Consider the following 57,409-nt stretch of genomic DNA (forward strand, 5'->3'; position numbering starts at 1 on the left):
CGCGGCGAACCCCTGTCCGCACACACGGACACAGTGACCTCCGTCGCCTTCAGCCCCGACGGCCGCACACTGGCCAGCGGCAGCGACGACTGGACCGTGCGCCTGTGGGACGTCACCGATCCGGACAGGGCCGCCCCCCGCGGCGAACCCCTGTCCGCACACACGGACACAGTGACCTCCGTCGCCTTCAGCCCCGACGGCCGCACACTGGCCAGCGGCAGCGACGACTGGACCGTACGCCTGTGGAGGCTCGAACTGCCCGAAGTCGTCCGCAGCATCTGTGAGTCAGCCGATATCGCCCACTACCGCGAACAGTGGACCGGCATCATGGGCGATGGCCTCCCGTACACGCCCTCCTGCGAGGATCCGGGTACGGCCCGCTGAGGACGAAGTGCGTCGCGCCCTCACGCCCTCCGGAACCGCAGCCTCTCCCCCGCCGCCCCCGTCCGCCACAGGTCGTTGCACGCGGCGGCCATTTCCTCCAGGCCCTCGACCACCTGGCCCCACACGATCCCCGGCACCCACCCCACGTCGCCGTTGAGGAGCAGGTTGTTGCGTTCGTAGAAGAGGGCGAGGTCCACGAGGGTGGTGTCGGGGCGGACCTGCTCGTCGTAGCCGTACGCGCTCGTGGCGAGTTCCGTGCCGGCGAAGGAGAAGTAGCAGAGGTCGCCGGGGATGGGGGTGACGGTCGGGTTCTCCAGCGGCGGCTCACGGTCGGCGAACGGCGGGAAGAGCGCGTAGATCTCGTTGCGGGCGTACTTGGCGTGGTAGACGTCCCCGGACAGCGGCAGGGCGTCCCAGACGGCGGCGCACGTACGCGGCGCGCGGTCGTCGAGGAGTTTCGCCCGGCACACGACCTGGCGTTCGAGCAGGGAGATCTCCAGATGGCGGTCCGTCCTGTCACTCATGTCTTCCATGGTGCCGTCGGGGTCAAGGGCGCCTCCCGGGCGTGTGCGGGGGTCGTGAAGGGCTCCGCGGTGGCGTGAATACATCGCATCGGGTCGGGTAGCCGCGCGCCCATGGCTCCAGCAACGAAGACCTCCGGGAGAACCGGGAAGACACGCGACCCCAGCCGCCGCTCCCTGCTCGTCGGCGCCTCCGCTCTCGCCACGGCGGGCGCGCTGGGCGCCGCCGGGTGCAGCCGGGTGGCCACGGCCTCCGGCACGGAGGGGGGTGAGCTGCTGGACCGGCTGCGCGCGCAGGGCGTCGTACGGCTCGGTATCGCGGGCGAGATCCCGTTCGGCTACATCGACACCGACGGCGAACTGACCGGCGAGGGGCCCGAAGTGGCCCGGGTCGTCTTCAAGCGGCTGGGCGTGGGGCGGGTCCAGCCCGTGCCCACCGAGTTCGGGTCGCTCATACCCGGGCTGAACTCCCAGCAGTTCGATGTCGTCTCCGCCGGGATGTACATCAACCCCGAGCGCTGCGCCGAGGTCATCTTCTCCGAGCCCGACCACCAGATGCTGGACGCGTTCGTGGTGAAGAAGGGCAACCCCAAGGGGCTGAACGACTACGCGGACGTGATCCGCGCCAAGGCGAAGTTCGCCACGGGCTCCGGGTACGCGCAGATCGCGCACGCCGTCGAGGCCGGGTACAAGGAGAGCGACATCGTCATCGTGCCCGACCAGGTGGCCGGGCTGAACGCCGTGGAGGCGGGCCGGGTCGACGTGTTCGCGGGCACGTCGCTGACCACCCGCGAGGTGGTCAAGAAGTCCCGGACGACGGAGGCGACGAAGCCGTTCGCCGCGCTCGTCGACGGCAAGCCCCGGGTGGACGGCGCGGGCTTCGCGTTCCGTCCGGCCGAGACACGGCTGCGGGACGCCTTCAACGTCGAGCTGCGGAAGATGAAGGAGAGCGGCGAACTGCTGCGTGTGCTGCGGCCCTTCGGGTTCACCAAGGTCGAGATGACCGACCTGACCACGAAGGAGCTCTGTCGCGCATGACACCGGGCCTCTGGGAACTCGTCCTGCGCGGCGTCTGGGTCACCCTTCAGCTGCTGGTCTTCGGCGCGCTGCTGGCCACGGTCGTCTCGTTCGTGGTCGGGGTCGCGCGCACCCACCGGCGGTGGATCGTCCGCTTCGTCGCGGGCCTCTACACCGAGGTGTTCCGCGGCACATCCGCGCTGATCATGATCTTCTGGGTGTACTTCGTGCTGCCGCTGGCCTTCGGCTGGCAGCTGGTCCCGATGTGGGCGGGCGTCCTCGCGCTCGGCCTGACGTACGGGGCGTACGGCGCCGAGATCGTCCGCGGCGCCCTGACCGCCGTGGACCCGGCGCAGCGCGAGGGCGGTATCGCGCTGAGCTTCACCCCGTGGCAGCGGATGCGGCTGATCCTGCTGCCGCAGGCCGTGCCGGAGATGATCCCGCCCTTCGCCAACCTGGTGGTCGAACTGCTCAAGGGCACGGCGCTGGTGTCGGTCATGGGCATGGGCGACCTGGCGTTCAGCGGCAGCCTGGTGCGGCTGGCGCTCCAGGAGAGCGTGGAGATCTACGCGTATCTGCTGGTCATCTACTTCGTGATCGCCTTCCTGCTGACCCGCGCCATGCGGGTGCTGGAGCGGCGGCTGAAGGCCGGGCTGGGCAAGGCACCGGCGCGGAAGGCGGCCGTGCCGCCGGCGCGGGTCCCCGAGGGCGCGGGCGCGGGAGGTGCTGCCTGATGAACTGGGACTGGAACGCGGTCACCGACTTCCTGCCGCACTTCTACGACGGTCTGCTGGTCACCTTGCAGGCGCTGGCCCTGGGGTCGGTCGTCTCCTTCCTGCTCGGGCTGGTGTGGGCGCTGCTGGTGCGGACGCCGACCCGCTGGGTGTCCTGGCCGGTGGGTGTGGTCACGGAGTTCATCCGGAACACCCCCCTGCTGGTCCAGCTGTTCTTCCTCTTCTACGTGCTGCCGGAGTGGGGGCTGACCTTCTCGGCGCTGACCACGGGCGTCTTCGCGATCGGGCTGCACTACTCGACGTACACGATGCAGGTCTACCGGGCCGGTATCGAGGCGGTGCCGGCGGGCCAGTGGGAGGCGGCCACGGCGTTGAACCTGCCGACGCGCCGCACCTGGACGGTGGTGATCCTGCCGCAGGCGGTCCGCCGGGTGGTGCCCGCGCTGGGCAACTACGTGATCTCGATGCTCAAGGACACGCCGATCCTGATGGTGATCACGGTCCCGGAGATGCTGAGCGAGGCACGGCTCTACGCCCAGGAGACCTTCCGTTTCACCGAGCCCCTGACCGTCATCGGGGTGGCCTTCATCCTCATCTCCTATCTGGCCTCCCTGCTTCTGCGAACCCTGGAGCGACGCCTTGTCCGCTGACACCCCGCTGATGAAAGAGCCCGACGCACCCGTGGACCAGCCCGTCGACCGCAGTGAGCTGATCCGCTTCGAGAACGTGACCAAACGATTCGGCAGCAACACCGTCCTGGACCGGCTCGACTTCTCGGTCGACGCGGGCAAGCACGTCACGCTGATCGGTCCGTCCGGCTCCGGCAAGACGACGATCCTGCGGCTGCTGATGACCCTGACCAAGCCCGACGAGGGCACGATCACGGTCGGCGGGCAGCGGCTGTTCCCGGCGAGCGAGAAGCAGTGCCGTGAGGTCCGCAAGAACATCGGGATGGTGTTCCAGCAGTTCAACCTCTTCCCCAACATGAAGGTGCTGCGGAACATCACCGAGGCGCCCGTCACCGTCCTCGGGCTCTCCAAGGACGAGGCCGAGGCACGGGCCCGCGAACTGCTCGACATGGTCGGGCTCGCCGACAAGTGCGACGCCTACCCGACCCAGCTCTCCGGCGGACAGCAGCAGCGGGTGGCCATCGCGCGGGCTCTGGCGATGCGCCCGCAGGTGCTGCTCCTCGACGAGGTCACGTCCGCGCTCGACCCCGAGCTGGTCGCGGGCGTGCTCGACCTGCTCAGGGACATCGCCCGCACCACGGACATCACGATGCTCTGTGTGACCCACGAGATGAACTTCGCCCGGGACATCTCGGACCAAGTTCTGATGTTCGATTCTGGCCAGGTGATCGAGTCGGGCAGCCCCGAGAAGATCTTCGGCGATCCGTCGCACGAACGTACGCGGGAATTCCTCGGCGCGGTCATCTGATTACGCCCTGTGAACGTCTGAACGCGTGGGAACATCCGAGGTCCGCCCGCCGGGCCATGCCTTCGGCATATGCCGGAGTGCTGGTCCGGCAGTTCGGAGGCCCGCGGGCGCGGGGATTTTCTCGCGAACAACCCCTCCGCGTACGACTCTTGGCCCGTATCGTGGGACACGGCAAGCTGTCCGAAAAACGGCCCGAGAAGCGCAGGGGGAAACCGTGGCGCTCAAGCACGAGCCGACCGCGCCGTACCACTCGGCCCAGGACGCCCTGCGCGTCCTGGAGACGGTGGCGCGGCACGCAGGTGGCGTCACCGACGCCGAGATCGCCCGTCGCACCGGCGTCGACAGTGAGCGGTTGACCGCGCTCCTGCGGATGCTGCGTCGCGAGGGATACGTGGAACAGACCACCGACGGCGCCTACGTCACCGGTGCCGCACTCGCCCGGCTGGGCTCCGCCCAGGGCCATGACCAGGCCCTGCGCGAGCAGCTCCAGCACACCCTCGACCGGCTCCGCGACTCCGTGGGCGCCGCCGTCTACGTCACCCGCTATCTGGACGGGGAGATCCAGGTCACCGGCTGGGCCGACAGCCCGGCCATGCCCGCCGTGCACGAGTGGGTCGACTTCCGCTCCTCCGCCCATGCCACCGCGTTCGGCAAGGGCCTGCTGGGCCAGCTCGACCTCAACGGCCGCCGCGACCACCTCTCGCGGCACCGCCCGGCCCGGCTCACCGCCCGCACGATCACCAACGAGAAGGTGCTGCTGAGCAAACTCGACGCCCAGACCGCCACGGTCCCCGTCCTCGACCTCCAGGAGTACGCGCCGGGCACGGTCTGCGCGGCCGTCCCCCTCACCGCCGGCTCCGCCGTGGGCTGCCTCGCGCTGTCGCTGCCGCTGCGCCACGCGCACCGGCTCCGCGCGGCGGCGCACACGCTGAACCGGGAGGCCGCTCCGGTGCTGCTGTCGTTGGCGATCTAGCGGCCGCCCGTTCCACCGAGATCCAGCTCACGTTTAAGTGGTCGAGGGCACCCGTCCGGACCAGGTAGTATTTTCTCTGTCGCCGGCCGCGCAAGCGGAGGAGCGACAGAGTCTGCGCCGCTAGCTCAGTTGGTTAGAGCAGCTGACTCTTAATCAGCGGGTCCGGGGTTCGAGTCCCTGGCGGCGCACAGAAAGAAGGCCCCTCGCTTCGGCGAGGGGCCTTCTGCTTACGCCCGCAGATAGGCCAGCACCGCCAGCACCCGGCGGTGGGTGTTCTCCGCCGGGGGCAGATCCAGCTTTCCCAGGATGTTGCCGATGTGCTTGCCGACGGCCGCCTCGGTGACGACCAGTTCCCGGGCGACCGCCCCGTTCGACTTCCCCTCGGCGACCAGCGCGAGCACCTCCCGCTCGCGCGGGGTGAGCGCCGCCAGCGGATCGCGCCGGCGCCGCAGCAGCTGCCGTACCACCTCGGGGTCGACGACCGTGCCCCCGGCGGCGACCCGCTCCACCGCCTCGGCGAACTGTTCGACCTGGCCGATGCGGTCCTTGAGGAGATAGCCGACGCCGGTGCCGTCGCCGGTGTCCAGCAGATCGGCGGCGTAGGCGCGTTGGACGTACTGGCTGAGGACGAGGACGGGCAGGGCGGGGTTCGCCGCGCGGAGTTCGAGCGCGGCGCGCAGGCCCTCGTCGGTGAGGCCGGGCGGCATGCGGACATCGGTGACGACGAGGTCAGGGGCGTACGACCGCACAGCCGCGATCAGCGACTCCGCGTCCCCGACCGCCGCGACGACCTCGTGTCCGAAGCGGGTCAGGACGCCGACGAGCCCTTCCCGCAGCAGCACGCTGTCCTCGGCGAGCACGATCTTCAGCGCTGCGGGCACGGGATCTCCAGGGACAGGACGGTCGGGCCGCCGGCCGGGCTGTGGACGGACAGTCTCCCATCCAGCACCGCGAGCCGGTCGGCGAGTCCGGTGAGGCCCGTGCCCCGCGCGGGATCGGCGCCGCCCGTGCCGTCGTCCCGCACCTCCACCCGCAGCCGTCCGCCGGTGTACCGCCCGGCGATCCACGCCCGGCGCGCACCGCTGTGCCGGCCGATGTTGGCGAGCGCCTCCCGGACCGCGAAGTAGGCCGCCGCCTCCACGGACTCGGCGAACCGGGGCAGGTCCACGTCCAGCTCCACGGGGACGACGGACCGGTCGGCCGCGTCGGCGAGGGCGTCCGGGAGACCGTAGTCGACCAGGACCTGGGGGTGGATGCCGTGGATCAACTCCCGTAGTTCACCCAGGACTTGGTCGGCCTCCCGGTGGGCGGCGGCGAGCCTGTCGGCCAGTTCGGGCGGGGCGTCCAGGCGGGCCAGGCCCAGGGTCATGCTCAGGGACACCAGGCGCTGCTGGGCCCCGTCGTGCAGATCGCGTTCGATCCGGCGCCGCTCCGCCTCGAAGGCCGCCACCAGCCGGGCCCGTGACCGGGTCACCTCGCCGAGGCGCCGTTCCGCCTCGGCCTCGCTCGGCGCGAGCAGCAGCCGGGCGAGGCCGGCACGGGCGCGTGCGTACCGGGCGAGGGGCCACAGCAGCGCCAGGAGGAGGACGACGCCGGCGGCCGTGCACAGCAGGGCCTGGCCGTAGGAGTCGATCAGCCAGAGCTTGGCGATCCGGGCGTCACCGCTGGCGCTGGTGGTCGTCGCCAGCTGCACGGGCGCTCCGATCATCGCGCCGGGCAGGCCCAGCGCCACGAACAGCACGGTCACGTCCAGCGGCCACAGCACGAACGCGAGCAGGACGGTGTACGCCAGCTCCCGCCAGGTCGCCCGCTCGGTCAGCCGGAGCCGGGCCCAGGCGGCGAGACCGGGCTCGGCCGGGGTGGCGTGCGGGTCGGGCTGCGGCGGGGTGCGGGTGAGGGCCAGCCGCCGCCGCTCCAGGGAGCCGACGGGGATGCCGGACAGGACGGCCACGGCGAGCAGCGGCAGGCCCACCAGGGCCGGGGCCAGGGCGAGTCCGAGGGTGCCCAGGACCAGCAGCACCACCAGCAGCGGGACACCGACGAGGACACCGCTCAGCAGGTAGGCCACCGCACGCGGCAACTCCCGTACGACCGTTCGGATCATGAGGGTCACGGTAGGCGGGGGCGGTCGGCGGCGGCCATACGCGCAGCAGGTGTACGGGAGGTGGGTCCAGCCCTACCTCGTCAACAACTCCTCCCGCCCGCGCGCCCGGTACTCCGTCACCAGTCGCGCCAGATCCACCGCCGAGAACTTGCGGTAGGCCCACTTCCCCGGCGGGCGCCACCAGACCGGGTCGGCGCAGCGGAAGCCCTCGCGGCGGAGGGCGGCGCGCTGGATCTTGTTGGTGGCGGTGACGGGCATGGACGGGACGACCCGTACGAAGCGCGGGGTCATCTTCGTGCCCAGGTCGGGCTGGGCCAGCAGGAACTCGGCGAAGCGGCAGGGGTCGAAGGTGCCGGCGACGGTCGCCATGACCTGGTCCCCTGCGACCGGGTCGGGGACCGCGTACACGGCGACGGCCTCGGCGCCCTCGTAGCGGGCGAGGATGTTCTCGATGACGGCGGCGGCGAGGTTCTCGCTGTCGACGCGGAGGCGGTCGTCGGTGCGGCCGGCGAAGTAGAGGAAGCCGTCGGTGTCGCGGTAGAAGAGGTCACCGGTCCAGTACCAGCCGTCGCGGCGGCGGGCGGCGTCCGCCTCCGGGTTCCGCCAGTAGCCCTCGAAGGGGTTGGGGCCCCGGTTGACCAACTCCCCTATCGACTCAGTGCCGTTGAGCAGTCGGCCGTCCTCACCGAAGACGGCCGGCGGGCACTCCTCGCGGGTCTCCGGATCGACCACCGCGAGGTCGTCGCCGGGTGCCGCCCGCCCGATCGCGCCCGGCGGCGCACCGGGCGTGCGCTGGATCGCCGCCCCGCCCTCGGAGGACCCGTACCCCTCCACGAGCCGCACCCCGAAGCGTTCCTCGAACGCCGCCGCGTCCACCGCGCCGCCTCCGTGCCGAAGCCCATGCGCAGGGGGGTGTCGCGGTCGTCGGGGCGGGGCTCGGTGGCGAGGAGGTACTGCACGGCCCGGCCGACGTAGGTGAAGTACGTGGCCCGGTAGGCCCGTACGTCGTCCAGGAACGCGGAGGCCGAGAAGCGGCGGCGCAGGGCGACACCGGCACCCGCGACCAGGGCGGGGGCCCAGTCGGCGATGACCGCGTTGCCGTGGAACATCGGCATGCAGACGTAGTGCACGTCGTCCCGTCGCACCCCGAAGCGGTCCGCCAGGGCCCGACCGGCCGCCGCGAGCCGTCCCTGGGAGCAGATCGCGGCCTTGGGCGCACCGGTGGATCCGGAGGTGAAGTAGAGCAGGAGACGGTCGGCGGGGGTGGCCCGGGCGGGGTCGGGCACGGCGTCCGCGTACGGGGCGAGGAGGTCGGCGTACGGCCGGGTGCCGGTCACCAGGACGCGGACGCCGGGGAGTTCGAGGCCGTCGAGGAGCGGGAGGTGGGCCTCCTCGGTGATCAGCACCCGGCACTCGGTGTGCAGGATGTCGCGGGCCAGTTCGGGGCCCCGCCGGGTGGGGTTGACGCCGGCGACGGCCGCGCCCGCGAGGGCCGCAGCGCTCAGCCAGAGGGGGAATTCCGGGGTGTTGTCGAGGAGGACGCCGAGGTGGGGGTGGGCCTCCGCCGGCAGGAGGTCGGCGAGCAGGGCCGCGCGGGCGGCGGCTGCCGCGGCGACCTCGTGGTGGGTCAGGACCTGTTCCTCGAACCACAGCCCGGGCCGGTGGTCGCCCCACCGGTCGGCGACGAGCTGTGCGACCGTGCGCCTAGTGGACTCCATGTCGGCGCACGGTAGTTGACGTACCGTCAGTTGAGGAGGGTCACGGCGTCGGGAACGACGGGTCGGTGGAGAACCGGTGGTAGGTGACCATGAAGAACACGCAGAACGCGAAGACGACCCCGAGGAAGGTCAGGATGCCGAGGCCGGCCGCGGCGTGCTTGACCCGCTCGCCGGGGGCGTGGGCCGTGGCGACCACGTTCGGGCCGTCGGTGTAGTGGACGGTGACGAAGTCGCCCTCGACCGTCGTCATCGGCCCGCCCTCCTCCTCGAAGCGGATGGGACGTCCGTCATGGGTCGTGAACTCGTAGACGTGGTGGATCGTCGTGCTCACGCGGCTGTGCCCGCCGCCGCTGTCGCTGACCGTGGTGAACGTCTTCAGACAGCGGGCTTCGGCCGTCAGTCCGCTGCTCCAGGCCCTTCTGACGCGCAGCCAGCGCATCAGCAGCCGGTATGCCATGAAGCCGATGAAGGCCATCATGACCGTGGGGATGAGGTAGAAGAAGACATCCATGGCGTTCCCCCGGAGTGCGGCGCGGCCCGCCGCCCTGGTCGGCGACGTGTGGGGAACGTACCCCCGCGACGGCCCCGCGCAGCTCAAGGAAGCCTCAGAACTGGCGGGAACCGAAGGGAAGTTGCTCAGAAGGTGACGTCCGAGCAGGCGTAGAACGCGTTGGTGGTGTCGGCGACCGTCCAGACGGCGACGATCACATGGTGGCCGCTCAGCCCGGACGGCAGGCGTCCTGTGTGGGTGAGCGTGGACGGTGGGCGCTGGCCGTTGTAGGGGACGGTGAAGAACGGGGTCAGGTTGAGGTCGGAGCGGGCCAGGGCGTGGTTCTGGTTCCAGCCCGCCCTGGTGACGTAGTACTTGAAGTCGGTGGTGGCGTGCATGGCGGTGAACTGCCAGCGGAAGGTGTAGTTCTGACCTCCCGTCACCCTGGTGGTGGGCCAGGCGCCGCCGCCCGGTTTCGTGGCCGCGTCGAGCTGGCTGAACCTGCTGTTGCCGCCGGAGCAGATCTTGCCGTCAGCCGGCCCTGAGCCCGGGAAGCCCTTCGGTCCCTCGACGCTCTGCGGTTCCCACTGGATGTCGCCGCAGTTGGTCACGGGGCCGTTCTGACAGAGCTTCTGCCGGCTGACGGGAAGGTCGGTGTAGCCGTGGCCGGAGGCGCCACCACTGGAGAGGACGAGCGCTCCGGTGGTGGCGAGGCCGACGCCGGCGGCGTACCACTTGGTCCTGCTACGCGTGTGCTTGCGCATGCTGCCGCTCCCTGGAGTACGTGGGGGTGTTTCCAGGTCTAGACCAAGTCCCAGATTATGGGTGCGGATTGAACATGTCCATACCAATCCCCGGGTTCACGGGGAGACTTCGCGGCGCCCTGTGTAGAACGCGACCGTCAGGTCCTTCACCAGCGCCTTGCGCTCGTAGTCGTCGAGTTCGACCAGGCCGCGCATGGTCAGCCGGGTCACCGTGTCCTCGACGGAGTCGACCACGGAGGTGAGCACGGTGTCCCGGTGCTGGGCGTCGAGCGCGGCGATCCGGCGGCGCTGCATCACGGCGGCCACCTCGGGCGCGTACTCGATCCGGACCGGCTGGACCGAGAACACCTCCATCCCCACCGGCGCCGCGTCCGCCGCCACCAGCCGGGTCAGCGCCTCCCCCACCGCCTCCGTGTTGCGCAGTGTCGAGTCCCGCACCAGCGCTCCCGGCGCCACGTCCGCCGGCAGCTGCGACAGCACCCGGGAGACCGCCGCCTCCACGCACTCGCGCAGGTACCGCTCATGGTCCTCGATCCCGAGCAGGGCCCGCGCGGTGTCCCTGACCCGCCACGCCACCAGGACGACGACCCGCAGCGCCACCCCGTTCGCGTCGACGGCCGCCATCGGCTCGCTCCGCCAGTGCCGCAGCCGTACGTCGACCCGGCGGCGCAGCACGAACGGGTTCACCCAGAGCAGCCCGGTTCGGCGGACCGTCCCCCGGTAGCGCCCGAACAGCCCCAGCACCCAGGCCCGTCCGGTCCGCCCGCGCGCCAGCCCGCCGAACCCGAACATCGTCAGCGCCCCGGCCCCCGCGTACGCGGCCCACTGCGCCGGTCCGAGCCCGGCGCCGGCGTACGCGGTCGGCAGCCCGAGCGCCTGTACGGCCGCCCCCGGCAACACCCCGGCCCACCAGGAGGTCAGCACGCATCCGGCCACCCCGCACACCCCGCCCAGCACCCCCACCACCCCGGGTACCACCCGTGCCGTCCGCTCGACGAGTTCGGGGTCGACCTCGACGGCGGGGCGCGGCTTCGTCGAGGCGGGGCCCTGTCTGATGCGCGGCTGCTCGCCGGTGCCGCGCCGACGGCCCACGACGGCGGGGGTGACCGGTACGGAGACCGGGGCGGGGTCGTCCCGGAACAGCAGATGGACGGGGATCTCGGTGGTCGTCTCGTTCTGGATGAGCCGGGCGGGCCGCGCGGCCCCCTCGGGCTCCGGGGTGTGTGCGGTGGTCGTACTCATACGTGCCTCCATGCCTCCGCGCAGGAAGAACCGTGGTGAGAGTCGTCGAGAGGGAGAGTCGTCGAGGGGTGCGGGCGAGGGGTGCGGGCGAGGACGTCAGGAGAACAGGCGGCGCCAGGTCTCCGGGCCCGGATAGCCGTCGGCCGCGCCGCCGCGCCAGCCCTGGGCCCGCTGGAACGCCTCCACGTTCCGCCGGTCCGACTCGCCCCAACGCGGCCCCGGGCCCGAGGTGTAGTACTTGCCGAACCCCTTCTCGATCAGCCGCTTCCCCAGCCGGGTGACGAACGCGTTCTCCGCGCCCGGCCGGAACATGCCGCGCCCGGGATAGCCGAGGACGCCGTGCGAGGCGGGGGTCACGGGGGTCACGGGAGTCACAGGGGTGCGGGGGGACTTCGGGGTCTTCGGGACGCCCGGGGCGCCGGGCTCGGCGGACGAGCCGTGGCTGGTGGATGACCCGGGCATGACGGACGAGCCATGGCTGACGGATGAGCCATGGCTGACCAGTGACCCGGGCCCGAGGGATACGTCGGACGTGCCCGGCGCTCCCGGCTCCCCCGTCGGCCGGTGCACTACGGGCGGTCTGGGCGGCGCGGGCGTGCCCCGGGGGCCGGGGTTCCCGGCCGGCCCCGGCGGGATGTTCCTGCCCCTCCCGGTGACCAGGTACGACCAGGTCAGCGGGCCCGGGATCCCGTCGGCGTGACGGCCGGACCAACCCTGCGCCCGCTGGAACGCCCGGGTGGCCCTGCGGTCGGCGTCCGACCAGATCGGCCCCGGCCCACCGGGGTAGAAACGGGCCCCGCCGCGCGCCACCAGCATCTGCCCCAGCCGGGCGACGTGCTTGTTCCGTGCCCCGGGCCCGAAGGCCGAGACACCGGGGTACCGGTCGCCACCGGACGGCCCGGCGGCCCCCTTCGCACCGGGGTTCTCCGCGGGGACGGCGGGCGCGCCGGAGCCGTTGGAGGCGTCGGTCTCGTCGTCCGAACCGCCCGCACCGTCGGGGACCAGCCCCTTGTAGCGGTAGGGCACATAGCGGCTCGCGTTGTTCCAGTACGCGTACGGGGTGGCCTGCCTGCGGGCGTACGGGCGGGCCGACTCGTAGGCGATGTAGCGGGTCTCCGTGTCGTCCGTCCAGCCGCCGAAGATGACGACGTGCGACCCCTGCCGCGGGTCCTTCGGATTGTGGAAGAGCAGTATGTCGCCGGGTTCCAGCCGGCCCTTGGAAATCCGCTGCGCGAATTTGTCGAGGCTGCCCGTCCATTCGTTGCCGGGCAGGTTCCAGGCCATCGAAACGAATCCCGAGCAGTCCTGCCGATAACCGTCGGACCAGTACTCGCGCATGCTGTACGGCACCTCGTCGGCGATCCACCGCTGGGCCCGTTCGATGATCTCGGCGCGGGTAGTGGGTGGTGTCCTCACCCCCTTCGGCGGCTTCTCCCCCTCGACCGGCCGACCGTGGGGGCCGTGCAGCGGAGTCTTCTTCCCCTGGGGGGTCCTGGGCCCCTCATCTGCGGGAACGGCGCCGGGACTGGCCGGGCCATGGGCCGCCGCGACCGCCGGTACGACATGACCCGCGCCGAGCGCGGCACCGGCGGCGGTGGCCACGACGAGGGCGTTCCTGGCGGTCCTGGCCGCCGGGTGACTCAGATGGGCGTACTGGGTCGAGTACGGCATGACCCGCCGCCAGTGGACACAGCCGGGGCATTCGCAATCGGCCCCCGGATCGATCTGCTCGAATACCGGAGTCTCCATGCGATTCCCCTCGCGAACCGACCGAAGAATTCCACGCTTCTGCACGCCCGTCAGTTTCTCAGCTGGTCTCCCATGTCGCATGCTGACGGTCCGAATGATGTAACCGGCCTGGCACGGCCCGGCACCGCCCCGAGAGCCTCCCCTCGTCGGCGCCCGCGCCCGCCCGGCGGGGTTCGGCACGTCGCGAACACGTGTTCCCCTCCTCGTGACGGTCCATCAAGAACGAGCAACGTCCTTTCCGTGGAGCGTAGTTACCGGGCGGTTTACTAATTTCCGCAAGTGACTCGCCGGTAGAGTTTCGTTCATAGATTCCGTTCGCGCACGATCTTGACGGCCGGTCCCGCCGGCTGCATGATCGGCGCTGAACCAGAGCCGCGTAACCACGAAGAAGTCTCCCCACGGGTCTTGACCAGTCCCGCATGACCTCTTCACATGAAAAAGCGGGTCACGGGGGTTTCGGACAGGCACTCCAAAAGTGCTACCCGCCCTCGATGTCGCGCTTCTTCCGCCGTTGCCTTCTGCGCGTTCAAGGAACCATCTCCAAAGACCCCCACCTTCTTTGGGAGCCGTTCATCACCCCCCACCCACACCTGCCTCCTTCGCGTACCCTCCTTTCCTTTTCGTGACCCCTTTCCTCGCCTCCTGCCACTTTTCCGCAGGCGCGAAAGGGGTGCTCACGCCTGCCCGAAAACAGCATTGTCCCGGCGCTCAGAAAAGCCGCCCGATAAAAGTCCTTGAAGTCTTGACTTCGCCTCGGGGCAGCTCCATATTGATTCCCGACCACCCCCCACCTCGAAATTCGATCCTCCGCGGAGGACCGTTTTCGGGGACACCAAGGAGACATCAATGGCGATCGCACTCCAGTTCAAGCGCAAGGCGGTCCTGGCCGCACTTGTGATCACAGCGGCGGCGGCGACCACGGTCACGACGCCCGGCACGGCCGAAGCCCAGTCGGGGTCCCGTATCTGCGGGAACTACTGGGAGGCCCGGGCCAACGGAAAGACGGTCGGGATCATGGCCAAGGTCCTCGAGGTGCCCAAGGTCGACTTCGGCATCTGCCTCCGCGTCATCGACAAGACGAACAGCATCAACGGCCGGAGCCTGCCGGGCTACAACGGCAAGGTGACGTGGAACCCGCGCCAGCCGATCCGTTCCTGGACCTGCGAGGACGCCGGCGATCTGTTCAACGACAAGTACGGGAACGACCCCTGCCTCAACATGAACCGGGTGGACCTCATCGGCCAGGTGGCCAACCGCACGCCCGCCGAGTGGTCGCAGGTGTACTGAGAACACGCGGAAGCCGTCAGTGGCATCGCGCTCTGACGCGGGGCCCTCGCCCACGCCAGACCATGCCGCCGGCGGGCGGGATCGAAGACGGACACCACGGGCCGAGCCGTCGACGGCGGGACCACCACAGGTGGCATCAATTCACCCTCGGAACCGGTCCCAGGAGCATTCCCGAAAGGCAACCGTTCCAATTTCCCGCGAATGACCGAAACACCCCTTCACCCACTCCCGACCAAAATTCCCCCCAGGAAGGGATACGAAAATGGTCACAAAAATCTGGTGGAATCGCGCACTGATGTCCTCTGCCCTACTCCTCGCATCACTGATGAGTACGGTCGGCACAGCGGAGGCCGCGACGCAGTGCTTCTCCCAAAGCCATTCGGACGGCGCGAAGATCGTTCCCGGTACGGGCGGCGGCAACGTGACGCGCTCAGTCGCTCGGCAGCAGGCGGCGGGAACCTGGTACGACGTGGTGTGGAGGGGTGACCTCTTCCTGTGCCCCGGCGGCACCACCTGCAGCTACGCGTGGCAGAAGTCGAAGACCTCGAGCACCAGCTGGAATCTCGGCGGAAGCACCGACATCGGCAACGCCAGCTCGCCCTCCAAGAAGTGGTACAACGTCGTGCTCGGACTGGTCGGCGGCTACAACAGGTCCACGGAGGTCAACACCACCTTCACCTTCACCGTCAACATGACGGGCGGGCAGCAGGCAGCGCCCGTCAACGTGGCGGTCCGCCGCTGGACCGAGGGTGACTTCGTCGGTGGTTGGGTCAGGTCGAACCGAGGCTGCAAGGGCGGAACGTCGTACGACTGGGACGGGAACGTCAGGTTCGGCAAATGGAACAGGAACATATTCCAGCGCTGGATGGCCACGTACGAGATCAACGGCCAGGTCCGGCCCCGCTGAACATCCACGCACTGCCCGGTGCCGTCCCCGCGCGCACCGGTGAGGCCGACCAAGCTCAAGGAGCGATGATGAAGGTTCAGCGAATGAAGCGACGCACGGCGACGCTGGCGGCCGCCGGCATGGCGGCCGGGGCACTGTTCGCGATAGCGGTCCCCGGCACGGCCGAGGCCCAGTCGGGGTCCCGTATCTGCGGAAACTACTGGAAGGGCTACTACAACAACGGCCAGAGGGAAGTCACCTGGTCCCGGGTGATCGAGGTCCCCAAGAGCGACGGCATCGCCTGCCAGCGTGCCATGGACCGGACCGACAAGGTCGGGAACCCGCCGAGCGAGCTCACCCGGCTCGGTGTGACGTGGGGCGCCCGGCAGCGGCTGCACAACGTGACCTGCGAGTGGTACTCCCAGGACCTACTGAACGCCAAGTACGGTGACGATGTCTGCCTGAGCATGCAACGGGCGGACAACACGGTCCAGGTCAACGGCCGCACGATCAGTCAGTTCTGGCTGAAGTAGCCGCTCGGTGGGGGTGCTCCCTGGTCAGGAGCACCCCCACCCCTCCGCTAGACTTTTCCTCGCGCGCCGCTAGCTCAGTTGGTTAGAGCAGCTGACTCTTAATCAGCGGGTCCGGGGTTCGAGTCCCTGGCGGCGCACCATCTGGAGAGGCCCCTCGCGAGAGTGATGCGCGAGGGGCCTCTCCGTATGTGCGTGTCACGCCGCGCACTCCCCCCTCGCCCCCTCTCCCACTCCTCACAGATTCTCCACCGATGCACCAATAACCGCGTATGACCGGTAAACACCGCGTTTCGCATCTTGCGATCAAGATGAGCACCATAGAACCCTGGGCCGTAAGAGACTGCGGATACGCGGCAGTTGGGGGGCCTTGGACGGTTTACGTCCTGGGGATGGGGATCTTGGGCCCTCACCTAAGCACACCACGCACGCATCCATGGAACAAAGATGCCAAGGGGGCATCAATGCAACCGGATGGCCGTCGTCCCGTGTCTCCATGGTGTAGATCACATGGTGACGATGGCTCACTGATGCGTCCGTAACGGTCGAGGGGGACCGAATCGGATGTAATACCGACGAACACACACTCGAAGTGTGTGCGGGGGGAATGACTCATGACGTCGACGCCGACGGGCGCCCGGCATAACCACGACCCGTCCGAGACGACCCAACTCAAGGTGCCGTCGCACCGGACCGGAGCCTTTCGAAAGCTCAAGAAGAACCTTCCGAGATACGACTACGAGCACTACAGCCGCCTCGCGGGGCCGCTCACGCAGCCCGACCCGACCAAGCCCTACAAGGTGCAGTACCGCTCGCTGATCTCCCAGGAGCCGCACCGCCTCAGGGTCGCCCTGATGCTGGCCGCCGCGCCGCTGCTCTCCCTGGTCCTGCTGGCCTGGCTGCTGCAGCAGGAGCACTGGACCGAGCGCGACTACGTCGAGTACGACTTCCTGCCCGCCCTCGACATGGTCATGCTGGTCTCGATCGGTCTGATCGAGTTCTTCCGCTGCATGAACGTGCTGTCGAACGCGCACGCCACCCTGGTCGCCCGCGACCCGATCCCGGTGGTGCCCGAGACCGGCACCAGAGTCGCCTTCCTCACCTCCTTCGTGCCCGGCAAGGAACCGCTGGAGATGGTGACGAAGACCCTGGAGGCGGCGGTGCGGCTCCGCCATCGCGGGCTGCTGCACGTGTGGCTGCTCGACGAGGGCGACGACCCGGACGTGAAGGCGGTCTGCGCGCGCCTGGGCGTGCACCACTTCTCCCGCAAGGGCATCGCGAAGTGGAACCAGCCCAAGGGCCCGCACCGCGCCAAGACCAAGCACGGCAACTACAACGCCTGGCTCGACGCGCACGGTGACGACTACGACTTCTTCGCCTCGGTCGACACCGACCACATCCCGCTGCCCAACTACCTGGAGCGGATGCTCGGTTTCTTCCGGGACCCGAACATCGGCTTCGTCATCGGCCCGCAGGTGTACGGCAACTACGACAACTTCGTCACCAAGGCCGCCGAGTCCCAGCAGTTCCTGTTCCACGCGCTGATCCAGCGCGCCGGCAACAGGTACGGCGCGCCCATGTTCGTCGGCACCTCCAACGCCGTACGGATCAAGGCGCTCAAGCAGATCGGCGGGCTGTACGACTCGATCACCGAGGACATGGCCACCGGTTTCGAGATCCACCGCCACAAGAACCCGGCGACGGGCAAGAAATGGCGTTCGGTCTACACCCCGGACGTCCTCGCGGTCGGTGAGGGGCCCAGCGCCTGGACGGACTTCTTCACCCAGCAGATGCGCTGGTCGCGCGGGACGTACGAGACGATCCTCACGCAGTACTGGAAGGGCTGGTACTCGCTGCCGCCGACCAAGCTCTTCAACTACACGATGATGATCATCTTCTATCCGATGTCGGCGCTCAACTGGATCCTGGCGGCGCTGAGTTGTGCCCTGTTCCTGGGTCTCGGCGCCTCGGGTGTGAACATCGACCCGGTGGTGTGGCTGATGCTCTACGGCAACGCCTCGGCCCTCCAGATAGGCCTGTACGTCTGGAACCGCCGGCACAACGTCTCCCCGCACGAGCCGGAGGGCTCCGGCGGCGTGGCCGGCATGGTGATGTCCGCGCTGTCCGCGCCGCTCTACGCCAAGGCGCTGATCGATTCGGCGCTGCGCCGCAAGAGCAAGTTCGTGGTCACGCCCAAGGGCGACTCCGCGAGCCCCGACCGGTGGTTCGGCACCTTCCGGTACCACTGGTACTTCATCGTCATCTTCGGTGCCTCGATCGCCGCCGGGTTCGCCTTCGGCAACGCACATCCCGCGATGATCATCTGGGCCGTCTTCGCCATGACGATCACCGCTCTCCCCATCTTCGCCTGGCGCTACATGCTGCGGCAGGACCGGAAGAAGGCCGCCGCCGCGGCCGCGCTGCAAGGGTCCATGGTGGCGCCGCCCGAGGCGGCTCCCGCACCGTTCGCGCCGACCCACGCACCACACGCCCCACACGCGCCCCACGCTCCCCAGCACAAGCCGAGCTGGGCGGCGTCCGGGTCGGGCGGCGGGGGTAGCGACCAGACCATGCAGATCGCCCTGGGCGGACTTGGGGGACGTAAGGAATGAAGGACCGTGCAGGCCGCCGCCGCGCCCGTCGCCTCGCGATCGGTGCGGCGGTGGTCCTCGCGCTCGCCGGGATGAACGGGCCGTGGGTGTACCGCTTCAGCACCGAGAAGTACCACGAGTACAAGATCAACAGACCCGAGTACAAGGCGGCCAACGGACACTGGCAGATCGTGGAGTTCCCGGAGAAGTACCGGCAGAACACCATCCACGCCGCGCTGCTGCACACCGGCAAGATCCTGCTGATCGCGGGCTCGGGGAACGACGCCGAGAACTTCGACAGGAAGAAGTTCGACACCCGCCTCTGGGACCCGGTCGAGCAGACGATCAAGCGCGTGCCGACCCCGGCCGACCTGTTCTGCACCGGCCACACCCAGCTGTCCAACGGCAATCTGCTGATCGCGGGCGGCACCAAGCGCTACGAGAAGCTGAAGGGGGACGTCACCAAGGCCGGCGGCCTGATGATCATCCACAACGAGAATCCCGACAAGGGGATGAAGCTGCGGGCGGGGACGAGGTTCGTCGGCAAGGCGAACGGCAGGACCTTCGTCCTCAAGGACACCGTCGAGCTGAAGAAGGCCGTCAAGACCTTCGACCCGGACACCGGCAAGTTCACCGGCAACGAGCCGGGCATCGCGCGGGCCTACGTCGAGGCCGAACGCAGCGGCAAGCGGTACGAGACGGGGACGGAGGACAACTACAAGGTCGTCGGGCTGAAGGGGGAGGACGCGCGGAACACGTACGGCATCGCGCAGAAACTCGCCCTCGACAAGAAGGACTTCCAGGGGATCAGGGACGCCTACGAGTTCGATCCGGTCGCGGAGAAGTACATCAAGGTCGACCCGATGAACGAGGCGCGCTGGTACCCGACGCTGACGACCCTGTCGGACGGCACCGTCCTGTCGCTGTCCGGCCTCGACGAGATCGGGCAGCTGGTCCCGGGCAAGAACGAGATCTACGACCCCGAGACGAAGAAGTGGACGTACACGAAGGACGAGCAGCAGTTCCCGACGTACCCGGCGATCTCCCTGATGCAGAACGGCAAGCTGTTCTACTCGGGCGCGAACGCGGGGTACGGGCCGGACGACATCGGGCGCGACCCCGGGATCTGGGACCTGAAGACCAACAAGTTCACCAAGGTCCCCGGCATGAGCGACAGCAAGCTGCTGGAGACCGCCGGGACCGTGCTGCTGCCCCCGGCGCAGGACGAGACGTACATGGTCATCGGCGGGGGCGGGGTCGGTGAGTCGGAGCGGTCCAGCAGGCGGACCCGGGTGATCGATCTGCTGGCCGACCGGCCGCGGTTCGTGGACGGGCCGCGGCTGGCGAAGGGCACGCGGTACCCACAGGCCTCGATCCTGCCCGACGACACGGTCCTCATCTCCGGAGGCTCGGAGGACTACCGGGGGCGCGGCGACTCCAACATCCTCGAAGCGCGGCTGTACGACGCGCGGTCGGGCGACATGCGGCGGGTGGCCGACCCCCTGGTGGGCCGGAACTACCACTCCGGGTCGATCCTGCTGCCGGACGGACGCGTCGTGTTCTTCGGGTCGGACTCCCTGTACTCCGACAAGGCCAACACCAAGCCGGGGGAGTTCGAGCAGCGGATCGAGATCTACACACCGCCGTATCTCTTCCGGGACGCCCGGCCGACGCTGACCGGGGAACCGAGGACGGTCGCGCGGGGCGGGAAGGCGACGTTCGGCACGCGGCACGGGTCGTCGATCGAGTCGGCGCGGTTGATCCGGCCGAGCGCGTCGACGCATGTGACCGATGTGGACCAGAAATCGATCGAGGTGGACTTCGAGGTGACCGGGGACGAGATCACGGTGACCGTGCCGAAGAACCGGAATCTGGTCCAGTCCGGCTGGTACATGCTGTTCGTGACGGACGACGCGGGGACGCCGAGCGAGGCGCGGTGGGTGAAGGTCCCCTAGCGTTCGCATAGTCGACGAACCCCGAGAACCCCAGGTCGTGGACCTGGGGTTCTCGTGTTCGTCGGCCGTCCGGGGCTCAGCGCGGGGCGTTCAGGGCCTCGGGCGCGGGTTCGCCGGTGAGGGTCTGCAGGACCGCGCGGACGGCGTCCGTCGCCGCCCGCTCCTGGGCCTCGCGGGTGCTGGCGCCCAGGTGCGGGGTCACCGTCACCTCGTCGAGGGCGAGGAGCGGGGAGTCGGTGCAGGGCTCGTCGACGAAGACGTCCAGCGCCGCGCCGGCGAGGCGGGACTCCCGCAGGGCCGTGTGCAGGGCCGCCTCGTCCACGATGCCGCCGCGGGAGACATTGGCGAGATAGGCCGTGGGCTTGACCAGGCGGAGTTCGGCCTCGCCGATCAGGCCCACGGTCTTCGGGGTCCTCGGCACATGGACGGTGACGAAGTCGGACCGGGAGAGCAGTTCGTCCAGCGACACGAGCTTGATGGCGTGCTGGTCCGCCGTCTCCGCGGTCGCGTAGGGGTCGTGGCCGAGGACCGTCATGTCGAAGGCGGCCATGCGGCGCGCCACCGCCAGACCGATCCGGCCGAGCCCGACGATCCCCAGGGTCTTGCCCGCGAGTTCGGTGCCGACATGCGTGGTCCGCCGCCACACGCCGGACCTCAGCTCCCGGCCCGCCGCCTGGATGTCGCGGGCCGCCGCCAGCAGCAGCCCGCAGGTCAGCTCGGCGGCGCTGACGACGTTGGCGGCCGGGGCGTTGACCACCACGACACCGGCCTCGGTGGCGGCGGCGACGTCGATGTTGTCGACCCCCACCCCGGCCCGCCCGACGACGGCGAGACGGGGGGCCGCGGCCAGGACCTCGGCGTCCACCGTCGTGGCGCTGCGGACGAGGAGCGCATGGGCCTCGGTCACCGCGCTCAGCAACTGCGCGCGGTCGGCGCCGTCGCAGTGGCGCACCTCGTACCCGGGGCCGAAGCGCTCCAGGGCGGCCGCCGGCAGGGGGTCGGCGACCAGGACGACACGGGAAGACATCTGAATCTCCGTAGGGGTGGGGGCGGTTGGGCGATGTGTGCGCCCAGGTGGGGGGCCTGCGGATCAGCTCTGGACGGCCATCGCGATACCGAAGGCGATCATGACCGTGCCGGCGGTGGCGTCGACGTTGCGGCGGACCGAGCGGCGCCGCATCCAGGTGCGCAGACCGTGCGCGCCGAGGCTGATCAGGCCGTACCAGATCACCGCCTCCAGCGCGTTGACCGCGGCCAGCGCGGTGCCCATCAGCGCGGGCGAGACACCTTCGGGGATGAACTGCGGGATCGTGGCGCCGTAGAAGACACCGACCTTGGGGTTGGCCAGGTTGTTGAGCATGCCCCGGCCGAAGGAGCGCCACAGCGAGGCGGCCTCCGGTTCGAGGTCGGCCTCGCCCTCCTTGGCCGCGCCGATGGCACGCGCCGAGCGCCACAGTCCGATGCCCAGCCAGACCATGTAGGCGGCGCCGACGATCCGGAACACGGTGTACGCCGTCTCGGAGGCGGCGAGCAGGGCGCCGACGCCGACCGCGATGGCCGCGCCCCACAGGACGGCGCCGACGCCGACGCCGACGCCGGTGATGAACCCGTGGAGCCGGCCGCGCGCGACGGTGTTGCGGATGACCAGCGCGGTGTCCACACCCGGCATGATCACCAGCAGGGCTGACACCAGGGCGAACGAGACCAGTGCCTGGAGGACCGACACGCTTACACTCCTGTCTTCTCGGCCGTGACCCCGGTGATCTCGGCCAGGGGGATTCCGTCGCGCGTGAGGCCGCGCAGCCAGTTGCGGTAGAAGGTCCGTCCGGGGGCCTGCCAGTTCTCCACGGGCGCGGCGGACGGGTCGTCGCCCGGGAAGTAGTTGACCGGCAGGGCGATGTCGGCGCCCTTGGCCTCGTCGCGCCGGTACTGCCGCAGCAGGGTGTCGGGGTCGTACTCCGGGTGCCCGGAGACATACAGCTCCCGGCCGTCCCGGCTTGCCGCGATGTGCACCCCGGACTCCGGCGACTCCACCAGGATCCGCAGGTCCTCGGCCTTCTCGAAGTCGGCGCGGAGGTTCTCGGTGTGGCGCGACTGCGGGACCGCGATCACCGGCTCGATGTCCGCCAGCAGCGGGGAGGAGGGGTCGGTGAGCCGGTTGGGGAAGTTGCCGAACAGCTTGGCGGGCAGCTCGTGCTTGGGGATGCCGTACCGGTGGTACAGCGCGGCCTGGGCGCCCCAGCAGACGTACTGGGCCGAGGTGACGTTCTCCCGCGCCCAGTCCATGATGCCGCGCAGCTCGTCCCAGTAGGTGACCTGCTCGAAGGGGAGGAGTTCGACGGCGGCGCCGGTCACGATCAGGGCGTCGAAGCGGCGGTCGGCGACGTCCTCGTGCGTCAGGTAGTGCTCCTTCAGATACGCCTCGGGCGTGCTCCTGGAGACGTGGTCCCGGGGGCGCAGCAGGGTGACCCGTACGGGGAGGCCGGCACCGGACAGCAGCCGCAGCAGCTGGGTCTCGGTGACCGGCTTGTCCGGCATCAGGTTGAGGATGGCCAGTTCGACGGCCGGGGTCGCGGGCGCGGTGTCGCGTGGCTCGACGGTGACGGCTATGCCTTCGGCGGCGAGCCGTTCGACGGCGTCGATCGGGGTGGGGACGATGAGGGTCACTGGGCGGGGCTCCTGGTGATCTCGGTGGGGGGCTCGGCCGCGTTCGGGGTCGGGGTCGCGGTCGGGGTCTCGGTCGGGGTCGCGGCGTCGAGTTCGGCCAGTACGGCGGTGACGCACCGGTCGGCGTCCGCCAGCGCGCGGTTGCGTCCGCCGGGGGACGGCACGTAGTGGTTGTAGAAGGTCGCCCCCTCGCAGAGCGGGCCGAGGACGCGGACCTTCCGGTCGGGCCGTCCGTCGGCGGCGACGGGATGCTGGTCCGCCGTGATGTCGACCCCACGGCTGCTGAGGGCGCCCGGGCGGTGTCTGCGGATCCGTCCGCTCGCCACGAGGCCGGCCAGCAGCGGGCTGCCGGTCGCCTCCACGTCGGGCTGGCCCGAGGTGGCGTACGCCAGCCAGTCCGCCGGGGCCTCGTGGCCGGTGCCGAGGCGGGTGGAGGAGATCCGCCACACCGTCCCGTCCCACTCCACGCGCGGCGCGGGCCCGAAGGGCACGCTGACGACGCCCGCCTCCAGCAGCGCGAGGAGCTCCTCGTGCCGGTCGAGCTGGGGGCCGGTCACCGAGCGGTTGAGGGTGGCGGTGAAGGAGCCGTAGAACTCGTCGTGCGAGTGCTCGTCCAGGCCGCCGAAGTCGACGGCGTGGCGGACGACGTCCCGCAGGTCGCGCAGGACTTCGAGGCCCGCCTTGACCGGGCTGCCGCCGAGGCCCAGCCGCGCCTCGACCAGGTCCGACCGCAGCCGCTCCTCGTACCACTTGCGGTAGGCGTCGGCGGAGTCGAACTCGGCGCTGTCGGGGAAGAGCAGTTCCTGCGGGTCGAAGTGCCCGAACCGCTCGGCGTGTTCGACGTCCAGGGCGTTCAGCTCGTCGTCCAGGGTGCCCTCGTCCGCCGCCGCGCGGAGCCGCTCGGCCAGCGTCCGCTCGGCGTCGGTTCCCCCGGCGAGGGCGGCGCCGAGCCGGTGGAAGGCGCTGCGCATCTCGGCCCGGATCAGGGGGAGTACATCGCCGTGCAGGTCCAGGGGGCGGCCCGCCCCGGCGGCCCGGAGACGGTCGAGGGTCTGCGGCGTGAACAGCACCGGCCGGTACGGTCCGCCGGTGCGGTTGTCGGCGGGCCGGGCCCGGAAGGGGATGCCGGTGCGGGAGAACAGCAGGATGCTCGGTTCCCGTCCGCTGGGCAGATAGCGCAGCCCGCCCTCGACCGCCTCGTACCGGCCGCCCCGGCCGACGGTGAGCGAGGCGAGGACGTCCATCGCCGACAGGCCGGTGCCGCCGAGGGCCAGGGTCTGGCCCGCGGTGACGTCCGCGAAGGCGTCGGCGGGCGGGTAGATCTCGTGGATCCGCCGGGACGCTCCGGGCGCCCCCGGGTCGGGGGCGGCCGGCGGGGTGTGGCCGGTGGTGAGGAAGACCGTGTCCACCCGCAGGGTCTCGCCGGTGTCCAGGGTGATCAGCCGCGAGTCGTCCGGGCCTGTGGTCAGGCCGGTCGCCGTGGCGCGGTGGAACCGTATGTCCACGTTGCCGGGGACGCGGTCGAGCAGGCGCCGCAGGAACCAGCGCAGGTACTCGCCGAGCACCCGCCGGGGCAGGAAGTCGTCCGGGCGCACCGGCCGGCCCTCGGTGCCGAGGGTGTGACCGTCCTCGGCCACCTTCAGACCACGGGCCGTCACCCACTCGTACAGGTTGGGGCCCCGGTCGCCGACGGCCGCGCCCACCGTCGCCTCCTCGGGGAAGAGGCTCACCTGGGCGCAGACGGTGTTGAGCAGCAGGTGGTCGGGCTGGTCGACGGCGTGGATGCCGACGCCGGTGCCGTCGGGGTCGACCACCTCGACCACGAGCCGCCGCCCCGCCCGGTCCGGCTGCGCGGCGAGGGTGACGAGGCGTTCGAGCACACCGATTCCGCGCGACCCGAGCCCGACGATGCCGACGCTGCCGCCGGCCGGCAGCGCGGGCGCGGGCGCGGTCGGCCGGGTGGGAGCCGGCTGAGTGGGAGCCGACTGGATCGGGTTGCTCTGTACGGGAGTTGTCCCGGAAGAAGTCGTCACCACCGCTCGGTCTCCCCGAAGAAGTCGGCGATGGCGGTGACGCGGCCGGACTCGGCGGCCACGCGGTGGACTTCGAGCCCCACGGCGAGGTCCAGGACGCCCAGACCGAAGGGGGAGAAGATGACCGGCTTGTCGGCGCCGACCGCGGCCTCCCCGTTGATCACCTCGGCGAGGGTGCCGGTGATGAAGTCCCGGTTGCCGTACTTCTGTTCGGCCAAGTGCGGCGAGGTGTCGGCCTTCAGGCAGTGGTCGACGTCGTCCAGCACGTTGTAGGAGCCGGCGATGACCTCGGGGCCGATGTCCCGCAGGGAGATGTTGAGGACGATCTGCCCGGGGGCGAAGGCGTCGGTGTCGAGGACGTACGGTTCCCCGGCCGTGGTCGCGAAGACGACCAGGTCTGCGCCGGACACGGCCTCCTGGAGGGTGCCGGCGTAGGACGCCGGGTACTGGAGCCGCTCGGTGGCGTGGGCCGCCAGCGCGCTGCCGTACTCCTCGCTCAGGTCGTGCACCGCCACCTGGTCGAACGCCCACTGCTCGGCGTGGAAGAACTCCAGGATGTTGCGGGCGATGATGCCCGCGCCGACGACCGCGAGCCGCCCGCCGCGGCGGTCCCCGGCGAGCACGTTCGCCGCGAGGACGGCCGACGCGGCGGTGCGGGCGGCGCTGATCTGCGAGGCCTCCAGGAGCGCGAACGGGTAGCCGGTCTCGGCGTCGTTCAGGACGAGCGTGGCCGAGGCCCGGGGTATGCCGCGCTGGATGTTGGCCGGGAAGCTGGCGATCCACTTGATACCGGCGACCTCGCGCTCGCCGTCGAGATAGGCGGGCAGGGCGATGATCCGGTCGCCCGGCTTCTCGGGGAAGCGGAGGAAGTAGCTGTCCGGGTTCACGGAACGGCCGGCGTGGTGGGCGAGATAGGTGTCGCGCACGACCCGGACGATGTCCTGGCGGCTGTCCCGGACGATGTCCTGGACCGTACGGCCACCGACGACATCAAATTCGAACATGGAGACTCCTTCTACTGCTGACGGGTTGCGCGATGGTGCGTTGGGGCCATGGCGTGGTGGGGTGACGACGTGCTGCCGGTCATTCGTCGATGGCGCCGAAGCGCTCGTCGACCCAGGCGTCGTCGTAGATCGTGTCGAGGTAGCGCTCGCCGAGGTCGGGGCTGATGGCGACCACCGACGCGCCCCGGGGGATGTCGTGGAGCCTGGCCGCGACGGCGGCGAGCACCGAACCGGTGGAGCCGCCGGCGAGGACGCCCCGCCGGGTCGCCAGCAGTCGGCACATGCGCACCGCCTCGGACTCCGGCACCATGACGACCTCGTCGACGAGCCCGTCCCGGAAGATCTCCGGACGGCGGCTGGTGCCCAGGCCGGGGATGTGCCGGCGGGCGGGCGGAGAGTCGAAGGTGACCGAGCCGACCGAGTCGACGGCGACGATGCGGGTCCCGGGCGAGTACTCGCGGAAGTACTCGGCGCAGCCCATGAGCGTGCCGGTGGTGCCGGCGCCCACGAAGAGCACGTCGACCTGGCGCTCCTTGAGCAGGGCCGGGGCGGTACGCCGGTAATGGGCGCGCGGGTTGGCCTCGTTGGCGTACTGGTTGGGCCAGACCAGGCCCGGGTCCTCGCGCAGCCGGGCGTGGATGTGGTCGATACGGGACTGCAGGAAGCCGCCGTTGGCGTCCCTGCGGTCGACGACGACGACCTCGGCGCCGTACGCCCGCATCAGACGGATGCTCGTGGTCGCGGTGTTGGGGTCCGCGACACAGGTGAACCGGTAGCCGCGGGCCGCGCAGACCGAGCTCAGCGCGATGCCGAGGTTGCCGGAGGAGGACTCGATGACCCGGCCGCCGGGCTTGAGCACACCGCGGCTCTCCAGGTCCTCCAGCAGGCCCACGGCCGCCTTCAGTTTGATGGATCCCGCGGGGTTGAGTCCTTCGATCTTGAGCGTGAGATCGACGTCGCCGATGAAGCCGCTCAGGTCGAGGAAGAGATCGTCGAGTACCAGGTCATACGCATGACGAAAGATCATCGAGCACCTTCGGTAACGGGTTGAACGTGACGTAGGTGGTACGAGTGCGTGCCAGGGCGGCCTTGGACGGCACCGCCCGGACGCACCTGGACGCGGCAGCGCACGGCCCCGGACATGCGCCGTTTCCGGCCATGCACATGGGCGTGGGCGCGGCCGCGCATGGCCACGAGCACGCAGAAACGGGCATGGAATGAACATGCGCATGCCAATGCTGCGCGCAGGTGGCCGGACGTCGAAGGTCGTGACGCGGAGGTGATCCGGAGCGCGAGGGCGGAGTTCGGCGACGCGGTGCACCGGCGGAGTACGCCCACGGCGTGCGCCGGCGGAGTACCGTCGAGCCCACCGCTCCGGAGGTCAGAAGAGCGCGGCCTCAGCCGTCGAAGGCGCCCGGCGCACCGGAGGGCGGCCCGTTACGACAGAGCCGGAGGTGCGCCCGACAGCGCCCGGACGGACAGGAACCGGTCCGGGCGGCGGCAGAAGGGGGGCCTTCCCGGATGAGACGAGTCGCCGACATCGAGCGCGAGGTCGAGCGATGCGCCGAGGGGACTGCGCCTCGACGGAGACGGCGCCCCGCCCGCCCCGCGAACAGGGCGTCGGCAGGCGCTAAGTGTTCGTCCGTCTGCTCGCGGAGCGAAGCCCGCGACGGCCCGGAACGGCATTCCCTCGGTGCGGCGACCGCACGCGTGACATGCACGCCTTTCCCCTTCCCCCGTGGGTGGCAACTGCGTTGCCCGTGCGTCACGGACCGGTACCTCGACACCGATCCGTGATCTTGAAGAAACCCTAGCCCACTATCCGTGACCGGTCTATGACAGCAACATTAAGGCTCAGCATAGGCATGCCTAAGTCCGTGGGCCAGCAGCGTCATTCGGACGCCTTGGCCAGATCCAGCGCATACTCCGGCCACCACTGCCCCGCCTTGGGCCCGCCCTTGCACTCCCCGTCCGACTCCCCCGGGCGCTTCACCCAGAGATACGCGTCCACGAGCGGGTCCGCGGTCTTGGTCGTCGGGGACTCCCCCAGGGCCCGCCCCGGCGGATTGCACCAGCGCTCGTCCTCGTCGCCCTCGTCCCAGGGGCCGTTGCCGTTGCGGCTGGTGTCGACGACGAAGGGCTTGTCCCCGATCTTCGAGGAGAGTTGCCTGCCGTACTCGATGGAGTCCTCGGTGGTGTAGAAGTTCGAGACGTTGACGGCGAAGCCGTCGGCCTGTCCGACGCCCGCCCACTTGAGGGGGTCGTAGATCTCCTCGGGGTCGCCCCAGCCCGCGTTGCCCGCGTCCAGGTACACCTTCGTGTTCTTCAGCGCGCCCAGCGTCCCGATCGCGCCCTTCAGCAGGTCGTACCGCTCCTCGTGGAACTCCTCCGGCGTACAGCCGTCCACCACGTGCAGCACCGCGTCGGGCTCCAGCACGATCGTGGCCGGACGGTCGCCGATGCCCCGGGCCACACCGTCGATCCAGGCCCGGTACGCGTCGCCGTCGGCCGCGCCGCCGCCGGAGTACTGACCGCAGTCGCGGTGCGGGATGTTGTAGAGGACGAGGACGGCGTCCCGGTCGGCCTTCTCCGCGGCCTCGGTGAAGCCCCTGGCCTCCCGCTCCGGGTTCTCCGGGCCGATCCACTCGCCGGTCGGCTGCTCGGCGATCCGGCGGATCAGCCTGGCGTCCTTGTCCTTGCCGGCCTTCTCGTAGGCGGCGACCTGTGCCGCCGCGTTCCCCTTCGGGTTGACCCAGAACGGGTCCGTGCCGTCCGGCTGTTGGGTGATGCCGGAGCCGGAGGACCGGCCCTTGCCGCCGTCACCGTCGTCTCCCCCGGAACAGCCGGCGAGCACCAACGCGACCCCCACCACCGCCACGGACGCCCGAACCCCGGCCCCCCTACTGCCGTACATCCAACTCCCCCTTGGGTGCACCGTGTCGTAAGCCCCAATCCTGACATAAGTCCCGCCTCGCCCACGAGGTCGTCAGGACCCGCCGGGCGGCACCGGGGGGTGCCTCGGGGCCCCGAACACCCCGGTTCCGCCGCCACCTGCCTCCATGACGGAGCGTCACGGGCTGTCGACTTGGCGTCAAACAACCTCTGGCCGGTGGCTTCCGCACGCTCTGGAGTCGCTGTCGACCGGCCCCGCGACCGGCCTCCCACCCGTCCCCTCGGGCTCCGCGCTCCCCCCGGGGTCGCCGACCGGGCCGGGCGCACGCCGGGAGCACGCCGGGAGCACGCCGGGCTCATGCGCCTACGGGCTCCGGGGCCCCGTACCACCGGGGCGCCCGCGCTGGTCACTTTCCGGTCATTGTCACGACCGCTCGGCCGCAGTCCCCGCGACCGAAGTCCCCGCGACCGAAGTGCCTGCGAGCCGAAGTCCCCGTGGCTGAGGCGCTGTTGGGGTCACGCTCCCGTTCCGCTCAGGTACGCGTTGACGACGACGTTCGCCGTGTAGGTGCGGCTCGCCCTGTCGAAGGTGCCGCCACAGGTGACGAGTCGGAGTTCGGCGCGCCCGGACTGCCGTACGCCGTAGGCCTGTCGGGCGTCGAACTCCTCGCGGTCGATGACCTGGACGTCGTCCACGGTGAACTCGACCATGCGCCCGTCGCTGCGGGCCACCCGGACCTTGTCGCCGACGCGCAACGCGCTCAGCTTGTAGAAGACGGCCGGCCGGGTCTCGGTGTCGACGTGCCCGACGAACAGCGCGGCACCCGTCGCCCCGGGCCGCGCACCGCCCGCGTACCAGCCGACGACGCCCGGCTGACCGTAGGACGGCGGTTCGACCGCCCCGTCCCGGTCGAGGCCGCGCGCCACGACCGGCGCCTGCACACCCATCGAGGGGATGTCCAGCCGCTGCGGCCGCGCCCCTCCCAACGGCTCGGCGGCGGGCGGCAGTTCGGCCTGGGCGGGCCGCCCCACGGCCGCCACGTCTCCGGTGGTCGGCGCGGAGCCGCCCTGCCGTACGTCGGTGACCTCGCGGCCCCACAGCCACAGACCGAGCAGCAACACGGCCCATGTGACACCGGCGATGACCCGACCGGTCCCGCCGCCCGCTCCCCCGAACCCGCCGTCACCACCACTGCCGTTGCCGTTGCCGTTGCCGCCACCGATGCCGATGTCGCTTCCGTAGTCGGCGTAGTCCTGTCCTGACACGGCGATCCCCTATTCCGTACGGCGGTCGCGGCCCCGGCGCGCGCCACGCGCCACGACCGCCACCGCCGCGACCCCGGCGAGGACCAGCCCGACCACCGCGTGGCGGGCGCCGGGTCCGGTGTGCCGGGCGTCGTCCGTCGAATTGGCCGGGTCGGCGGAGCCCCGCGCGTCGACCGGATCGGCCGCCGCCGCGAGCTGCGCCGCCGCTCCACCGCCGCCCGCGCGGACGGGGGCGACCGGGGAGGCGGGCGAGGAGGGCCGCCGGTGGGCGGGCCCGGCGCCCTTCGGGGGCTTGCCGTCACCGATCTTGATCGTCGCCGTGAGCTGGTGCGGCTTGCCCTCGCAGGTGATCCGTACCCGGTAGGTGCCGGGATCGAGCGAGGAGCGGACGCGGGTCTCGCCGGCGAGCGTGCCGGGGCTCCTGCCGGTGAGCTGGGTGAGCTGCGCGTCCGCGACGAACGCGACCGAGGCGGCCGTACCCGTCCTCCCGCCGCACCCGCTCGCCCGCACCTGGATGTCGGTGCCGGGGACTGGTGAGACCGGCACCGTCGAGACGTCCCCCGACGCGTTTCCCGACCCGTTTCCCGGGTCGGCCGCGTGAACCGGGGGCGCCGACGCGACGAGCGCCGCCGCGACCACCGCCCCGGCACAGAGAGTGACTCGCACTGAGCCCATGGTGAACCTCCAGACACCCCAGAGACTCCCCCGCCGGGAGCCTGGACGCATCCGGGGAGGCGTCCCGACTACTCCGTACGGGTGTCAGGGGGTTTGGGGCTGCTGCCGTTGGAGTGCGTTCAAAGCATTCGGGTGAGCCCGGACGGGGGCGGCGGGGTGGGTGAGCTGCGGAGTATCGCGGCGTCGTTCGTCGCGTCCGGCCCGTCCGGTGTGGCCGTCCGGACCCGGCTCAAGCAGCTGACGCCGGGCGATGAGAAGGTGCTGCGGTTGGTGGGCGCGCATGTGGGGTCGCTGGCTTCGAAGGACCTCCAGGCCCGACCAGGTGTTCCCGGGCGTGAGGAAACCCGCCCCCGCATCCCCGGACCACGGACCGCGGACCCGATCCGTGCCGCCCGGACGCGGAGCGAACGCGGGCACCAGAACACCCCACACCGTCCGGGGCGTTCGGCCGAGCACGAGACCTGGCGACAGGACTCATTCCCGCTCAGCCTTTAGGAACGGTCTATCCGGGGCCGGGCGCGACTCAGCGGCCTCGCCCGAGTGTCAGAGGCCGAGTGTCAGAGCCCGAGTGTCAGAGACGGTCCACGAGGTCCGCGATCGAGTTCACGATCTTCGAGGGGCGGTAGGGGAACTTCTCGATCTGCTCGGGGGTCGTCAGACCGGTGAGGACGAGGAAGGTCTCCATCCCGGCCTCGATGCCCGCGAGGACGTCGGTGTCCATACGGTCGCCGATCATCGCGCTGGTCTCGGAGTGCGCGCCGATCGCGTTCAGACCGGTGCGCATCATCAGCGGGTTCGGCTTGCCGGCGAAGTACGGCTTCTGCCCGGTCGCCTGGGTGATCAACGCGGCCACGGCACCGGTCGCGGGCAGCGGGCCCTCGGCGGAGGGGCCGGTCTCGTCCGGGTTGGTGGCGATGAAGCGGGCGCCCCCGTTGATCAGCCGGACGGCCTTCGTCATGGCCTCGAAGGAGTAGGTGCGGGTCTCGCCCAGGACGACGTAGTCGGGCTCGTGGTCGGTGAGGACGTACCCGATGTCGTGCAGCGCGGTCGTCAGGCCCGCCTCGCCGATGACGTACGCCGTGCCGCCGGGACGCTGGTCGTCGAGGAACTGGGCGGTCGCCAGGGCGGAGGTCCAGATGTTCTCCACGGGCACGTCGAGGCCCATGCGGGAGAGACGGGCGTGCAGGTCGCGCGCGGTGTAGATCGAGTTGTTGGTGAGGACCAGGAAGGGGCGCCCGGAGTCGCGGAGCTTCTTTATGAAGGCGTCGGCGCCGGGGATGGGCACGCCCTCATGGATGAGCACCCCGTCCATGTCGGTGAGCCACGACTCGATGGGCTTGCGCTCTGCCATGTGCGATCTCCTGCCGGCCTCTGTCGATACCTGCCGTACGGCCGTACATCCGTACGTCCGGGTTCGACCCAACCCTAGTGAGCGCTGGCCGAAAAGAGGAGGCCGATCTTGGCCGCTGAGACCGGGTTTGCTTCAGGTCAGCGGGGGTGCCGGCGCCGGGGTGCCGCTCAGCGGGCTCGTCTGCGGACCGTTGCCGTCAGCAGGCCGCCGACGGCCAGGAGCAGGAGTCCGGTCACGTACGGGAGGGCCTCGCGCATGCCCGAGGCGGCCAGTTCGTCGGGGTACGGCCGCCGCTCCTTCGGTACGGCCGTGCCGCCGCCCTCCTTGGCCGGACCGTCGGTGTCCTGGTCGGCCTCCGCGCTCTCCTCCTCCTTCTCCTCCTTCTCCTCCTTCTCCTCCTCCTCGTCGTCGGTGACGCGGAAGCGGTAGTCGTTCGACTCGCCCACCCAGGCGCCGTCGTCGCCGCGCCGCTGGACGACGGCCGCGTTCACCACGACCTCGTTGGGCACGGCCGCGTCGGAGGTGAGGGAGAGGCGGACCTTGACGGCGAGGGTGCGGCCGGGGGGCACGGTGAAGCCGGTGCCGCCGCCGTCGCCGTCCCCGCCGAGTACGCCGACCAGTTCGTCCGCATCGGTCCGTTCGAAGGTCACCGGCCGGGCGGTGGTGCTGTCGGCGTCTGCGTAGAACTCCAGCTGCGGCTGTGTCCGCTTCAGGGTGCGCGCGCCGTCGACCAGCACGACCACCGGGTGGATGTTTCCGCAGCTGCGGGAGGTGGTGTTGGTGAGCTCCACGGCCCAGGTGTGGAAGCCGCCGCCGGCGACATAGGTGGCGGGGCCGCCGCGGATACGGGTCCGGATGGGGAAGGCGCCGCTGTCGTCACCGACGCAGCTGGGCAGCCGCGCGTCGGACAGGGGCGCGGGCAGGGGCGCCGCCGCCGCCGGACCACTGAGGGGCGCGGCTGCGGCGCCAAGGGCAAGGGTCAGGCACGTACACAGTCGCATGAACACATGACCATGCCACCACCCCCACCGGAAACCCCCCGCCACGCCCCGAACCGACGACATCGCCCCCAATCTCCCCCCGATCAGCGCAGCCGCCGCCCTTCCCGAGCGGAAAACCATGCCCCGCCCTTCGGGCCATGGGGTTCCGCACCCCGCCTTTCCGGGGGCACGGAACCCCATGGCCCGCTTCCAAGACCAAGACCGCACCCCGCCTTTCCTACGGGCGCGCAAACCGTGGCCCACTCTCACCAACCGAGGGCGCCCCCGTCTTTCAGGGGCGCGGGGAACTGCGCGAGCACCCCCACACAACCCACAGCCGCCCACCAACCGCTCCCCCCACCACCCCCCGCGCCCCGGCCCCCAGGCGGAGCCCGTCTCACCCGTCCTCCCGCCCGAACAACGGCGCGAGCAGCAACTGAGCCGCCCCCTCCGCCACCCCCGACACCCCCACCCCGGCCACCCGCACCGGCACCGCCGGATCCTCCCCCTGCAACCGGGCCCACTCGTCGAGCACGAACCCGACCCCCCGCACGAACTCCTCGGGCCGGGCCTCGATCGTGCGCCCGCCCAACAGCACGAGCTCGATGTCGAGGAGCCCCACGAGGTTGGCGGCCCCGGTCCCGAGCACCCGGGCCGCCTCCTCCACGTCCCCCCGCGCCATCGCCGCGAGGCACAGCGCCTCGACGCACCCCCGGTTCCCGCACTCGCACCTCGGCCCGTCCAGCTGCACGACCTGGTGCCCGAACTCCCCGGCCCGGGTCCGCACACCCCGATGGACGGCCCCGTCGATGACAAGCCCGGCACCCAGCCCCGTACCGAGGTGGAGGTAGGCGAAGGACCCGTGTCCCCCCGCGGCCGCCGCGAGGCCCAGGGCCGCCGCGTTGGTGTCCTTGTCCACGACCACCGGCACCCCCAGCCGCCGCGCGAGCGCCGTCCGCAGCGGGAATCCGTCCCACTCCGGGAACCCGGTGACCCGGTGCAGCACACCGTGCAGATGGTCGAGAGGCCCGGGCAGCGCGACCCCGACACCGAGCACGGAGAGCGGAGGAGCCGCCCCACCCGCGTCGGACGCGGAGCCGTGCCCCACCAGCAACGCCTCCACCTCCCGTGCCGCCCCCTCGACGACGTTGTCCGCCCCGGCCCCCAGGTCCAGCGGCGCCCGCCGCCGCGCGACCATCGCACCGGTCAGGTCGCAGAGCACGGCCGTCAGCTCGTCGCGGTCGAGGTGGAGCCCGACCGCGTGCCCGGCGTCGGGCACGAGCCGCAGGACGGTGCGCGGCTTGCCCCCGGTGGACGCCCGGTACCCCGCCTCCGTCAGCAGCCCGTCCGCACGCAACCGCGCAGTGATCTTGCTGACGGCCTGCGGGGTGAGCCCGGTCCGCTCGGCCAGCTCCAGCCGGCTTATCCCGACCGTCCCGGACCGACGCAGCAGATCGAGCACCAGCGCCCCGTTGTGACTGCGCAGCGCGAGCAGGTTCACCCCGGCCACGCCGGCGGCACGCCCGAGCCCGACCCCGTTCCCATTGCCGGCCTCGCCTCGGCCGTGGCCGCCGCCGTGGCCGCCGCTGTCGCCGTTCCCGTCACCGATCCCGTTGCCGTCCACCCCTCCATTGTCCCTCGCGCTTGCACTTTGGCAACAGCGTTGCTTAAGTGGGTGGTATGACAGGCACCAGCACAGACAGGCCCCTCCGCGTCGCCCTCGTCGGGTACGGCCTCGCCGGCTCCGTCTTCCATGCCCCGCTGATCGCCGCGACGGAGGGCCTGACCCTCGACACCGTCGTCACGTCGAACCCGGAGCGCCGGGCGCAGGCCCGCGCCGAGTTCCCGAACGTACGCTTCGCGGCCACGGCGGACGAGCTGTGGGCCCGGGCGGACGAGCTGGACCTGGTCGTCGTCGCCTCCCCCAACAAGACGCACGTCCCGATCGCCACCGCCGCCCTGGAGGCGGGCCTCGCGGTCGTCGTCGACAAGCCCGTGGCCGGCACGGCGGCCGAGGCGCGCGAGCTGGCCGCCCTCGCGGAGTCGCGCGGTCTGCTCCTCTCCGTCTTCCAGAACCGCCGCTGGGACAACGACTTCCTGACCCTCCGCGCCCTCCTGGCCGACGGCGAACTGGGCGAGGTCCGCCGCTTCGAGTCCCGCTTCGAACGCTGGCGCCCCCAACTCAAGGGCGGCTGGCGCGAGTCCGGCGACCCCGCAGAGATCGGAGGTCTCCTCTACGACCTGGGCAGCCATGTCGTGGACCAGGCCCTCACCCTCTTCGGCCCCGCCACCCTGGTGTACGCCGAGTCCGACCTCCGCCGCCCCGGCGCCGAGACGGACGACGACACCTTCATCGCCGTGACGCACGCGAACGGCGTCCGCTCCCACTTCTACGCCTCCGCCGTCACCCCCCAACTCGGCCCGCGCTTCCGCGTGCTGGGCTCCGAGGCGGGTTACGTCAAGTACGGCCTCGACCCGCAGGAAGCGGCCCTCCGTGAGGGCGAGCGTCCGACCCCCGGCACCGCCTGGGGTCAGGAGCCCGAGGACCTCTGGGGCCGTGTGGGCGCCGGCGACTCCCCCCTCACCGACGGCGGCCGCCCCGTACCGACCCTCGCCGGCGACTATCCCGCGTACTACACGGCCGTGGCCGCCGCGCTGCACGGCACCGGCGACAACCCGGTCACGGCGTACGAGGCCGCCGCCGCGCTGGACGTACTGGAGGCGGCCCGGAAGTCGGCGAGCGAGGGCGTGGCGGTGAAGCTGTGACGACCGACGACGCCACCCCCGCCGAGAAGACCGCGCCCGCCACCCCCACCATCGAGGAACTCGAAGCCCAGGAGCGCGACTTGACGCTCCCCCGCTTCACCCACGAGGACGCCTGGGCCCTGGGCTCCCTGCTGGTGGAGCTGGCCCGCGAGCGCGGCGCCCCCGTCGCCGTCGACATCCACCGCGGCCCCCAGCAGCTCTTCCACGCCGCCCTCCCCGGATCGAGCACGGACAACGACGCCTGGATCGACCGCAAACGCCGGGTCGTGGAGCGCTACGCCGCCTCCTCCTACCTCGTCGGCGCCCGCTTCCGCGCCAAGGGCACGACCTTCGAGGACTCGTCCCGCCTGGACCCCGACCGGTACGCCGCGCACGGCGGTTCCTTCCCCCTGGCGGTCGAGGGAGCGGGCGTGATCGGCACGGTGACGGTCTCGGGCCTCCCCCAACTGGAGGACCACGCCATGGTGGTGGAGGCCCTGGAGCGCTTCAAAAGCACCATGTGACCACCGGCCGCCCAAGGGGCGCGAGGAACCGCGCGACAAGCCACGACACACCCGCAGCCGCCGACAAACAGCAGCCCCCACCCCCTAGGCACCCGGTCATGTGACCACCGGCCGCCCAAGGGGCGCGAGGAACTGCGCAACAAGCCACAACGCACCCGCAGCCGCCGACAAACAGCAGCCCCCCGCCCCTTAGGCACCCGGCCCTAAAAGCGGAGCGCCTACGCGTCCAGGAACTCCTGCCGCTGCCGCCCGAGCCCGTCGATCTCCAGCTCCACCACGTCCCCGGCCTTCAGGAACGGCTTCGGCTCGGGCTCCCCCAGCGCCACCCCCGCCGGCGTCCCCGTGTTGATGACGTCCCCGGGGTACAGCGTCATGAACTGACTGACGTAGCGCACGACTTCACTCACCGCGAAGATCTGCTCCCCGGTCGTGCCGTCCTGCTTCAGTTCGCCGTTGACCCACAGCCGAAGGCCCAGCTTCTGCGGATCCGGCACCTCGTCGGAGGTCACCAGCCACGGGCCCAGCGGGTTGAACGTCTCGCAGTTCTTGCCCTTGTCCCAGGTCCCGCCGCGCTCCAGCTGGAACTCCCGCTCGGACACATCGTGCGAGACGGCGTACCCGGCGACATGCTCCAGGGCCGCCTCGCGCGACTCGACGTACCGCGCGGTCCGCCCGATGACGACGGCCAGCTCGACCTCCCAGTCGGTCTTCGTCGACCCGCGCGGCACGAGCACCGAGTCGTGGGGGCCGACGACCGTGTCCGCCGCCTTGAAGAAGATCACCGGCTCGGCGGGCGGCTCGGCCCCCGTCTCGCGCGCGTGGTCGTGGTAGTTGAGCCCGATGCAGACGATCTTGCCGATCCGGGCGAGCGGCGGCCCGATCCGCAGCCCCGCCGCGTCCAGGACGGGCAGCGAACCGCTCTCGGCCGCCTCGCGGACCCGCGCGAGCGCCGCCTCGTCCGCGAGCAGCGCGCCGTCGATGTCCGGCACGACCCCCGACAGGTCCCGCAGGACCCCGTCGGCGTCGAGCAGCGCGGGCCGCTCCGCGCCCGCCGTACCGACTCGCAGCAGCTTCATGGTCGTATCTCCCTCGATCGTCCGCCGCGCCCGACCGATGGGTGCAGCCATCGGAGGACTGGTCGATCGTCCAAGCTCAAGGTCCACTCCGCAAGACCCGGTTCACGGAATGGACCACCGCCCGCCACCGCCCGCCACCGCCCGAACTCGGCAACCACCGAACGTCCGCCGCCCGGGCCGGCGGCCTACCGCGTGGCGGCCGCCGTGGACGTACCGGCGTCGGCGGCGGTGCCGGCATCGGCGGCCGGCAGCGGATACAGCAGCGCCCGCTCCACCGCGCTCCACGTCGTGCTGGTCACCACGTACAGCGCGGCCGCCAGCGGCACCACCGCCACGCTGACCAGCGTGAAGAAGGACATGAACGGCATGAACTTGCTGACGGCCCCCATCCCCGCCGCCATCCCGGGCACCTGCTCGTCCGACACGGCCGGCATCCCCGCCGTACCCGCCGCGATCATCCGCTTCGTACGCCAGAAGTTGAACGTGGCGACCCCGGCGACGATCACGAACAACCCCACGTAGACCAGCCCCTGCGGCCCGAACATCCCGCCGTCGCCGAGCGCGTCGGCCCAGCGGTCGCCGAGCGGGGCCGCGAAGAGCCGGTGGGTGAGGAGGGCGTTGGCCTCGCCACCGATCGTGGTGTTGGAGAACAGGTGGTAGAGGAGGAAGAAGGCCGGCAGCTGGCAGAGGCTGGGCAGGCAGCCGGACAGCGGCGACACCTTCTCCTTGGTGTGCAGCTCCATCAGCGCCTTCTGAAGCTTCTCGGGGTTCTTCGCGTGCTTCTTCCGCAGCTCCGCGATCTGCGGCTGCAACGCGACCCGCGCCCGCTGTCCGCGAGCCGCCGCCCGCGACAGGGGGTGCACGAGCAGTCGTACGAGCGCCGTGAACAGGACGATCGCGAAGGCCGTCGCGGAGGCGTGGAACAGCGGCTGGAGCAGTTCGGCGAGGTGCGCGACCAGGTCGGCGAAAACGGACATGAGTGTGAGCCCTCCAGGGTCTCGTCGTGCCGGTGAGCGGTGGTCGGAGTGACCGGATTCGGCGCGACGGCCCGCGTGCGGGGCACAGACCTCAGCCAGGACAGTGGGTGAGGTGAGGTGAGGTGGGTGGTGCGGGTGTGCCCTACGCGGTGGCCGTCAGGAGGGCGCGTCCGGGCGCGCGGGGGCGCGTACGCCCGCGTGCGTCGGGATCGCGTTGGGGCAGGAACGCCGTACGGCGCTCACGGTCCCGGATCGCCGTACGGACCCGCGTACGGGGTACGACGGGCGCGCAGCGCGAGGCGATCAGCGCGCAGGCGGCGAAGGCGGAGCCGGCCGCGGCGGTCGCGGCGAAGGCGACGGCGGCGGAGAGCGTGCCGGTGTCGAGGACGGCGACCTCGAAGAGGAGCATCAGCAGCATCGCGGCGGGGCGCAGGCCGGCCAGGCTACGGATCACGGCTCCCCCCTCTCGACGGCGCTGGTGCGTGGCTCCGGACCGTCGGACGACGGCGACTGCGGAGCCGGTCGCACACATGCTCTCATCTGAGGCGCACCGAGCGCAGCTTCCCCCAGACCACGAGCCGGTACGTGGAGGTGTACGCGGGCGTGCAGGTGGTGAACGTGAGGTAGTGGCCGCGCTCGCGATACCCGTACGACGGCCGCACCTCGCTGCGCGGGACGGGCCGCAGGACGCCGCCGTCGCCGGGCGCGGTCTGCGGGAGCCTGCTGTCGACGACATACGTGTGGACGGCGTCGCGTGTCTCGACGCGGATCTCGTCACCGGTTTCGAGCCGGTCGAGGTGGCGGAAGGGTTCGCCGTGGGTGGTGCGGTGCCCGGCGAGCGCGAGGTTCCCGGGCCGCCCCGGCTGCGCGGTCCCCGGGTAGTGACCGACGTACCCCTTGTCGAGGACCTCGGCGCGGCCGACCCCCTCGGCGACGGGCGCCCGGAGGTGGAGTCGGGGGATGACGAGCACGGCGTACGCCTGGGCGTGCGCCGGGCTCTCGGCGCCCCCGCGCGCCCATGTCCGCTCCAGTGCGGCCACCTCCCGGGCCGCCCCTTCCTGGGCCTGCCGGTTGGTCCACCACAGCTGATGGGCGACGAAGAGGAGGAGGACGAGCCCGAGGGTGACGGCGCACTCGGCGGCGATCCAGAGCGGACGGACGCGGCCCGACACGGACCGGGGGACTTTCATCTCCCCTTCTCACAACCCTTGGAAGAAATCGGAGAAAGCGCTGTCACACCTCTCGACAACATCACCATTCACCCCTGACTCTTCCGATGTCCCCACTAGGCAGTTCGGAAGGCGACCGCTCCCCGTCCGTCTCCTTCCCCTCCCCGCGTCACCCGCATCCCCCGGAGCTGACATGACCGCATCCCCCGACCCCACGAACGACCGACCGAGATCGACAGCGGAGTCCCCGACACCCGACAGGACCGCGGGGCACTCGCCCTCCTTCGGCCGCAGAGCGCTCCTGGCGGCGGCCGGCGGCGCGGTCGTCGGCACCGCCCTCGGCACCGGCACGGCGAGCGCGGACGCGACGATCGCCATCAACCCGGCCACCAAGTACGGCACCTGGGAGGGCTGGGGCACCTCGCTCGCCTGGTGGGCCAATGTCTTCGGCGCCCGGGACGACTTCGCCGACCTGTGGTTCACCACGAAGACGACGACGTACAACGGCACGGCCCTCCCCGGCCTGGGCATGAACATCGCCCGCTACAACCTCGGCGCGTGCAGCTGGAACTCCATCGACGGCGAGTCGATGGTGAAGTCCCCCAACATCCCCGCCTTCAAGCAGATCGAGGGCTTCTGGCAGGACTACACCAACGAGAACCCGACCTCCTCGGCCTGGGACTGGACGGCGGACGCCAACCAGCGCGCGGCCCTGACGAAGGCGGTGGCCCGAGGCGCGACCACCGAGCTGTTCGCGAACTCCCCGATGTGGTGGATGTGCTCCAACCACAACCCCTCGGGCGCCTCCGGCGGCGGCAACAACCTCCAGACCTGGAACTACCGCCAGCACGCCTCGCACCTGGCGGCGACGGCCCTGTACGCGAAGAACAACTGGGGCGTGAACTTCGCGACGGTCGACCCCTTCAACGAGCCGGCCTCCACCTGGTGGACGGCGACCGGCACCCAGGAGGGCTGCCACATGGACCCGGCGGTCCAGGCGGCCGTACTGCCGTACATGCGCAGCGAGTTGGACGCGCGCGGCCTGAACTCGGTCCGTATCTCGGCCTCCGACGAGACGAACTACGACACGGCCCGCTCGACTTGGAACTCCTTCAACGCCTCCACGAAATCCCTGGTCAGCCAGGTGAACGTGCACGGCTACCAGGGCGCGAACGGCCGCCGCGACCTCCTCTACACGGACGTCGTCACCACCGCAGGCAAGAAGCTCTGGAACTCGGAGACGGGCGACAGTGACGGCACGGGCTGGACCCTCGCCCGCAACCTCTGTTACGACTTCCGCTGGCTGCACCCCACGGCCTGGGTCTACTGGCAGGTCATGGACCCGACAGCGGGCTGGGCGATGATCGCGTACGACCAGAACACCCTCCAGCCCACCACCGTCCAGACCAAGTACTACGTGATGGCCCAGTTCAGCCGCCACATCCGCCCGGGCATGACGATCCTGGACGCGGGCTCCAGCTACACGGCGGCGGCGTACGACGCGGCGGCGAAGCGCCTGGTGATCGTGGCGATCAACACCGCCACCACCGCCCAGACCTTCACCTTCAACCTCTCGGGCTTCACGACGGTGACCGGCGGCTCGGGCGGCCTGGTCCCCCGCTGGAACACCCACACCTCGGGCGGCAGCGACCGCTACCGCGCCTACTCGGACACCCGCCTGAACGGCAAGTCGGTGGCGGTCCCGTTCGCGGCCGGCGCGGTGCAGACACTGCAGATCGACGGAGTGACGATCTAGGGCGGCCGACGCCGGCGGACGCCGAAAGCGGAGGTGGGAGCGGGCGCGCCCCGGCCCTGCCCCCTCCCACCTCCACCCGCGCCTCACCTCCGCCCCCCCCTCCGTCCCCCCATCGGCAGTACGGTGTCGTCCATGCGCCCCGACACGCCTGCCGAGAACGTCGACCACCACGCCGAAGCGGCACGCCTGGAGCGGACCGCCGACCTCTACCCGGAGGACGCCGAGCACCTGCTGCTGCAGGCCGCGGCCCACCGGGAACTGGCCGGCGACCGCCCCACCGCGACGACCCTCTACGACCGCCTGCTGTCGTCCTCCACGCCGCTCGACAACCCCCACCTCGTACGCGCGCTGAAAGCGGCCAACCTCTGGGAGTACGGCCACGAGGCCGAGGCCCGCGCGATCATCGACGGAGTCCGCGCGGCCGCTCCGCGCGACCCGGCCCCCTGGGTGATCGTGGCGGAGGCCCTGGAGGCCCACGACGAGCTCGAAGCGGCCCAGGACACCTTCACGTCGGCCGTGACCCTCCTCCTGACGGACGTCCCGGAACCCCCGTACGCGACGCGGGCGCTGCTCTTCGGCCGCCACCGGGTGCGCCGCATGCTGGGCGCGACGCACGACAACTGGGACGCCGTGGCGGACACCCTCCACTCGTCGTTGATCTCCCTGGACGAACTCCACGACCCCAAGCGCGTCTGGTCCCTGGGCTCGGACAACCCGGCGGAACTCCAGGCCGAGATCTCCCGCCTACGCGCGGAACTGGGCGCCTACCGGGAGGCCCTGTCCCGCCCGTTCCCGGTGGCGGTCCTGCACTGGCCGGCCGCCGAACTGTCGGAGCTGGTGTCGGCCTACCCCGGCCTGACCGCCGAATACCCGTCCCACGAGGCCCACCTCGCGACGATAGAGGCCTCCCTACGTGAGCTGTCGGCCTCCGGCACCCCGAACCTGGGCATCGTCACAGGCACGGTCCCCTCCTACGAGGCGTTCGCGGCGTCGGAAGGCTCGTCCCCCGACGACGTAACCCTGCTCCCCCAGTACGCGACGACGCTGGCGGCGCGGGGGTTGGCTGTCTCCTGGCCCCCACAGAGGGGAAGCGCGTGCTGGTGCGGCTCGAACAAGCCGTACGAGACGTGCCACGGCGCGTAACCGCGAACCACTCACGGTCGGAACCGGATCCCCACCACTCTCCGCAAGCCGCTGAGCCGACCCGGCGTGCTTGCGAAACGGGACCGCGCCCCGAACCCCGCCCCGCGATCCGGCCGCCCTCCACCTGAACTCGGCCGGACCACCACCCTTCCGGGCCGCTCGCTCGCTTCTCCCCCGCGCTGGAGCGGCCCGGGTCAAGGGTGACCCGAAGGGCCATCGCCGAAGGCGACGCGAAGCGCCCTTGAGGCGGGCCGCGGAAGCGCGACACTGCCAAGAAGCGAGTGGCCCTACGGCGCCTCAATAGCCCTACTCCACGCTGCCGCCGGAACCCCCTTGCCAATGCTTACGGTGATACCGAATGTAGTCCACATGCACCTTATGCTTGCGGTGCATCGCGAGCTTGGCATGCACTTCGCCAACGGCCGCATCTACACGCACATGGATCGACCAATCGTCCTCAATGACTATGGCGCCAATATCCAGGCGAACATGACAGTTGGGACACAAGCATAAGACGTTCGGCTCCACATCAGGGCCCCGATGCGGTTCGCCAAGGGGTTGGATGTGAGCACCTTCGCTGTACGTCTTTCCGTTCGGTCCCACCAAGCGCAGACCGCACACCTGGCACGCTCCACCATAGAGCGCTTTGACTTTCCTCGGGACGGCAGCATCACGGACCAGCCGCTGCACCGTCGCCGAGCGCTTCTCGGGAAACTTCTCCCCTATCGGCGCCGCCTCGTCCGCTTCCTCCTCAGATTCGTTCCCCGATTCACTCTCGACCGCATTCGAATCGGCCAGCGGAAGCTCTTCCTGCACCTCCTCCAGCAGATTATGGATCTGCCGCTCGACCGTGGTCGTCCGCTGAAGTTCCTCTGGCAAGCGCTCCAGATCGAACTGGCAGACTTCGATGGGCGTGCCGTCCGGGGCTGGAGACTTCGCTAATGCCATGCGAATGTGCGTGATGCGGTAGAGCCCGTCGTACCGATAGCAATCGATCGGCGAATACCTGGCTTCCCCATTCCAGCCACGAATGACACGTATGGGGTGACCTCGTTCGAAGCTACGTCTCAGCGCGGCGTTATCTCGATATTCCCAAGATTGACTTCGCCGGAGCTTCGGGACACCGTTTTCCTTGTACTTATCAACGTCAGGCGAAGCTCCCGTGTACCGCACCCAGGCCCAGCGGTCCTCATCGTCCTCGTAGCCGCCGTGCAAAACGATGGCATCGGCAACATCACTGCCGTCCGCCTCATCAGCCAGCCACGAAATCCCTCGCACCGTGTCTCTGTGCAGGTTCGCTCGCTTCACCTGTAGGCGTCGATAGAACTCCGCGCCAGGATCGATGCCCGATATGTGCCCGATTGTTCGTCCGTTGCTCACGCGACCATACTGGACCCCAGTTGATCACTTGAGTCAACTAAGTTGCTGCGGACGATCATCAACTCGTCGACTGGTGACCGACTTGCGCCGCATCTCCACCGATTGTCAGTCGGAGCTGTTACAACGGTGCAGGTGCTAGACGAGAGACTGAGGGAGTCAGCGTGGCTCAGCCGGGGGACCTGTCACACCCTGCCGCTGGTGTGTACGAGGAGCTGATTACCCAGCGCATACAGGCGCAGCTGGAGCAGTTGAGCTCTGGCGGCTGGAAGGCCATCGAAGTAGATGTCAGCGAAGAATCGTCCCCGCATGTACTCGCTCGCCACATCGGTGACGCCGTTGGGCGCAAGCTCAGCCAGCTGCCGCAGGGCAAGCGGGTCGCTTTGGCTAACCAGATCATTGAGTCACTCACGACTGCCTCGGCGGGGGTGGAGCAGGACGATGCGGTGGAGCTCATCGCAGACGGACCTCGTCAACTCCTCGCCCTTGCCGAGCAAGAAGCCCCTGGCGTCTACGCCATCCGCCCTCTCACGCCGCTCTCTGAGACTGCGCTGATCACCAACTCTCCTGAGGACCCCAGCCTCGGCAGCGAGCTGCGCGCTGAGTTGGCCACAGCGGACCGGATCGATCTGCTCTGTGCGTTCGTCAAGTGGTACGGGCTGCGCGTCCTCGAAGACTCGCTCCGTACAGCGAAGGAACGCGGCATCCCCATCCGCGTCATCACGACCACCTATATCGGTGCAACCGACCGCCACGCACTCGACCGTCTCGTCCGAGACTTTGGTGCGCAGGTGAAGGTCAACTACGAGATCCGCTCGACGCGACTACATGCGAAGGCTTGGCTCTTCCGGCGCAAGAGCGGCTTCGATACGGCATACGTCGGTAGCTCCAACCTGTCCAAGGCGGCGCTGCTCGACGGCCTGGAGTGGAACGTACGGCTGTCTTCGGTAGCCACTCCGGCGGTGCTGAACAAGTTCGAGTCCACCTTCGACGCGTACTGGAACGACAGCGCATTCGAGGTGTACGACCCCGACGCCGACGGAGAACGCCTCGACCAGGCGCTATCTCAGGCAAGCGGGACCGGCCCCACCGCTGATCTGAAGATCAGCCTCTCAGGGCTTGAAGTGCGCCCCTTCCCGCACCAGCAGGACATGTTGGAAAGGCTCCAGATCGAGCGTGAGATCCGAGGTCGGAGCCGCAACCTCGTGGTGGCAGCGACCGGAACCGGCAAGACGGTCATGGCAGCGCTGGACTACCGAAATCTACGCAAGCTGCTCGGCGACCGGAATCCGCGCTTGCTGTTCGTTGCACACCGCAAGGAGATCCTCAAGCAATCCCTGCGTACATACCGTGAAGTGCTCGACGACGCCTCGTTCGGGGAACTCCTCTACGGCGGCCAGGACCCACGTCAGTGGACACATGTGTTCGCCAGCGTCCAGTCGCTCACCGACCAGCGTCTTGAGCACCTCGCTCCGGACCACTTCGACATCGTCGTGATCGACGAGTTCCATCACGCCACGGCAGCCACGTACCGCCGGGTCATTGACCACTTCAAGCCGAAGCAACTCCTGGGTCTCACCGCCACTCCTGAGCGCATGGATGGGCGCAATGTGCAAGACACGTTCTTCGATGGCCGCATCGCAGCAGAGATGCGGCTCTGGGAAGCCTTGGAGAACGACCTACTGTGCCCCTTCCACTACTTCGGTATCCCTGATGGAACCGACCTGACCAACCTCGGCTGGCAGAGAGGGAGCTACAGCGACCGTGACCTCGAAAGCCTCTATACGGGCACCGATGCACCCGCCCGAGCCCGCATCGTCGTCAAGCAAATCCAAGACAAGGTCTCGAACCCCCGAGCTATGAGGGCTCTAGGTTTCTGCGTGGGCAAGAAGCACGCGGAGTTCATGGCCGACTTCTTCCGCAAGGCCGGCTTCCAAGCCGTAGCACTCGACAGCGGCACTCCCGCTGAGGTTCGGTCGCGCGCCCTCGCCGACCTCCGTGATGGCAGACTTCAAGTGGTCTTCTCCGTCGACCTGTTCAACGAGGGCCTCGACATCCCTGACGTTGACACTCTGCTACTCCTCCGGCCTACCAGCAGCGCAACCCTCTTCCTGCAACAGCTGGGACGAGGCCTTCGCCGTACGGAAACCAAACCAGTCCTGACCGTTCTCGACTTCATCGGCCAGCACAGGGCGGAGTTCCGTTTCGAGGAGCAGTTCCGTGCTCTGACGAACCTCTCCCGCAGCCGGCTGGTCGACCATATGGAGCGTGACTTCCCCCAGCTACCTTCGGGCTGCCAGATCATTCTGGAGGGCAAGTCCAAGGACCTTGTCCTGGACAACATCCGCAGCCAACTGGGCGCCACAGTCAAGACGTTGGTGAAGGAGGTCAAGGACTACCGCACTCCCCGTCTCGCGGACTACCTCCGGGAGAGTCGCCGCGAAATCAAAGAGCTCTACAAGAGCGACAGCTCCTGGACCGCAGTCCTGCGCAAGACCGGCGCACTCAAAGAGCCAGCTCCCGCAGGGGAAGCTGCACTCCTCAAGCGAGTCCATGCCTTCCTCCACGTAGACGACCACGATCGAGCCAAGGCCTATCTGCGGCTCCTTGCCGATGAAGCCCCGGCGTACGACAGTCTGCCGCCAAGCGATCAGGCGTACGCGCGCATGCTCTTCTTCAACCTTTGGGACAACGCAGGGGGCTTCACGAGCTTCCAGGAGGGCCTCGACTCCCTACGCTCCCAGTGGGCGGTACGCGATGAGTTGCGCCAGGTCCTGGCGTACGTCATGGAGCAGTACGACCACTTCCCCATCCCCCTGTCGGGCCCACACCGCCACGTTCCCTTGAAAGTCCACAGCTCGTACAACCGTTCAGAGATACTGGCTGCGCTCGGCGTGGCTCGTTTCGGTGGCCAGATGCCCAGGTCATTCGCGCAAGGCGTGCAGTGGGTGGAAGACCTCAAAACCGATGCCCTGCTGATCACCCTGGAGAAGAACGAGAAGGACTTCTCCCCCACGGTCCGGTACAAGGACTTCGCCTTGAGCCCCAAGCTGTTCCACTGGGAGTCCCAGAACGCGACAGCCGAGAGCTCCCGGACGGGCTTGCGCTATCAGCAACATGTGCAGGAGGGCAGCCATGTGCTGCTGTTCATGCGGCGGTACAAGGACACCGACATCGGCAAGGCACACCCCTGGATGCTCCTTGGGCCGGCTACGTACGAGGAGCACACCGGCAGCAAACCCATGGCGATTACATGGCGCTTGGAGCACGAACTGCCGGCTGACGTATGGACATACTCAGCACTCACCGGCGGCTAGGGCACGCACACCGATGAGGGCCCACGGCCCAGCCCGGGCGATCCGCCTCCACAGCGGCTTCCCCTACGAAGGCGGCATGCCCTGCCCCGACATCTCTGCTTCGAAGCGGCTCTGTGCCCGATCAAGTACGTCATCGGCGTCGCGCCCGTGGGCCCTCACCCAGTGCAGTAGGTCGGCGATCAGAGCGCTAACTGCTTCTTCAGCGATGGCCCTAGCAAGAGCGCTGGGTACAGCCGGCCGCGACAGTGGTGCAGTCCCGTACAGTCCGAGAATCGCCTCAGCACGGCTGACGGGCAGGCCTCCCGTATGACCACTGTCGGAGGTCAGCCCTGTCGCCAACTCGCACCAAGTCACCTTCCAATCCGCGTGCGGCTGAATGCCCCACCGCACGGAGACGGCGTCAACCAACGCCATGCCTCGTCCGGTCTCAGACTCACTATCGCCGTCGGCGGCGTTGAGAAGCGTGGGCAGAGTCCGAGCGTCAGGGTCACGTACTTCGATCCGTAGACGGGTTCCGTTCATGGAGACTGCGAGGGTGGTGGGGGTGCCCACACCAACGTGGTTAATGACGTTGGACACGAGCTCGCTGACGCAGAGTTGGGCAGGCTCAATGACCTCATGCAGACCCCAGAGACCCAAGTGGATCCGCATGATCCGACGGATGGCCGCCACCGCTTGAGGCTCGGCCACGAAAGGCAGGCTCCAAGGTTTCCTCAGCACTCCCGCGATGCAGTCCATCTTCCACGCCTCCACTTGGGCCCGCTGGTAGCACTGTGCCTGGAACTCTCAAAATGGAACTCTCATTTCCCACCACTGGGAGCGCGCCAACGCACCGCACGCCCCCGGCGCGCATCGCGTTGCGAAGACAGGCGAGGAAGCCCCAGGATCTGACGGTTCGAGTTGAAAGGCCCCAGAGCATGGCAGTTGGCCCCACCACCCGCAGACGCCAGTTGGGCGCCGACCTGCGCCGCCTGCGTGAACTCAAGGGGTTCACCCTTGAGGAGGCGGGCGCCCGCGTCGGCATCTCTAAGGCAACGCTGAGCCGCTACGAGACCAAAGAAGGCTCGGTCAAGTGGCCCACCGTGGACGCCCTTTGTCGCGAGTACGACGTGTCCGAGGGCGAGCGTCTCGCGCTGGTCGAACTCGCCAAAGCGGCCAAGGTCCAAGGCTGGTGGAGATCACTGGCCGATCCGATCCCCGAGTCCATGAACCTCATGCTCACCCTGGAGAACGAGGTACTTCGGGAGGATCACTACGCCTGCATGTTCATTCCAGGCCTGCTCCAGACGCGGGACTACGCCGAGGCCGTCCACCGAGCCTCGGAGAAACAGTGTCCCGAGCGAGAAGTGCAACACATGGTCGACATTCGCATGAAGAGACAGGAGCTCCTTCAACGAGAGGAGCCACCGCACATCTGGTGCGTGATCGACGAAGCCACGATCCGACGAGCAGTTGGCGGACCTGAGGTCATGGGCGATCAACTGCGCCACCTACTGACGATGGCAGAGCTCCCACACATCACCATCCAGGTGCTGCCCTTCTCAACAGGAGCCCACGCACCGGCCGTTGGCAGCTTCCTCATCTTGGCCGGCCAGACGCCCAACCTCGATGTGGTTTACGTGGACCTGATCGGCGGCGGCCTCTTCATGGAAAAGCCGCAGGAACTGGAGCGGTATAGGTTGGCGTTCCAGTACCTCAAAGCTCAAGCCCTCGGTCTTGAGTCCTCGACGCAACTGATCCACCGCATAAGCCGGGAGTTGTGATGCCGATACGGTCCGAGCGCCAGTGGTTCAAGTCCTCCTACAGCGGAGGGAGCGGAACCGAGTGCGTGGAGACCGCCTTCGGGCTAGATGGTGCTGCCGTACGGGACAGCAAGGACCAGACCATGCCCTGGCTGGCCTTCAGCGACAGAGCCTGGTTTGACTTCATTGCAGCCATTCAGAAGTCCGGTATCTGAGCGCCGAGAGCCAGGAAACTCGTCCGGCTGTAGACAGAGTCCCAGGGACACGGGTGGTGTCGTCACATGCCGCGCTGGTCAGGGTGCCGTTGGTCCAGCCATCTGCGGCTGATGTCGGTCCATACCTCTTGGGAGCGTTGGAAGTACGGGTCGACGTCTTCGAAACGGATCGCGTCCGGCGGTGTCCTGGCCAGGAAGTACTCCAGTTCGTCTCGGATGCGGCGCAGCCTGACCTCCGATTCCTCCATCAGGACCCAGCGGGCACGCCAGTTGAAGAAGGGCTCGACCGCGCTGATGGCCACCCCTACCGCGCCCAGGGAAAACGCCAGGCTGGCCCAGAAGTCCAGGTCTTGGATGCCCAGGATCACTGTCGAGGCGACGGAGAAGGCCAGGGACAGCAGTTTGATGAGGGTGGCGAAGCGGCGGAAACGCGCGCGGCGTATTTCCGACCACTGCATGCCTCTACTGAGTTGGCCTTGTACCCAGCCTGCCAGTTCCGCGGGTGGGAGTGCGGACGGAGGCGGCCGGTGGTCGGTCATCCAGGACATCCTCAGGTCGACGGTACGAGTTGAAGAACGGGGCGGGTTCGTTGTTTGGCCGACCCCTCGCTCCGTGGTTCCGTCGAGGATGTGACCTCAATCGGTGGGGAGCAAGTGGGTTTCCGAGGTCGTCGGGAGTGGCTTCGTCCACCAGTGGTCGTGGCGGCGGTATGGGGTGGGGTCCGAGCGGGTGGTGAGGAAGGTCCGTAGGGTCGTGGCCTCCTGTGCGAGGGCTTCCCAGGTCGCGGTGGGGAGGGGGTGGAACGCCGTGGCCTCGATGGAGTCGGCCAGGGGGCGCCAGATGCCGGCCACCTTGCCGTTCACCAGGAGGGTCGGGAGGACGTCTCCGTTCATGCGGGTCACGTACTTGCGGTACTCGGGTGGGAGGAGGCGGCTCCGGTCCGCGTAGGCCAGGAGCGTGCTGTCCCACATGGCCATCAGGCGGGGTGGGGCGGGGGTGTCCTCCGGGGGCCGTGGGGCGCCCGGGATGTCGTACAGGGTCTGGCCGGTGTCGGTGGTCCGCAGGGTTTCGAGTTCCTCCGACATGGTGGCCAGTGCCGTTCTGACGCGGCGCTGTTGGACCAGCGCGAACTGGGCCATGTCCGCGATCGTCGCCGGGCCGAAGCCCTGGAGGTAGCGGCGGATGAGGGTGCGTAGGCCCTCGGCGGTCGCTTCCGGGTCGGTGAGGGACGGGCGGGGTCGGGCCGCCACGTAGGACTGACGGGTGTCGAAGGACCAGGGGCCGCCCGTGGCGGCGTGCCACAGGGGCGCGTAGTGGCGGAGCATGCGGTGGGCGCCGGTGTCCAGGGTGGCAGAGGCCGCCGTGTTCGAGGTGGCCGCGTTCGGCGTGGTCGTTGGCGTGGTCGTGTTCGGCGTGGTCGTGGCGGCCAGGTGGGCCTCTAGCCAGGTGCGGAGTTCGGCGGCCGTTCGGACCGTGCCGTCGGCGTGGTCGAGGAGGGGCGGGAGGAAGGCGTCGGCGTCGGCGGCCGTCAGGCCGGACGCGCGGTAGCGGGGGTCGCCGAGGCGGGAGCCTCGCAGGGTCGGTTCCATCGCCTCGCGGAACGGGGTGTAGTCGTCCGCGTGGACCATGTGGACGGTGATCCGCATCAGCGTCGCCCGTACGAGGCGGTGGTCGGTGAGCGCCGCGTCGAGCGTGGTGGGGTCGAAGGGGGACAGGCGGTTCCACAGCGCGATGTACGGGGAGGCCGGATGCTGGGCCTGGAGGGCGACGATGCGTCGTACCGCCTCCGTCACCTCCAACTGCTCGCGTGAGAGGAGCAGTTGACGGGCGAGTGTTGCCCGGTTGAGGGCTTGGGCGGTGAGATTTCTGATCCCCATGGGGTGATTGTCTCCCGGCCCCTTCGGTTACGTTCACGCTGCTTCAACTGCCGACCAGGCGGCACGAGTTGAGGAATCGCGCCATCTTCGTGTGCAGGCGGCTCGGCTGGTCCAGGTGTACGTCGTGGCCCGCTTCCTCGATCACGGTGAGGTCTGTTCGGGTGCCCGGACGGCGGGTGGTCGGCATCGCGGCGGCGTCGGCGGCCGCCATCGTGCCGTGCGCGCCGCGTACGACGAGGGTGGGGCAGGTGGTGGCGGCCCACTCCGCGTGGTACGGCGTATCGGCCAGTTCCGCGACCGCGGCGAGCATCGCGGCGCGGTCCGTCCTGGGGTACCAGCCGTCGGGGCGGCGTTCGAGGTTGTGGGACCAGCTCGGGTGACCGAAGAAGTCTGCCGCCCGGGACGGCGAGTCGAACGGGATGGGCCAGCTGTCCAGCCAGGCGGCTATGTGGGCGGGCAGCGTGGGGTCGGGGGTTCCCGGGCCCGCCTCGATCAGGATCAGGGAGTCGAGGAGTTCCGGGTGCGCGGCCGCCGTGAGGAAGGCCGTGTGGCCGCCGAGGGACTGGCCCACCAGGGTCAGACGGGGGTGGGATGGGAGAGGAAGGTGAGGAGGGTGCGCGGAGTGCGGGGGCTGGGGCGGGAAGGCCGGGGGCGTCTGGTCGGGGCGGGCCGCGGGGCGCTGGTCCGGGTGCACCGCCCCGCACAGTTCCCGGATCACCGTCACCGCGTCCCGGACACACGCCGCCCGGCTCATGTCCGTCGGGCGGCGTGTGCTCGCGCCGTGGCCCCGGGCGTCGTACGTCACCACGCGGTGGCCGTCCGCCAGGAGCCGGGGTACGAGGTCGTCCCACTCTCCCTGGTGGCCGGCGAGTCCGTGCAGCAGGAGGAGGGTGCGGCCGTGCGTGTGCGTGTGGGCCGGGGCGTGTGCGCGGTGGGCCAGGCGGACGCCGTCCGGGGTGGTGAGGTGAGCGACGGTGGGGGTCATCGCACGATCGTGACGGCCGAGGGGCGGCGGTGTCAGCGGGACCGCTCCGGTTACCCACGGTCTCGGTCGTGAAACGCGTGCGTGGTGTGTACATCTGCTGAAGGCGGGCTGGAGGCGGGCGTGTCGGGAGCCACTCGGGGTAGCGGACCAGCAACGCATGATCACGAGAGGGGGCCCGGGTCGGCGTCGGCGTCGCCGCGGGTCCGGACGTGAGCGTGCGAAGGGGACCCGTACTGGATGGATGAGACGCATGCTCGATGTCTTTGGGATTGACGCCCGCACCGAATCCGTTTACCGGGGGATGCTGGCTCATCCCGAATCCGGCGTCACGGGACTGAGCCACGCATTAGGTCTCTCCCGGGAAGAAATACGTGCCGCTCTCGACAGACTCAGCGAAATGGCGCTCATACGGCCGTCCGCCGAGGACCCGCAGCGTATGCACGCCCTCAATCCCCAACTGGGGATGGAGATGCTGATCGCCCGGCAGCAGGCGGAACTCGCCGTTCAGCAGCAGCGGGTGGAGGAGGGCCGGGCGGCGGCCGCCCGTATTCTCTCGGAGTTCGCGCTCGACGATTCCGCGACCGTGAAGGGGGACGCGGAACACGTCGAGGGACTCGACAATATTCGGGACCATCTGGCCGCGATGAACAACGAGGTCGAGGACGAGTTCCTGACCTTCGCGCCCGGCGGCGCGCAGACCGAGGAGAACATGCGCAACTCGCGGCCGTTGAACCGGCGGCTGCTGGACCGGGGGGTGCGGATGCGGACCGTCTATCTCGACAGCATCCGCAACGACTCCGCGTCCGTGTCGCACGCGGAGTGGCTCACCTCCTACGGGGCGCAGGTACGGACAGCGCCCTCGCTGCCCAACCGCATGATCATCTGGGATCGGCGGGTCGCGCTGATCGCCGCGAACAGTGACGACACGGGGGCCGGGGTCACGATCCACCGGGCGCAGGGCACGGTCGCCGCGCTGGCGGCGCTGTTCGAGAACGTGTGGCGGACGGCCGAGCCGTTCGGGGTGGAGGGGCAGCAGCGGGAGCCGGACGGGTTGAGCGCCCAGCATCTGGAGGCGCTGCGGCTGTTGGCGCTGGGGCACACGGACGAGATGGTCGCCAAGCGGCTCGGCGTCTCGGCGCGCACGGCCCGCCGTATCGCCACCGCCCTGATGGAGCACTTCGACTCCCGCAGCCGCTTCCAGGCCGGGGTGCGGGCGGCACAGCTGGGGTTCATTCAGGGGTGAGCCGGGCGTGGCCGGTCCCGGCCATGGCCCGAAGCGTCCAGCGACCGTCGGCAGGGCATATGCGGCGAGCGCCCCAAGCTAGGGGGATGTATCTCATTCACCTTGCCCTGGAGCCGTCCGGCCGTGTGCCCTGCGGCGCTTCCCTGCCGGCGGACACCAGGTCGGCGATCGCCGCGTGCGCCGGTGACTCCGACGCACTCGAACATGTCACCGTGCACCGGGACGATCCCACGCGCCCCGTGGTGGGGTTCTTCCTGCGCGCGGCCTGTCTCGAAGAGGCGGAGGCCCGGGCGGAACGGCTCTGGCGACGGACCGCCGCGTGTCGGCCCGACCTGCGGAGCTGGCAGGTGCGGTGTTCCGAGTCGCCCCTGTTCGTGCCGGACGCGGGCTGGCCCTGGTGGCCCAGGACTGAATAGGACACGGCCAGTTTGGGCCATCGGATTCCACTTCCCAGCGCCTCTCCGAGCCGCAAAACTCTTGTTTGTCGGAAGCACCCCAGCGCCCTCACAGGAATGGGCACGGAGTTCACGGGAGTCACGGGATTCATGGAATTCACGGCAAGCAATACGCAAGGCAGTGCGCTCATGGCATTCGCGACACCCAGGGGACCTGTTCGCAAGAATCAGGACGACTCCGGCTGGCAGTGAACCGCATCAGCGGGGGCCGGAAAACCCAGAAAGGGAATTTCGTGAGTGTACAGCGCGTCCAGATCCAGGGACAATCCTTCGATGAGCTGGCCGAGGAATTCGGTACGCCGTTGTTCGTCTACGACGCGGACGTACTGGAGGGCACCTTCCGCGAACTGCGCGGTCTGCTGCCCGAGTCCGTCGACATCTTCTTCTCGCTCAAGGCCAACCCGAACATCAGCGTGTGCGCCTTCCTCGGTGCGCGGGGCGCGGGCGCCGAGGTCTCCTCGTACGCCGAACTCGTCACCGCCCTCCGGGCCGGGGTCGCGCCGCAGGACGTCATCTTCCTCGGGCCGGGGAAGGACCTGCGCGAGCTGACGGCCTGTGTGGAGGCCGGGATTCACGCGGTGGTGTGTGAATCGATGGAAGAGCTACGGCAGTTGGACCGGCTGGCGGCCGAGCACGGGCGCAGGGTTCCTGTCGTGCTGCGGGTGAACCCCGCCTTCAGTGCCAAGGGGTCCGGGCTGGCCATGGGCGGCAAACCCCGGCAGTTCGGCATCGACGAGGAGGAACTGCGCGGCGCCAAGAGCGAGTTGGCCGAGCTGCGGAACATCCGGGTGCGGGGCGTCCACGCGTACATGGGGACGCGGTTCCTGCACCACGAGGACGTCGTCCGCAACACCCGCGAGGTGCTGTCCGCCGCCGAGGACCTGGCGGGGCGGCTCGGTTTCCCGCTGGAGACCGTGGACTTCGGCGGTGGTCTGGGAGTCGCCTACTTCGACAACGAGGACGACCTCGACCTGCCCGCCCTGGGCGCGGGCATGCGCGCCGCGATCGCGCCCTTCGCCGCGCGCAACCCGAAGTGCCGGCTGATCATCGAACTGGGCCGCTTCCTGACGGCGACGGCCGGCACGTATGTCGTACGCGCCCGGTACGTCAAGGAGTCCAGGGGCGAGACGTTCGTCGTCGCGGACGGCGGTACGAATCACCACATGGCGGCGGTCGGCGTCGGGAGCTTCGTCAAGCGCAACTTCCCCGTGGTCCACCTGGGGCCGCCGCGCCCGGCGACAGGGGCAGCCGACCCGTCCGTACGGCGCTACACCCTCACCGGCCCCCTCTGCACGCCCAACGACGTGGTCGCCAAGAAGGTGGAACTGCCCGAGGTGCGGCCGGGGGACCTGCTCGGGGTGGAGCGTTCGGGGGCGTACGGGCCGACCGCGTCGCCGGGGCTCTTCCTCAGCCACGGCTATCCGGCCGAGGTCCTCGTCCACCGTGGCCGGGCCCATCTGGTCCGGGAACGGGACACCACCGACGACCTGCTCGCCAAGCAGCGGCTCGTCGACTTCAAGCAGCGGCTCGTCGACTTCGAAGAGGTCGAATTCTTCGAAGACCGCGCAGAACGCGAAGGCCGCGAAGTCCGCGAAGACCGCCAGAACGACGACGACTTCGTCGACTACGACGGGACGCCTTGAACCTCCGGATCGGCGTCGACGTGCTCGACCGCGATGAACTTCGCGCATTGCTCGGGCGGCCGTGGTTCCTGCGGTTCGCCTACGCCCCCGAGGAGACGGCACTCGCCGACGCGATGGGGGCCGAGCGGCGGCTGGAGTTCCTGACCGGGCGGTTCGCGGCCAAGGAGGCGGTGCTCAAGGTGTTGGGCACCGGGATGCTCCAGGGCGTCGCGCCGTACGAGATCTGGGTGGACCGGGACACCGACGGGGCTCCCGCGGTCCGGTTCCGGGGGCGGGCGGCGCGGTTGGGGCCGCCGGAGATCGCCCTGTCCATCACCCACAAGCAGAACGTCGTCGCGGCGGTCGCGATCGCCCTGCCCGGCGACGCCCGTGGATGCGACCACGGCCCCATCGAAAGTGCCAGCGACAGAGAGGAGTTCGCCATCATGTCGTCCGCGGCGGACAGCGACGAGGACCACCACCGCAGCCCGGAGGGGCACGCGGAGCAGCACGCGGAGCAGCCCACCATGGCCTTCCTGCGCGTACGGATCGGTCAGGAGGACGCCCACTACGGCGGCGGGCTGGTCGACGGCGCCCGGATCCTGCGGCTCTTCGGGGATCTGGTCACCGAGATCACCGTACGGACGGACAGCGACGAGGGGCTGCTCTCGGAGTACTCCGACGTCCGCTTCACCGCGCCCGTGCACCCCGGCGACTACATCGAGGCGAGCGGTCGGCTCGTCCGCAGCACCCGGCTGCGCCGGATCGTGGAGCTACGGGCCCACAAGGTGATCGCCGCGCGGCCCGGGGCCGGTAGCGGGGCCGGGGCCGGATCCGACTCAGCAGCCGGTGACAGCACCGCCGAGGTGCTCGACGAACCCCAGCTCGTCTGCGCGGCCACGGCCACGACGGTGGTGCCCATGAGGAAGGCCACGAGGAGGCGCGAGACGGGGGCGGCCAGGGACACGAACACCCGCCTGACCACGAGGACCGTCGCGGCCACGAACACCGTCGCGACCACGAACACCCCTATGGCCTCGACCGGCGCCGGCACGACGAGGGAGCAGTGATGTCCGCAGAGTCCCCGCAGCAGCTGCGCGCCCCCGACTCCACCCCCCATCTCCTCCACCACCTCCTCGACCTCGCCGCCGAACGGGACCCCCGGGCCCCCGCCCTGAGCACGACCGGCGGTGGTGTCCTCTCCTACGGCGAGCTGGCGGAAGCCAGTGCGCGGCTGGCCGGACGGTTGCGGCGGGACGGGCTGGGCCGGGGTGACCGCCTGGTCGTGAAGGCGGCCGACGGGCTCGGCGTGGCGATGCTGGTGTACGCCGCGTCCCGGATCGGGGCGGTGTTCAGCGTGCTGCACGAGCAGGTGCGCGGCGGCCCGTTGGAGCACGTGCTCGGCGACTGCGAGCCCCGCGCCCTCGTCTCCGACGACCCGGAGGCTCTCCGCACCGCGGAGGGGGCCGGCGTGGCGGCCGTACGGATCGAGGATCTCGTACGGACGGCACTGGCACCGGCACCGGCACCCGCACCCGCACCCGCACCCGCACCGACACTGCCGTCGGCACCGGCCCCGCACCCGCCCGGCGCCGACACCACCGGCCCGCAGCACACGCCCGCCGATCCCCCTCCCCCGGCCTCCACCCTCACTCTCCCTCCCAGCCCTCCCACCACCGACCCCGTCAGCCTCATCTACACCTCAGGCACCACGGCTCTGCCCAAGGCCGTGGTGAGCACCCACCAGCAGGTGCTGTTCGCGGCCTCCGCCATCCAGGCCTGCCTCGGCTACCGCGCCGACGACGTCGTGTACTGCCCGCTGCCCCTCTCCTTCGACTACGGCCTCTATCAGCTCTACCTCTGCGCGCTGAGCGGCGCCCGGCTGCATCTCGGCACCGTCGCGGAGTCGGGGCCGCCGCTGCTGCGGAACCTGGAG

General features: G+C 69.8%; 51 protein-coding genes, 2 tRNA genes and 1 pseudogene (1 of these 54 only partly in view). 25 read left to right on the forward strand and 29 right to left on the reverse strand.

What is annotated here, in order from left to right; genetic code table 11:
- Positions 1–384, forward strand: a 384-nt coding sequence (locus ACZ52C_RS23925; RefSeq protein ID WP_469076655.1) for a WD40 repeat domain-containing protein, incomplete at its 5' end; no start/stop codon positions are given.
- 20 nt (positions 385–404) lie between these two features.
- On the opposite strand, the gene ACZ52C_RS23930 is transcribed toward ACZ52C_RS23925, so the two are convergent.
- Complete coding sequence (locus tag ACZ52C_RS23930; protein WP_469076656.1) at positions 405–908, reverse strand: DUF3830 family protein; 504 nt, start codon at positions 906–908, stop codon at positions 405–407.
- A 111-nt stretch (positions 909–1,019) separates the two neighbouring features.
- On the opposite strand from ACZ52C_RS23930, the gene ehuB reads away from it, so the two are divergent.
- The 6 genes from ehuB to ACZ52C_RS23960 all read left to right on the forward strand — a co-directional run bounded on the left by ehuB (position 1,020) and on the right by ACZ52C_RS23960 (position 5,254).
- Positions 1,020–1,943 carry an ectoine/hydroxyectoine ABC transporter substrate-binding protein EhuB gene (ehuB, locus tag ACZ52C_RS23935; protein WP_045560581.1) on the forward strand — a complete coding sequence of 308 codons (924 nt, stop codon included), beginning with the start codon at positions 1,020–1,022 and terminating at the stop codon, positions 1,941–1,943.
- Positions 1,940–2,656, forward strand: coding sequence for an ectoine/hydroxyectoine ABC transporter permease subunit EhuC (gene ehuC / locus ACZ52C_RS23940; RefSeq protein WP_239754658.1), 717 nt, complete (start codon positions 1,940–1,942; stop codon positions 2,654–2,656). The genes ehuB and ehuC overlap by 4 nt, the downstream gene beginning before the upstream one ends.
- Positions 2,656–3,306 (forward strand): ectoine/hydroxyectoine ABC transporter permease subunit EhuD, encoded by a 651-nt coding sequence (ehuD, locus tag ACZ52C_RS23945; protein WP_469076657.1) that lies wholly within the window; start codon positions 2,656–2,658, stop codon positions 3,304–3,306. The genes ehuC and ehuD overlap by 1 nt, the downstream gene beginning before the upstream one ends.
- 10 nt (positions 3,307–3,316) lie before the next feature.
- Positions 3,317–4,093: an ectoine/hydroxyectoine ABC transporter ATP-binding protein EhuA gene (ehuA, locus tag ACZ52C_RS23950; RefSeq protein ID WP_469076658.1), complete on the forward strand. Its 777-nt coding sequence runs from the start codon at positions 3,317–3,319 to the stop codon at positions 4,091–4,093.
- Between the two features lie 214 nt (positions 4,094–4,307).
- Complete coding sequence (locus ACZ52C_RS23955) at positions 4,308–5,066, forward strand: IclR family transcriptional regulator (protein WP_060884562.1); 759 nt, start codon at positions 4,308–4,310, stop codon at positions 5,064–5,066.
- A gap of 114 nt (positions 5,067–5,180) precedes the next feature.
- Positions 5,181–5,254, forward strand: a tRNA-Lys gene (locus ACZ52C_RS23960).
- 39 nt (positions 5,255–5,293) lie between these two features.
- Here the strand turns inward: ACZ52C_RS23960 and ACZ52C_RS23965 are convergent.
- The 7 genes and pseudogenes from ACZ52C_RS23965 to ACZ52C_RS23995 form a co-directional block, all read right to left on the reverse strand.
- On the reverse strand, positions 5,294–5,947 hold the full coding sequence (locus tag ACZ52C_RS23965; protein WP_469076659.1) for a response regulator: 654 nt from the start codon (positions 5,945–5,947) through the stop codon (positions 5,294–5,296).
- Positions 5,932–7,170 carry a sensor histidine kinase gene (locus ACZ52C_RS23970; protein ID WP_469076660.1) on the reverse strand — a complete coding sequence of 413 codons (1,239 nt, stop codon included), beginning with the start codon at positions 7,168–7,170 and terminating at the stop codon, positions 5,932–5,934. The genes ACZ52C_RS23965 and ACZ52C_RS23970 overlap by 16 nt, the downstream gene beginning before the upstream one ends.
- Positions 7,171–7,242: 72 nt before the next feature.
- A pseudogene (locus tag ACZ52C_RS23975) lies at positions 7,243–8,888 on the reverse strand (long-chain-fatty-acid--CoA ligase).
- Positions 8,889–8,928: 40 nt separating this feature from the next.
- A complete protein-coding gene (locus ACZ52C_RS23980) occupies positions 8,929–9,399 on the reverse strand; it encodes a hypothetical protein (protein WP_469076661.1) in 471 nt (156 codons plus the stop codon).
- Positions 9,400–9,524: 125 nt separating this feature from the next.
- Positions 9,525–10,142 carry a lytic polysaccharide monooxygenase auxiliary activity family 9 protein gene (locus tag ACZ52C_RS23985; protein ID WP_469076662.1) on the reverse strand — a complete coding sequence of 206 codons (618 nt, stop codon included), beginning with the start codon at positions 10,140–10,142 and terminating at the stop codon, positions 9,525–9,527.
- Between the two features lie 96 nt (positions 10,143–10,238).
- A complete protein-coding gene (locus ACZ52C_RS23990; protein ID WP_469076663.1) occupies positions 10,239–11,384 on the reverse strand; it encodes an SPFH domain-containing protein in 1,146 nt (381 codons plus the stop codon).
- A gap of 96 nt (positions 11,385–11,480) precedes the next feature.
- A complete protein-coding gene (locus ACZ52C_RS23995; RefSeq protein ID WP_469076664.1) occupies positions 11,481–13,133 on the reverse strand; it encodes a peptidoglycan-binding protein in 1,653 nt (550 codons plus the stop codon).
- 846 nt (positions 13,134–13,979) lie between these two features.
- Here ACZ52C_RS23995 and ACZ52C_RS24000 point away from each other — a divergent pair.
- The 6 genes from ACZ52C_RS24000 (at position 13,980) to glxA (ending at position 20,382) form a co-directional block, all read left to right on the forward strand.
- A complete protein-coding gene (locus ACZ52C_RS24000) occupies positions 13,980–14,420 on the forward strand; it encodes a hypothetical protein (protein WP_193381118.1) in 441 nt (146 codons plus the stop codon).
- Positions 14,421–14,841: 421 nt separating this feature from the next.
- Positions 14,842–15,327 carry a hypothetical protein gene (locus tag ACZ52C_RS24005; RefSeq protein ID WP_469076665.1) on the forward strand — a complete coding sequence of 162 codons (486 nt, stop codon included), beginning with the start codon at positions 14,842–14,844 and terminating at the stop codon, positions 15,325–15,327.
- A gap of 83 nt (positions 15,328–15,410) precedes the next feature.
- Positions 15,411–15,839, forward strand: coding sequence for a hypothetical protein (locus ACZ52C_RS24010; protein ID WP_469076666.1), 429 nt, complete (start codon positions 15,411–15,413; stop codon positions 15,837–15,839).
- Positions 15,840–15,902: 63 nt separating this feature from the next.
- Positions 15,903–15,979: transfer RNA gene (locus tag ACZ52C_RS24015), tRNA-Lys, on the forward strand.
- Positions 15,980–16,450: 471 nt separating this feature from the next.
- Complete coding sequence (locus tag ACZ52C_RS24020; protein WP_469076667.1) at positions 16,451–18,448, forward strand: glycosyltransferase family 2 protein; 1,998 nt, start codon at positions 16,451–16,453, stop codon at positions 18,446–18,448.
- Entirely contained in the window at positions 18,445–20,382 is a 1,938-nt protein-coding gene (gene glxA / locus ACZ52C_RS24025; protein WP_469076668.1) for a radical copper oxidase GlxA, read from the forward strand. The genes ACZ52C_RS24020 and glxA overlap by 4 nt, the downstream gene beginning before the upstream one ends.
- A 76-nt stretch (positions 20,383–20,458) precedes the next feature.
- On the opposite strand, the gene ACZ52C_RS24030 is transcribed toward glxA, so the two are convergent.
- The 12 genes from ACZ52C_RS24030 to ACZ52C_RS24085 form a co-directional block, all read right to left on the reverse strand.
- Positions 20,459–21,409, reverse strand: coding sequence for a hydroxyacid dehydrogenase (locus ACZ52C_RS24030; protein ID WP_469076669.1), 951 nt, complete (start codon positions 21,407–21,409; stop codon positions 20,459–20,461).
- A gap of 63 nt (positions 21,410–21,472) precedes the next feature.
- On the reverse strand, positions 21,473–22,108 hold the full coding sequence (locus tag ACZ52C_RS24035) for a LysE family translocator (RefSeq protein ID WP_086798621.1): 636 nt from the start codon (positions 22,106–22,108) through the stop codon (positions 21,473–21,475).
- A 2-nt stretch (positions 22,109–22,110) separates the two neighbouring features.
- Entirely contained in the window at positions 22,111–23,049 is a 939-nt protein-coding gene (locus ACZ52C_RS24040) for a homoserine O-succinyltransferase (RefSeq protein ID WP_469076670.1), read from the reverse strand.
- Positions 23,046–25,085 (reverse strand): FAD/NAD(P)-binding protein, encoded by a 2,040-nt coding sequence (locus tag ACZ52C_RS24045; protein WP_469076671.1) that lies wholly within the window; start codon positions 25,083–25,085, stop codon positions 23,046–23,048. The genes ACZ52C_RS24040 and ACZ52C_RS24045 overlap by 4 nt, the downstream gene beginning before the upstream one ends.
- Entirely contained in the window at positions 25,079–26,086 is a 1,008-nt protein-coding gene (sbnB, locus tag ACZ52C_RS24050) for a 2,3-diaminopropionate biosynthesis protein SbnB (protein WP_469076672.1), read from the reverse strand. Before sbnB ends, ACZ52C_RS24045 begins: the two co-directional genes overlap by 7 nt.
- 79 nt (positions 26,087–26,165) lie before the next feature.
- Positions 26,166–27,113, reverse strand: a complete 948-nt coding sequence (gene sbnA / locus ACZ52C_RS24055; protein ID WP_469076673.1) for a 2,3-diaminopropionate biosynthesis protein SbnA — start codon at positions 27,111–27,113, stop codon at positions 26,166–26,168.
- An 864-nt stretch (positions 27,114–27,977) separates the two neighbouring features.
- Positions 27,978–29,000, reverse strand: a complete 1,023-nt coding sequence (locus ACZ52C_RS24060; RefSeq protein WP_469076674.1) for a glycoside hydrolase family 6 protein — start codon at positions 28,998–29,000, stop codon at positions 27,978–27,980.
- Positions 29,001–29,494: 494 nt separating this feature from the next.
- Positions 29,495–30,244: a class F sortase gene (locus ACZ52C_RS24065; protein WP_469076675.1), complete on the reverse strand. Its 750-nt coding sequence runs from the start codon at positions 30,242–30,244 to the stop codon at positions 29,495–29,497.
- A 9-nt stretch (positions 30,245–30,253) separates the two neighbouring features.
- Positions 30,254–30,919 (reverse strand): hypothetical protein, encoded by a 666-nt coding sequence (locus ACZ52C_RS24070; protein ID WP_469076676.1) that lies wholly within the window; start codon positions 30,917–30,919, stop codon positions 30,254–30,256.
- Between the two features lie 571 nt (positions 30,920–31,490).
- Positions 31,491–32,270 (reverse strand): HAD-IIA family hydrolase, encoded by a 780-nt coding sequence (locus tag ACZ52C_RS24075; protein ID WP_469076677.1) that lies wholly within the window; start codon positions 32,268–32,270, stop codon positions 31,491–31,493.
- A 167-nt stretch (positions 32,271–32,437) separates the two neighbouring features.
- Positions 32,438–33,271, reverse strand: coding sequence for a cell wall protein (locus ACZ52C_RS24080; RefSeq protein ID WP_469076678.1), 834 nt, complete (start codon positions 33,269–33,271; stop codon positions 32,438–32,440).
- A gap of 376 nt (positions 33,272–33,647) precedes the next feature.
- Positions 33,648–34,874, reverse strand: a complete 1,227-nt coding sequence (locus tag ACZ52C_RS24085; RefSeq protein ID WP_469076679.1) for an ROK family transcriptional regulator — start codon at positions 34,872–34,874, stop codon at positions 33,648–33,650.
- A gap of 56 nt (positions 34,875–34,930) precedes the next feature.
- On the opposite strand from ACZ52C_RS24085, the gene ACZ52C_RS24090 reads away from it, so the two are divergent.
- Together ACZ52C_RS24090 and ACZ52C_RS24095 are read left to right on the forward strand one after the other, a co-directional pair.
- The gene (locus ACZ52C_RS24090; protein ID WP_469076680.1) at positions 34,931–36,016 is read left to right on the forward strand and encodes a Gfo/Idh/MocA family oxidoreductase; all 1,086 of its coding nucleotides are present in this window, start codon (positions 34,931–34,933) and stop codon (positions 36,014–36,016) included.
- Positions 36,013–36,519: a heme-degrading domain-containing protein gene (locus ACZ52C_RS24095; protein ID WP_469076681.1), complete on the forward strand. Its 507-nt coding sequence runs from the start codon at positions 36,013–36,015 to the stop codon at positions 36,517–36,519. Before ACZ52C_RS24090 ends, ACZ52C_RS24095 begins: the two co-directional genes overlap by 4 nt.
- Before the next feature lie 218 nt (positions 36,520–36,737).
- Here the strand turns inward: ACZ52C_RS24095 and ACZ52C_RS24100 are convergent, their stop codons facing one another.
- From ACZ52C_RS24100 to ACZ52C_RS24115, 4 genes are all read right to left on the reverse strand, one after another.
- Positions 36,738–37,595 (reverse strand): fumarylacetoacetate hydrolase family protein, encoded by an 858-nt coding sequence (locus tag ACZ52C_RS24100; protein ID WP_469076682.1) that lies wholly within the window; start codon positions 37,593–37,595, stop codon positions 36,738–36,740.
- Positions 37,596–37,780: 185 nt separating this feature from the next.
- Positions 37,781–38,572, reverse strand: a complete 792-nt coding sequence (locus ACZ52C_RS24105) for a YidC/Oxa1 family membrane protein insertase (protein ID WP_469076683.1) — start codon at positions 38,570–38,572, stop codon at positions 37,781–37,783.
- A 142-nt stretch (positions 38,573–38,714) separates the two neighbouring features.
- Positions 38,715–39,026, reverse strand: coding sequence for a DUF6412 domain-containing protein (locus ACZ52C_RS24110; protein WP_469076684.1), 312 nt, complete (start codon positions 39,024–39,026; stop codon positions 38,715–38,717).
- An 82-nt stretch (positions 39,027–39,108) separates the two neighbouring features.
- Positions 39,109–39,762, reverse strand: coding sequence for a class E sortase (locus tag ACZ52C_RS24115; protein WP_469076685.1), 654 nt, complete (start codon positions 39,760–39,762; stop codon positions 39,109–39,111).
- 172 nt (positions 39,763–39,934) lie between these two features.
- On the opposite strand from ACZ52C_RS24115, the gene ACZ52C_RS24120 reads away from it, so the two are divergent.
- Entirely contained in the window at positions 39,935–41,497 is a 1,563-nt protein-coding gene (locus ACZ52C_RS24120) for a glycoside hydrolase (protein WP_469076686.1), read from the forward strand.
- A gap of 132 nt (positions 41,498–41,629) precedes the next feature.
- Complete coding sequence (locus tag ACZ52C_RS24125) at positions 41,630–42,640, forward strand: SEC-C domain-containing protein (RefSeq protein ID WP_469076687.1); 1,011 nt, start codon at positions 41,630–41,632, stop codon at positions 42,638–42,640.
- A 306-nt stretch (positions 42,641–42,946) separates the two neighbouring features.
- On the opposite strand, the gene ACZ52C_RS24130 is transcribed toward ACZ52C_RS24125, so the two are convergent.
- On the reverse strand, positions 42,947–44,020 hold the full coding sequence (locus ACZ52C_RS24130; protein WP_469076688.1) for a YDG/SRA domain-containing protein: 1,074 nt from the start codon (positions 44,018–44,020) through the stop codon (positions 42,947–42,949).
- 161 nt (positions 44,021–44,181) lie between these two features.
- Between ACZ52C_RS24130 and ACZ52C_RS24135 the strand changes: the two genes are divergently transcribed.
- Positions 44,182–47,334 (forward strand): DEAD/DEAH box helicase, encoded by a 3,153-nt coding sequence (locus ACZ52C_RS24135; RefSeq protein ID WP_469076689.1) that lies wholly within the window; start codon positions 44,182–44,184, stop codon positions 47,332–47,334.
- Positions 47,335–47,397: 63 nt separating this feature from the next.
- On the opposite strand, the gene ACZ52C_RS24140 is transcribed toward ACZ52C_RS24135, so the two are convergent.
- The gene (locus ACZ52C_RS24140) at positions 47,398–48,072 is read right to left on the reverse strand and encodes an ATP-binding protein (protein ID WP_469076690.1); all 675 of its coding nucleotides are present in this window, start codon (positions 48,070–48,072) and stop codon (positions 47,398–47,400) included.
- Positions 48,073–48,251: 179 nt separating this feature from the next.
- On the opposite strand from ACZ52C_RS24140, the gene ACZ52C_RS24145 reads away from it, so the two are divergent.
- Together ACZ52C_RS24145 and ACZ52C_RS24150 are read left to right on the forward strand one after the other, a co-directional pair.
- On the forward strand, positions 48,252–49,097 hold the full coding sequence (locus ACZ52C_RS24145; protein ID WP_469076691.1) for a helix-turn-helix domain-containing protein: 846 nt from the start codon (positions 48,252–48,254) through the stop codon (positions 49,095–49,097).
- A complete protein-coding gene (locus ACZ52C_RS24150; RefSeq protein ID WP_469076692.1) occupies positions 49,097–49,291 on the forward strand; it encodes a DUF397 domain-containing protein in 195 nt (64 codons plus the stop codon). The genes ACZ52C_RS24145 and ACZ52C_RS24150 overlap by 1 nt, the downstream gene beginning before the upstream one ends.
- Positions 49,292–49,353: 62 nt before the next feature.
- Here ACZ52C_RS24150 and ACZ52C_RS24155 read toward each other — a convergent pair whose 3' ends face one another.
- From ACZ52C_RS24155 to ACZ52C_RS24165, 3 genes are all read right to left on the reverse strand, one after another.
- The gene (locus tag ACZ52C_RS24155; protein WP_469076693.1) at positions 49,354–49,830 is read right to left on the reverse strand and encodes a DUF4231 domain-containing protein; all 477 of its coding nucleotides are present in this window, start codon (positions 49,828–49,830) and stop codon (positions 49,354–49,356) included.
- 96 nt (positions 49,831–49,926) lie between these two features.
- A complete protein-coding gene (locus tag ACZ52C_RS24160) occupies positions 49,927–51,168 on the reverse strand; it encodes a winged helix DNA-binding domain-containing protein (protein ID WP_469076694.1) in 1,242 nt (413 codons plus the stop codon).
- Positions 51,169–51,211: 43 nt separating this feature from the next.
- Complete coding sequence (locus ACZ52C_RS24165) at positions 51,212–52,153, reverse strand: alpha/beta fold hydrolase (RefSeq protein ID WP_469076695.1); 942 nt, start codon at positions 52,151–52,153, stop codon at positions 51,212–51,214.
- 397 nt (positions 52,154–52,550) lie between these two features.
- Here ACZ52C_RS24165 and ACZ52C_RS24170 point away from each other — a divergent pair, with 397 nt between their 5' ends.
- From ACZ52C_RS24170 to ACZ52C_RS24190, 5 genes are all read left to right on the forward strand, one after another.
- A complete protein-coding gene (locus ACZ52C_RS24170; RefSeq protein WP_469076696.1) occupies positions 52,551–53,396 on the forward strand; it encodes a helix-turn-helix transcriptional regulator in 846 nt (281 codons plus the stop codon).
- A gap of 86 nt (positions 53,397–53,482) precedes the next feature.
- Positions 53,483–53,812: a hypothetical protein gene (locus tag ACZ52C_RS24175; RefSeq protein WP_469076697.1), complete on the forward strand. Its 330-nt coding sequence runs from the start codon at positions 53,483–53,485 to the stop codon at positions 53,810–53,812.
- Positions 53,813–54,084: 272 nt separating this feature from the next.
- Complete coding sequence (locus tag ACZ52C_RS24180) at positions 54,085–55,494, forward strand: type III PLP-dependent enzyme (protein ID WP_469076698.1); 1,410 nt, start codon at positions 54,085–54,087, stop codon at positions 55,492–55,494.
- Positions 55,491–56,543: a holo-ACP synthase gene (locus tag ACZ52C_RS24185; protein ID WP_469076699.1), complete on the forward strand. Its 1,053-nt coding sequence runs from the start codon at positions 55,491–55,493 to the stop codon at positions 56,541–56,543. The genes ACZ52C_RS24180 and ACZ52C_RS24185 overlap by 4 nt, the downstream gene beginning before the upstream one ends.
- Positions 56,543–57,409 carry the 5' portion of a class I adenylate-forming enzyme family protein gene (locus ACZ52C_RS24190; RefSeq protein WP_469076700.1) on the forward strand. Its footprint extends 825 nt past the window's final position, so the window shows 867 of its 1,692 coding nt (coding positions 1–867); the start codon lies at positions 56,543–56,545; its stop codon lies beyond the right edge, outside the window. Before ACZ52C_RS24185 ends, ACZ52C_RS24190 begins: the two co-directional genes overlap by 1 nt.

The organism is Streptomyces sp. NPDC034049 (genome assembly GCF_055575575.1).

Coding starts and splice junctions, on each gene's coding strand:
- glxA (WP_469076668.1), top strand. CDS start 18,445: ATGAAGGACCGTGCAGGCCGCCGCCGCGCCCGTCGCCTCGCGATCGGT.
- ACZ52C_RS24140 (WP_469076690.1), bottom strand. CDS start 48,072: ATGGACTGCATCGCGGGAGTGCTGAGGAAACCTTGGAGCCTGCCTTTC.
- ACZ52C_RS24100 (WP_469076682.1), bottom strand. CDS start 37,595: ATGAAGCTGCTGCGAGTCGGTACGGCGGGCGCGGAGCGGCCCGCGCTG.
- ACZ52C_RS24145 (WP_469076691.1), top strand. CDS start 48,252: ATGGCAGTTGGCCCCACCACCCGCAGACGCCAGTTGGGCGCCGACCTG.
- ACZ52C_RS24075 (WP_469076677.1), bottom strand. CDS start 32,270: ATGGCAGAGCGCAAGCCCATCGAGTCGTGGCTCACCGACATGGACGGG.
- ACZ52C_RS24080 (WP_469076678.1), bottom strand. CDS start 33,271: ATGCGACTGTGTACGTGCCTGACCCTTGCCCTTGGCGCCGCAGCCGCG.
- ACZ52C_RS24170 (WP_469076696.1), top strand. CDS start 52,551: ATGGCGCTCATACGGCCGTCCGCCGAGGACCCGCAGCGTATGCACGCC.
- sbnB (WP_469076672.1), bottom strand. CDS start 26,086: ATGTTCGAATTTGATGTCGTCGGTGGCCGTACGGTCCAGGACATCGTC.
- ACZ52C_RS24175 (WP_469076697.1), top strand. CDS start 53,483: ATGTATCTCATTCACCTTGCCCTGGAGCCGTCCGGCCGTGTGCCCTGC.
- ACZ52C_RS24125 (WP_469076687.1), top strand. CDS start 41,630: ATGCGCCCCGACACGCCTGCCGAGAACGTCGACCACCACGCCGAAGCG.
- ACZ52C_RS24155 (WP_469076693.1), bottom strand. CDS start 49,830: ATGACCGACCACCGGCCGCCTCCGTCCGCACTCCCACCCGCGGAACTG.
- ACZ52C_RS24090 (WP_469076680.1), top strand. CDS start 34,931: ATGACAGGCACCAGCACAGACAGGCCCCTCCGCGTCGCCCTCGTCGGG.
- ACZ52C_RS23995 (WP_469076664.1), bottom strand. CDS start 13,133: ATGGAGACTCCGGTATTCGAGCAGATCGATCCGGGGGCCGATTGCGAA.
- sbnA (WP_469076673.1), bottom strand. CDS start 27,113: ATGATCTTTCGTCATGCGTATGACCTGGTACTCGACGATCTCTTCCTC.
- ehuB (WP_045560581.1), top strand. CDS start 1,020: ATGGCTCCAGCAACGAAGACCTCCGGGAGAACCGGGAAGACACGCGAC.
- ACZ52C_RS24120 (WP_469076686.1), top strand. CDS start 39,935: ATGACCGCATCCCCCGACCCCACGAACGACCGACCGAGATCGACAGCG.
- ACZ52C_RS24000 (WP_193381118.1), top strand. CDS start 13,980: ATGGCGATCGCACTCCAGTTCAAGCGCAAGGCGGTCCTGGCCGCACTT.
- ACZ52C_RS24105 (WP_469076683.1), bottom strand. CDS start 38,572: ATGTCCGTTTTCGCCGACCTGGTCGCGCACCTCGCCGAACTGCTCCAG.
- ACZ52C_RS24160 (WP_469076694.1), bottom strand. CDS start 51,168: ATGGGGATCAGAAATCTCACCGCCCAAGCCCTCAACCGGGCAACACTC.
- ACZ52C_RS24150 (WP_469076692.1), top strand. CDS start 49,097: ATGCCGATACGGTCCGAGCGCCAGTGGTTCAAGTCCTCCTACAGCGGA.
- ACZ52C_RS24010 (WP_469076666.1), top strand. CDS start 15,411: ATGAAGCGACGCACGGCGACGCTGGCGGCCGCCGGCATGGCGGCCGGG.
- ACZ52C_RS24165 (WP_469076695.1), bottom strand. CDS start 52,153: ATGACCCCCACCGTCGCTCACCTCACCACCCCGGACGGCGTCCGCCTG.
- ACZ52C_RS23970 (WP_469076660.1), bottom strand. CDS start 7,170: ATGATCCGAACGGTCGTACGGGAGTTGCCGCGTGCGGTGGCCTACCTG.
- ehuD (WP_469076657.1), top strand. CDS start 2,656: ATGAACTGGGACTGGAACGCGGTCACCGACTTCCTGCCGCACTTCTAC.
- ACZ52C_RS24070 (WP_469076676.1), bottom strand. CDS start 30,919: ATGGGCTCAGTGCGAGTCACTCTCTGTGCCGGGGCGGTGGTCGCGGCG.
- ACZ52C_RS24060 (WP_469076674.1), bottom strand. CDS start 29,000: ATGTACGGCAGTAGGGGGGCCGGGGTTCGGGCGTCCGTGGCGGTGGTG.
- ACZ52C_RS24020 (WP_469076667.1), top strand. CDS start 16,451: ATGACGTCGACGCCGACGGGCGCCCGGCATAACCACGACCCGTCCGAG.
- ACZ52C_RS24030 (WP_469076669.1), bottom strand. CDS start 21,409: ATGTCTTCCCGTGTCGTCCTGGTCGCCGACCCCCTGCCGGCGGCCGCC.
- ACZ52C_RS23980 (WP_469076661.1), bottom strand. CDS start 9,399: ATGGATGTCTTCTTCTACCTCATCCCCACGGTCATGATGGCCTTCATC.
- ACZ52C_RS23985 (WP_469076662.1), bottom strand. CDS start 10,142: ATGCGCAAGCACACGCGTAGCAGGACCAAGTGGTACGCCGCCGGCGTC.
- ehuC (WP_239754658.1), top strand. CDS start 1,940: ATGACACCGGGCCTCTGGGAACTCGTCCTGCGCGGCGTCTGGGTCACC.
- ehuA (WP_469076658.1), top strand. CDS start 3,317: ATGAAAGAGCCCGACGCACCCGTGGACCAGCCCGTCGACCGCAGTGAG.
- ACZ52C_RS23990 (WP_469076663.1), bottom strand. CDS start 11,384: ATGAGTACGACCACCGCACACACCCCGGAGCCCGAGGGGGCCGCGCGG.
- ACZ52C_RS23930 (WP_469076656.1), bottom strand. CDS start 908: ATGAGTGACAGGACGGACCGCCATCTGGAGATCTCCCTGCTCGAACGC.
- ACZ52C_RS24115 (WP_469076685.1), bottom strand. CDS start 39,762: ATGAAAGTCCCCCGGTCCGTGTCGGGCCGCGTCCGTCCGCTCTGGATC.